General features: G+C 40.4%; 54 protein-coding genes and 1 tRNA gene (1 of these 55 running past the window's edge). 32 read left to right on the plus strand and 23 right to left on the minus strand.

What is annotated here, in order from left to right; all coding sequences use genetic code 11:
• The 4 genes from IRQ78_RS03885 to IRQ78_RS03900 all read right to left on the minus strand — a co-directional run.
• A partial coding sequence (locus IRQ78_RS03885; RefSeq protein WP_194441420.1) for a transposase occupies window positions 1–388 on the minus strand: 388 nt, incomplete at its 3' end.
• A 213-nt stretch (window positions 389–601) separates the two neighbouring features.
• A complete protein-coding gene (locus IRQ78_RS03890; protein ID WP_194441421.1) occupies window positions 602–2,317 on the minus strand; it encodes an AMP-binding protein in 1,716 nt (571 codons plus the stop codon).
• A 235-nt stretch (window positions 2,318–2,552) separates the two neighbouring features.
• On the minus strand, window positions 2,553–3,005 hold the full coding sequence (locus IRQ78_RS03895) for a DUF3010 family protein (RefSeq protein WP_138601074.1): 453 nt from the start codon (window positions 3,003–3,005) through the stop codon (window positions 2,553–2,555).
• Window positions 3,006–3,069: 64 nt separating this feature from the next.
• Complete coding sequence (locus IRQ78_RS03900; protein ID WP_138601076.1) at window positions 3,070–4,083, minus strand: endonuclease/exonuclease/phosphatase family protein; 1,014 nt, start codon at window positions 4,081–4,083, stop codon at window positions 3,070–3,072.
• A gap of 249 nt (window positions 4,084–4,332) precedes the next feature.
• Between IRQ78_RS03900 and thrS the strand changes: the two genes are divergently transcribed.
• The 10 genes from thrS to IRQ78_RS03950 all read left to right on the plus strand — a co-directional run bounded on the left by thrS (window position 4,333) and on the right by IRQ78_RS03950 (window position 14,642).
• Window positions 4,333–6,243 (plus strand): threonine--tRNA ligase, encoded by a 1,911-nt coding sequence (thrS, locus tag IRQ78_RS03905; protein WP_054554889.1) that lies wholly within the window; start codon window positions 4,333–4,335, stop codon window positions 6,241–6,243.
• 57 nt (window positions 6,244–6,300) lie between these two features.
• Entirely contained in the window at window positions 6,301–6,864 is a 564-nt protein-coding gene (gene infC, locus IRQ78_RS03910; protein ID WP_082389338.1) for a translation initiation factor IF-3, read from the plus strand.
• A 208-nt stretch (window positions 6,865–7,072) separates the two neighbouring features.
• A complete protein-coding gene (gene rpmI / locus IRQ78_RS03915) occupies window positions 7,073–7,273 on the plus strand; it encodes a 50S ribosomal protein L35 (RefSeq protein WP_054554888.1) in 201 nt (66 codons plus the stop codon).
• A 15-nt stretch (window positions 7,274–7,288) separates the two neighbouring features.
• A complete protein-coding gene (rplT, locus tag IRQ78_RS03920) occupies window positions 7,289–7,648 on the plus strand; it encodes a 50S ribosomal protein L20 (protein ID WP_036968189.1) in 360 nt (119 codons plus the stop codon).
• A gap of 199 nt (window positions 7,649–7,847) precedes the next feature.
• Window positions 7,848–9,644 (plus strand): M14 family metallopeptidase, encoded by a 1,797-nt coding sequence (locus IRQ78_RS03925; RefSeq protein ID WP_194441422.1) that lies wholly within the window; start codon window positions 7,848–7,850, stop codon window positions 9,642–9,644.
• Between the two features lies 1 nt (window position 9,645).
• Entirely contained in the window at window positions 9,646–10,287 is a 642-nt protein-coding gene (locus IRQ78_RS03930) for an MBL fold metallo-hydrolase (RefSeq protein ID WP_194441423.1), read from the plus strand.
• A gap of 146 nt (window positions 10,288–10,433) precedes the next feature.
• Window positions 10,434–10,892, plus strand: a complete 459-nt coding sequence (locus IRQ78_RS03935; RefSeq protein WP_036968198.1) for an Lrp/AsnC family transcriptional regulator — start codon at window positions 10,434–10,436, stop codon at window positions 10,890–10,892.
• A gap of 143 nt (window positions 10,893–11,035) precedes the next feature.
• Window positions 11,036–12,592 (plus strand): SulP family inorganic anion transporter, encoded by a 1,557-nt coding sequence (locus IRQ78_RS03940; RefSeq protein WP_054554885.1) that lies wholly within the window; start codon window positions 11,036–11,038, stop codon window positions 12,590–12,592.
• A 155-nt stretch (window positions 12,593–12,747) separates the two neighbouring features.
• The gene (locus IRQ78_RS03945) at window positions 12,748–13,821 is read left to right on the plus strand and encodes a sensor histidine kinase (RefSeq protein WP_054554884.1); all 1,074 of its coding nucleotides are present in this window, start codon (window positions 12,748–12,750) and stop codon (window positions 13,819–13,821) included.
• Entirely contained in the window at window positions 13,818–14,642 is an 825-nt protein-coding gene (locus IRQ78_RS03950; RefSeq protein ID WP_054554883.1) for a LytR/AlgR family response regulator transcription factor, read from the plus strand. The genes IRQ78_RS03945 and IRQ78_RS03950 overlap by 4 nt, the downstream gene beginning before the upstream one ends.
• Before the next feature lie 242 nt (window positions 14,643–14,884).
• Here the strand turns inward: IRQ78_RS03950 and pyk are convergent, their stop codons facing one another.
• A complete protein-coding gene (gene pyk / locus IRQ78_RS03955) occupies window positions 14,885–16,318 on the minus strand; it encodes a pyruvate kinase (RefSeq protein WP_194441424.1) in 1,434 nt (477 codons plus the stop codon).
• A 424-nt stretch (window positions 16,319–16,742) separates the two neighbouring features.
• Here pyk and gndA point away from each other — a divergent pair, with 424 nt between their 5' ends.
• A complete protein-coding gene (gene gndA, locus IRQ78_RS03960; RefSeq protein ID WP_054553937.1) occupies window positions 16,743–18,116 on the plus strand; it encodes an NADP-dependent phosphogluconate dehydrogenase in 1,374 nt (457 codons plus the stop codon).
• Between the two features lie 54 nt (window positions 18,117–18,170).
• Here gndA and ansA read toward each other — a convergent pair whose 3' ends face one another.
• A complete protein-coding gene (ansA, locus tag IRQ78_RS03965) occupies window positions 18,171–19,181 on the minus strand; it encodes an asparaginase (RefSeq protein WP_194441425.1) in 1,011 nt (336 codons plus the stop codon).
• A gap of 59 nt (window positions 19,182–19,240) precedes the next feature.
• A complete protein-coding gene (gene sppA / locus IRQ78_RS03970; RefSeq protein ID WP_194441426.1) occupies window positions 19,241–21,106 on the minus strand; it encodes a signal peptide peptidase SppA in 1,866 nt (621 codons plus the stop codon).
• A 199-nt stretch (window positions 21,107–21,305) separates the two neighbouring features.
• On the opposite strand from sppA, the gene IRQ78_RS03975 reads away from it, so the two are divergent.
• From IRQ78_RS03975 to IRQ78_RS04005, 7 genes are all read left to right on the plus strand, one after another.
• The gene (locus tag IRQ78_RS03975) at window positions 21,306–23,267 is read left to right on the plus strand and encodes an oxidoreductase (RefSeq protein ID WP_194441427.1); all 1,962 of its coding nucleotides are present in this window, start codon (window positions 21,306–21,308) and stop codon (window positions 23,265–23,267) included.
• 61 nt (window positions 23,268–23,328) lie between these two features.
• Window positions 23,329–24,039 (plus strand): HvfX family Cu-binding RiPP maturation protein, encoded by a 711-nt coding sequence (locus IRQ78_RS03980; protein WP_194441428.1) that lies wholly within the window; start codon window positions 23,329–23,331, stop codon window positions 24,037–24,039.
• A 63-nt stretch (window positions 24,040–24,102) separates the two neighbouring features.
• Window positions 24,103–24,651: an NAD(P)H nitroreductase gene (locus IRQ78_RS03985; protein WP_138601088.1), complete on the plus strand. Its 549-nt coding sequence runs from the start codon at window positions 24,103–24,105 to the stop codon at window positions 24,649–24,651.
• A 198-nt stretch (window positions 24,652–24,849) separates the two neighbouring features.
• The gene (locus IRQ78_RS03990) at window positions 24,850–25,227 is read left to right on the plus strand and encodes a hypothetical protein (RefSeq protein WP_054553932.1); all 378 of its coding nucleotides are present in this window, start codon (window positions 24,850–24,852) and stop codon (window positions 25,225–25,227) included.
• Between the two features lie 73 nt (window positions 25,228–25,300).
• Window positions 25,301–25,391, plus strand: a tRNA-Ser gene (locus IRQ78_RS03995).
• Window positions 25,392–25,443: 52 nt separating this feature from the next.
• Window positions 25,444–25,845 carry a hypothetical protein gene (locus IRQ78_RS04000; protein WP_054553931.1) on the plus strand — a complete coding sequence of 134 codons (402 nt, stop codon included), beginning with the start codon at window positions 25,444–25,446 and terminating at the stop codon, window positions 25,843–25,845.
• A 73-nt stretch (window positions 25,846–25,918) separates the two neighbouring features.
• On the plus strand, window positions 25,919–26,536 hold the full coding sequence (locus IRQ78_RS04005; RefSeq protein ID WP_054561418.1) for an FKBP-type peptidyl-prolyl cis-trans isomerase: 618 nt from the start codon (window positions 25,919–25,921) through the stop codon (window positions 26,534–26,536).
• 68 nt (window positions 26,537–26,604) lie between these two features.
• Here the strand turns inward: IRQ78_RS04005 and fur are convergent, their stop codons facing one another.
• The 5 genes from fur to IRQ78_RS04030 form a co-directional block, all read right to left on the minus strand.
• Window positions 26,605–27,048, minus strand: coding sequence for a ferric iron uptake transcriptional regulator (fur, locus tag IRQ78_RS04010; RefSeq protein ID WP_054561419.1), 444 nt, complete (start codon window positions 27,046–27,048; stop codon window positions 26,605–26,607).
• A gap of 190 nt (window positions 27,049–27,238) precedes the next feature.
• Window positions 27,239–27,766 (minus strand): flavodoxin FldA, encoded by a 528-nt coding sequence (gene fldA / locus IRQ78_RS04015; protein WP_138601092.1) that lies wholly within the window; start codon window positions 27,764–27,766, stop codon window positions 27,239–27,241.
• Window positions 27,767–27,780: 14 nt separating this feature from the next.
• Window positions 27,781–28,059, minus strand: coding sequence for a LexA regulated protein (ybfE, locus tag IRQ78_RS04020; protein ID WP_004586673.1), 279 nt, complete (start codon window positions 28,057–28,059; stop codon window positions 27,781–27,783).
• Between the two features lie 2 nt (window positions 28,060–28,061).
• Complete coding sequence (locus IRQ78_RS04025) at window positions 28,062–28,283, minus strand: DUF2788 domain-containing protein (protein ID WP_036968243.1); 222 nt, start codon at window positions 28,281–28,283, stop codon at window positions 28,062–28,064.
• A 99-nt stretch (window positions 28,284–28,382) separates the two neighbouring features.
• Window positions 28,383–29,147 carry an alpha/beta fold hydrolase gene (locus tag IRQ78_RS04030; protein ID WP_194441429.1) on the minus strand — a complete coding sequence of 255 codons (765 nt, stop codon included), beginning with the start codon at window positions 29,145–29,147 and terminating at the stop codon, window positions 28,383–28,385.
• A gap of 131 nt (window positions 29,148–29,278) precedes the next feature.
• Between IRQ78_RS04030 and seqA the strand changes: the two genes are divergently transcribed.
• From seqA to IRQ78_RS04060, 6 genes are all read left to right on the plus strand, one after another.
• On the plus strand, window positions 29,279–29,881 hold the full coding sequence (gene seqA / locus IRQ78_RS04035) for a replication initiation negative regulator SeqA (RefSeq protein ID WP_054553926.1): 603 nt from the start codon (window positions 29,279–29,281) through the stop codon (window positions 29,879–29,881).
• Window positions 29,882–29,897: 16 nt separating this feature from the next.
• A complete protein-coding gene (gene pgm / locus IRQ78_RS04040) occupies window positions 29,898–31,535 on the plus strand; it encodes a phosphoglucomutase (alpha-D-glucose-1,6-bisphosphate-dependent) (protein WP_194441430.1) in 1,638 nt (545 codons plus the stop codon).
• 79 nt (window positions 31,536–31,614) lie between these two features.
• Window positions 31,615–32,670 carry a succinylglutamate desuccinylase gene (gene astE / locus IRQ78_RS04045; protein WP_194441431.1) on the plus strand — a complete coding sequence of 352 codons (1,056 nt, stop codon included), beginning with the start codon at window positions 31,615–31,617 and terminating at the stop codon, window positions 32,668–32,670.
• A gap of 269 nt (window positions 32,671–32,939) precedes the next feature.
• Window positions 32,940–34,154, plus strand: coding sequence for a thiamine pyrophosphate-dependent dehydrogenase E1 component subunit alpha (locus IRQ78_RS04050; RefSeq protein ID WP_054553923.1), 1,215 nt, complete (start codon window positions 32,940–32,942; stop codon window positions 34,152–34,154).
• Window positions 34,154–35,131 carry an alpha-ketoacid dehydrogenase subunit beta gene (locus IRQ78_RS04055; RefSeq protein WP_054553922.1) on the plus strand — a complete coding sequence of 326 codons (978 nt, stop codon included), beginning with the start codon at window positions 34,154–34,156 and terminating at the stop codon, window positions 35,129–35,131. The genes IRQ78_RS04050 and IRQ78_RS04055 overlap by 1 nt, the downstream gene beginning before the upstream one ends.
• An 8-nt stretch (window positions 35,132–35,139) precedes the next feature.
• On the plus strand, window positions 35,140–36,708 hold the full coding sequence (locus IRQ78_RS04060) for a dihydrolipoyllysine-residue acetyltransferase (RefSeq protein ID WP_187489567.1): 1,569 nt from the start codon (window positions 35,140–35,142) through the stop codon (window positions 36,706–36,708).
• A 51-nt stretch (window positions 36,709–36,759) separates the two neighbouring features.
• On the opposite strand, the gene IRQ78_RS04065 is transcribed toward IRQ78_RS04060, so the two are convergent.
• The gene (locus tag IRQ78_RS04065; protein WP_054553920.1) at window positions 36,760–37,932 is read right to left on the minus strand and encodes a putative manganese transporter; all 1,173 of its coding nucleotides are present in this window, start codon (window positions 37,930–37,932) and stop codon (window positions 36,760–36,762) included.
• Window positions 37,933–38,003: 71 nt separating this feature from the next.
• On the minus strand, window positions 38,004–39,629 hold the full coding sequence (locus IRQ78_RS04070) for a M28 family metallopeptidase (protein ID WP_194441432.1): 1,626 nt from the start codon (window positions 39,627–39,629) through the stop codon (window positions 38,004–38,006).
• 110 nt (window positions 39,630–39,739) lie between these two features.
• Between IRQ78_RS04070 and IRQ78_RS04075 the strand changes: the two genes are divergently transcribed.
• Genes IRQ78_RS04075 through IRQ78_RS04085 form a run of 3 tightly spaced genes read left to right on the plus strand, consistent with a single transcriptional unit; the run spans window position 39,740 to window position 42,538 of the window.
• Window positions 39,740–40,552, plus strand: a complete 813-nt coding sequence (locus IRQ78_RS04075) for a DUF3025 domain-containing protein (protein WP_054553918.1) — start codon at window positions 39,740–39,742, stop codon at window positions 40,550–40,552.
• Window positions 40,549–41,337, plus strand: a complete 789-nt coding sequence (locus IRQ78_RS04080; protein ID WP_166340065.1) for an ABC transporter ATP-binding protein — start codon at window positions 40,549–40,551, stop codon at window positions 41,335–41,337. Before IRQ78_RS04075 ends, IRQ78_RS04080 begins: the two co-directional genes overlap by 4 nt.
• Complete coding sequence (locus IRQ78_RS04085) at window positions 41,330–42,538, plus strand: ABC transporter permease (protein ID WP_055198354.1); 1,209 nt, start codon at window positions 41,330–41,332, stop codon at window positions 42,536–42,538. Before IRQ78_RS04080 ends, IRQ78_RS04085 begins: the two co-directional genes overlap by 8 nt.
• Before the next feature lie 49 nt (window positions 42,539–42,587).
• Here the strand turns inward: IRQ78_RS04085 and IRQ78_RS04090 are convergent, their stop codons facing one another.
• The 6 genes from IRQ78_RS04090 to IRQ78_RS04115 all read right to left on the minus strand — a co-directional run bounded on the left by IRQ78_RS04090 (window position 42,588) and on the right by IRQ78_RS04115 (window position 49,230).
• Window positions 42,588–43,421 carry a UDP-2,3-diacylglucosamine diphosphatase gene (locus tag IRQ78_RS04090; protein ID WP_166340069.1) on the minus strand — a complete coding sequence of 278 codons (834 nt, stop codon included), beginning with the start codon at window positions 43,419–43,421 and terminating at the stop codon, window positions 42,588–42,590.
• A 141-nt stretch (window positions 43,422–43,562) separates the two neighbouring features.
• Window positions 43,563–45,287 (minus strand): proline--tRNA ligase, encoded by a 1,725-nt coding sequence (locus IRQ78_RS04095; protein WP_194441433.1) that lies wholly within the window; start codon window positions 45,285–45,287, stop codon window positions 43,563–43,565.
• A gap of 113 nt (window positions 45,288–45,400) precedes the next feature.
• Window positions 45,401–46,105 carry a tRNA (N6-threonylcarbamoyladenosine(37)-N6)-methyltransferase TrmO gene (gene tsaA / locus IRQ78_RS04100; RefSeq protein ID WP_194441434.1) on the minus strand — a complete coding sequence of 235 codons (705 nt, stop codon included), beginning with the start codon at window positions 46,103–46,105 and terminating at the stop codon, window positions 45,401–45,403.
• Window positions 46,106–46,211: 106 nt separating this feature from the next.
• Entirely contained in the window at window positions 46,212–46,784 is a 573-nt protein-coding gene (locus IRQ78_RS04105) for an outer membrane beta-barrel protein (RefSeq protein WP_055198360.1), read from the minus strand.
• Window positions 46,785–47,015: 231 nt separating this feature from the next.
• Complete coding sequence (locus IRQ78_RS04110; protein ID WP_054561436.1) at window positions 47,016–47,480, minus strand: acyl-CoA thioesterase; 465 nt, start codon at window positions 47,478–47,480, stop codon at window positions 47,016–47,018.
• A gap of 103 nt (window positions 47,481–47,583) precedes the next feature.
• Window positions 47,584–49,230, minus strand: a complete 1,647-nt coding sequence (locus IRQ78_RS04115; protein ID WP_194441435.1) for an electron transfer flavoprotein-ubiquinone oxidoreductase — start codon at window positions 49,228–49,230, stop codon at window positions 47,584–47,586.
• A 193-nt stretch (window positions 49,231–49,423) separates the two neighbouring features.
• Between IRQ78_RS04115 and IRQ78_RS04120 the strand changes: the two genes are divergently transcribed.
• Window positions 49,424–50,173: an electron transfer flavoprotein subunit beta/FixA family protein gene (locus IRQ78_RS04120; RefSeq protein WP_063705098.1), complete on the plus strand. Its 750-nt coding sequence runs from the start codon at window positions 49,424–49,426 to the stop codon at window positions 50,171–50,173.
• Window positions 50,174–51,100: an electron transfer flavoprotein subunit alpha/FixB family protein gene (locus IRQ78_RS04125; RefSeq protein WP_054553908.1), complete on the plus strand. Its 927-nt coding sequence runs from the start codon at window positions 50,174–50,176 to the stop codon at window positions 51,098–51,100.
• Window positions 51,101–51,170: 70 nt separating this feature from the next.
• On the opposite strand, the gene IRQ78_RS04130 is transcribed toward IRQ78_RS04125, so the two are convergent.
• Window positions 51,171–52,100 carry a PstS family phosphate ABC transporter substrate-binding protein gene (locus IRQ78_RS04130; protein ID WP_194441436.1) on the minus strand — a complete coding sequence of 310 codons (930 nt, stop codon included), beginning with the start codon at window positions 52,098–52,100 and terminating at the stop codon, window positions 51,171–51,173.
• Window positions 52,101–52,250: 150 nt separating this feature from the next.
• The gene (gene asnS, locus IRQ78_RS04135) at window positions 52,251–53,648 is read right to left on the minus strand and encodes an asparagine--tRNA ligase (RefSeq protein WP_054553906.1); all 1,398 of its coding nucleotides are present in this window, start codon (window positions 53,646–53,648) and stop codon (window positions 52,251–52,253) included.
• Between the two features lie 259 nt (window positions 53,649–53,907).
• On the opposite strand from asnS, the gene IRQ78_RS04140 reads away from it, so the two are divergent.
• On the plus strand, window positions 53,908–54,342 hold the full coding sequence (locus tag IRQ78_RS04140) for an ATP-binding protein (RefSeq protein ID WP_054553905.1): 435 nt from the start codon (window positions 53,908–53,910) through the stop codon (window positions 54,340–54,342).
• A 32-nt stretch (window positions 54,343–54,374) separates the two neighbouring features.
• On the opposite strand, the gene bioA is transcribed toward IRQ78_RS04140, so the two are convergent.
• Window positions 54,375–55,670: an adenosylmethionine--8-amino-7-oxononanoate transaminase gene (bioA, locus tag IRQ78_RS04145; protein ID WP_194441437.1), complete on the minus strand. Its 1,296-nt coding sequence runs from the start codon at window positions 55,668–55,670 to the stop codon at window positions 54,375–54,377.
• A gap of 98 nt (window positions 55,671–55,768) precedes the next feature.
• Between bioA and bioB the strand changes: the two genes are divergently transcribed.
• Together bioB and IRQ78_RS04155 are read left to right on the plus strand one after the other, a co-directional pair.
• On the plus strand, window positions 55,769–56,809 hold the full coding sequence (bioB, locus tag IRQ78_RS04150) for a biotin synthase BioB (protein WP_175081914.1): 1,041 nt from the start codon (window positions 55,769–55,771) through the stop codon (window positions 56,807–56,809).
• Window positions 56,810–56,816: 7 nt separating this feature from the next.
• Window positions 56,817–57,671 carry the 5' portion of an aminotransferase class I/II-fold pyridoxal phosphate-dependent enzyme gene (locus tag IRQ78_RS04155; protein WP_194441438.1) on the plus strand. Its footprint extends 279 nt past the window's final position, so the window shows 855 of its 1,134 coding nt (coding positions 1–855); the start codon lies at window positions 56,817–56,819; its stop codon lies beyond the right edge, outside the window.

A 57,671-nucleotide genomic window follows, 5' to 3' on the forward strand; every position in this document is an offset into this window, starting at 1 on the left:
GATATAAATTTACTCTGGTATTAACCGCAGAAAGCTCTGCTTTTGTTAGCAATTCGCCATTTAAGAATTGTTGGCAAAGGAATGTACTTTTAAATAACTTGTGCCATCTAATCAGAATCGCTTTATTATTCAAACGCTTTGCTTTTGCAATATCGATATGAAGAACGAGATGAGAGTGGTTACTCATAACCGCGTAGGCGCAAATATCAATACAAAATATACGACCAAGTTGAAGTAGTTTCTTTTCAACCCAATCGCGTCTGTGTTCAAATGAGCGACCAGTTAGTGGGTCTTGCCCGCATAAATAAGCGCGACGAACGCAGCGTGAAATGCAGTGATAATAAGGCGTGTTTGAAACGCTAATTAAGTTTCTACGTGGGGTTGCCATGCTCTTCTCCTCCATGAGTTGAACACTATAAGCTTAGCTGTAATTCCAAAAATTGAGAAATATTAAGTTGGATGTCTACATAAATTTAGTCTTTATATATGAAGCTCGGTTAACTCTTCAAATTTAAAATGGGTGTCTAAATATATATCTAAATAAAAAAGCTCAGCGGTGCTGAGCTTGCTTGAAATTAGGGGGTACTTTGCAAGTGAATGATTACGAAAATGCCTTTTCGCTTAGGAGTTCTTGCATTTGTTCGCGCATTTTAAATTTTTGAAGCTTGCCTGTTACTGTCATTGGGTATTCTTCAACAAAGCGGATGTGCTTTGGTACTTTGAAATAGGCAAGTTTATCTTTTAAGAAATCACGAATGGCATTTTCATCAAGTACCGCATCATCTTTTGGTTGGATCCAGGCGCACACTTCTTCGCCGTATTTTTCATCGCTAATACCAAATATGGCTGCATCTTGAATACCTGGATAGGTGTAAAGTACTTCTTCTATTTCTCTTGGATAAATGTTTTCTCCACCGCGAATGATCATGTCTTTTATCCGGCCAACGATAGCAACAAAGCCATCTTCGTCCATCACACCTAAGTCACCAGAATGTAACCAGCCGTCTTGATCAATTGTTGCTTTCGTTTTTTCTTCATCATTCCAATAGCAGCGCATAATTCCAGCACCACGGCTACATACTTCACCCGGTATACCAACTTTTTGAATATCACCCAGCTCGTCGATAATTTTCACTTCAGTATGGGCTAATGCACGGCCCACTGTGGTAACTTGTTTTTCGAGAGGCGAGTCGGTTTCGGTTACGTTATTTATCGGGCTACATTCAGTTTGGCCATAACCAATTACAACTTCTTTCATATGCATTAATGAGTGAACTTTACGCATAACTTGCTCAGGGCAGGTTGAGCCGGCCATTACGCCTGTTCGGAGGCTAGATAAGTCATAGTTTGCAAAATCTTTAAGCTCTAACTCGGCGATAAACATTGTTGGAACACCATGTAAGCCTGTACAGCGTTCTTTTTCAACAACTTCAAGGGTTGTTTTAGGGTCGAAAGAATCCCCCGGAAAAACAGCGGTAGCGCCTTTACTTATACATACTAAATTGCCAAGCACCATACCAAAGCAGTGATATAGCGGTACCGGAATACAGAGTTTATCTTCATGTTTCAGCTTCATCGCTTGGGCCATCAAAAATCCGTTATTGAGGATGTTTTTATGGGATAAGGTCGCTCCTTTTGGATTACCCGTAGTACCAGAAGTAAATTGAATATTGATATCTTGGTCACAATGTAAAGTGGCCGCAATGGCATCAAGCTCCAGCTTATGGGCATCTGTAGCGCGCTGCATGATATCGCTAAAGCTAAACATGCCAGCAGCAGGTTCATCACCAATACGAATAATGTTTTTTAGGTGTGGCAGGGCGTTTAAATTTAATTTACCTGCTTGTGAATCTGCAAGCTCCGGTGCGAGCTCATTGAGCATGTTTATATAATTACTGGCTTTAAATTCAGTTGCTGTGATAAGTGTTGAGCACTCAACACTATTGAGTGCGTATTTCAATTCGTTTGGTCGATATGCAGGGTTAATGCACACCATGATTGCACCAATTTTAGCTGTGGCAAATTGAGTTAAACACCATTCGATATTATTGGGTGACCAAATTCCAACACGATCGCCAGGTTTAACGCCAAGTGATAATAATCCCATTGCTAACTGGTTAATCTGCTGCTGGTATTGTCTATAGTTTAATCGGATCTGTTGATGATGAACCACAATTGCGGGGTGATCAGGGTAATTGTCGACAATATTATCAAGGTACTGTCCAATTGTTTGTTCTATCAATGGAATGTCTGTACGGCCTTGATAATAGCTTTGAGAAAGTGGAAGCGCATTAATGTGTGTGTTCTTTGTCTGCATTGTATTCTCCGTGTCCGGTTAATTTGTTGTCATGGACTTGATGCAAAAGAATTGAAACAACCATTTAAGTTGATTTCAAAACATGCGTACCTGATTAACTAAACATAGATTGTCGACAAAGAAAAGCTTTATAAGACTAATGTACAGAGTGTAATTTTAATAAAGCAGAATAAAGAATGGGTTTTGAGGTATAAAAAAACGTGCCGTAGCACGTTTTTTTAAGAATAAGCAGCAATTAAGCTTTTGACTCATCTTGCTTATAAGTTTTACGCATGATGTACACGTAAGCACTAATGAATGCATTTTCTTGGAATTTTTTCAGTCCTGTGTCTTCAAAATCAATAGGCACTGGGTTGCGCTTAAGCTGCTCTTTGATTTCAGTTGCAGATAAAATTTGCACATCTAAGCGTTCAATTAACTGAATAGCCGTTTCCATTTTGAAACCTTTTGCGCTGCCAGCAAACTTACCTTTAGCTTGGCGCTCTTTAATTGCTACAGAGTCAATTTGGTAATCCTCCATTAATTTTTTGAAATCAAATTGGAATTTACGCATTACTTCTGTGTCATTACCATTGCCTAAGGTAAAACGTGTTTGTCTGACATCACGTATATCAAATACGTCATTGTCTTTGGTTAAAATGCACAGCAGTACATCACTACCTGTAATTTCTACACCACATGTTCTCATGGTCTTTCTCTAAATAACTTAATTTGCGCAATTATAGCAATTAACGTTATGAAAAACAGGTGCTTTAAAAATGAATTTTAATAGAGATAACACCGTGGTCACTTACACTAATATCTTCGGTTAATTTACTTGGCGAAATATGCTTATCATAACTTTCGTAGTCGAGCACTTTAACTTTCGAAGCTTGGCAATCGGGATTAAAATGCGCTGAAGCAAGAATATAATCTAATACATTCCCTTTTCCTTGGTAATAATGGCTAAAGGGTTTGTTTTTATTATCATAATATGAGCGGCTAAACTCATAGCTGTCGGTCAGACCAACAACGAGTTCGTTCTGTTCTATACAAGGTTCACAGCGAGTTGGATGAAAGCCTTGAGTCATAAATGATAAAGTTGGGCTGGTAAGTACATCATTAAAGTCTCCCATAACAAGTGTTGCACATTGCATTTCTCGCTGCGTTTTCAGTGCATCATAATAGACAATAGACGCTTCTAATGAGCGGGATATTTGCGACTGCATGGTACCTACCGTTTGATGTAGTAACTGCAGGAGCGGATCTTCAAGGTTATGAATATTAAGAATGTGAGCCATTGATTGCACACGCTGTGACTTAAAATGAACAACATAAAAACAGACTTCACCAAAATCAGGTAAATCAATGATGCATTTAATCGGTGTGCGATTAAATTTGAACTCATTTTGATTGTTTAAGTACTCAAGTAATTCAGGGCATGGCGTCAGTGCATCGGCTGATTTAAACGGGTATTTACTCGCAATTGCAACTACAGGGTTGAATAACACTTGCGGATAGAGCGCATCATGGGACGGGCTATCGACCGTTTTAAAATAATCATAACCCGCTTCTTTACACTGCACTTCTAATGCGTGTTGACTAAACACTTCTTGAAATGCCACCACATCAGGGGTTGACTCACTTAAGAAATTAGCAACAAATAATTGTTTTTGCAGCCATTGCGTATTGTTATAGCGCTCATGTAATTGGTAAAACGAGTAGGGTGGCGCGGTATAATTTAATAAGTTAAATGTAGCAAACTTGAAAGAACGCGTGTTTGGCATTTTCATCACCCTAAAAGTACTGACTCATTAAGTATGAAATGAGTTAACTAATTGTCAATTTACTCTTCTAATTACTTGTATTTGAGCACGTGAGCAGCGACAATAGTCGCTTGTATTTGCGAAGACTCAGTAAATACAAGCATAAATAGCAATGCTTATTCGTAAAAGCGTTGCAGAGTTACTAAAAATTAATTTAAAAATATTACATGTGATGCATTGTAGGCATCACCACTGTATTAAGGATTTATAATGCCAGTTATTACCCTCCCTGACGGCAGTCAGCGTAGTTTTGAAAACCCAGTAAGCACATTTGACGTAGCGAGCGATATCGGTCCAGGTCTTGCCAAGGCAACGATTGCAGGCCGTGTTAATGGTACTCGTGTTGATGCATGTGACTTAATCACCGAAGATGCGCGTTTAGAAATTATCACAGCAAAAGATGATGATGGTTTAGAGATTATCCGTCACTCATGTGCGCACCTTATTGGTCATGCAGTTAAGCAGCTTTTCCCTGAAGCAAAAATGGCAATCGGTCCGACCATCGATAACGGTTTTTATTACGATATCGACATGGAACACTCTTTAAGCCAAGATGATTTAGATGCTATCGAAAAGCGCATGCTTGAGCTTGCTAAAACAAACTACGACGTTGTTAAAAAGACCGTAAGCTGGCAAGAAGCACGCGATACTTTTGAAGCGCGTGGTGAAACATATAAAATGGAAATCCTAGACGAGAACATCGCGAAAGATGATCGTCCAGGCTTATACCATCACGAAGAATACATCGACATGTGTCGTGGTCCACACGTTCCAAACATGAAATTCTGCCAACATTTCAAAATTATGAAAGTGGCAGGGGCTTATTGGCGCGGTGATTCTGAAAACAAGATGCTGCAACGTATCTACGGCACTGCATGGGCAGATAAAAAGCAACTTAAAGCGTATTTAAAACGTTTGGAAGAAGCTGAAAAACGTGATCACCGTCGTATTGGTAAAGCGCTTGATTTATGGCACTGGCAAGAAGAAGCACCAGGCATGGTGTTTTGGCACAACGATGGCTGGAGCATTTACCGTGAACTAGAAGACTTCGTTCGTGAAAAATTACGTGAGTACGATTACGAAGAAGTTAAAGGCCCATTAATGATGGACCGTGGTTTATGGGAAAAATCAGGTCACTGGGACAAATACGCAGATGCGATGTTCACAACTGAATCTGAAAAGCGTGAATACGCAATCAAACCAATGAACTGCCCGGGTCACGTACAAATCTTTAATCAAGGTTTAAAATCATACCGTGATCTACCATTACGTATGGCAGAGTTTGGTTGTTGTCACCGTAACGAACCATCAGGTGCATTACACGGCTTAATGCGTGTACGTGGCTTTACTCAAGATGATGCGCATATCTTCTGTACTGAAGAGCAAATCATGGATGAAGTTTCTGCATGTATCAAAATGGTTTACGACACATACGAAACGTTTGGCTTTGAGAAGATCGTTGTAAAACTATCTACTCGTCCAGAAAAGCGTATCGGTGAAGACGAAATGTGGGATAAAGCTGAGCTTGCGCTAGCTGATGCATTAAAAGCAAATGACATTGAGTTTGATTACCTACCAGGTGAAGGTGCATTCTACGGTCCTAAGATTGAGTTTACACTTTATGACTGTTTAGACCGTGCATGGCAATGTGGTACTGTACAGCTAGACTTCGCATTACCAGGTCGTTTAGGTGCAACTTATGTTGCTGAAAATAACGAACGTCGTACACCTGTTATGATCCACCGCGCGATTTTAGGTTCAATTGAGCGTTTCATCGGTATTTTAACTGAAGAATACGCTGGTTTGTTCCCAACGTGGCTTGCTCCTAAGCAAGTTGTGATCATGAACATCACGGACAAACAAGCAGATTATGTGCAAGAAATTGTACAAAAATTAAATAAACTTGGAATTAGAGCCGCTGCTGACTTGAGAAATGAGAAGATTGGCTTTAAAATCCGTGAACATACGTTAAAACGTATTCCATATTTACTTGTTGTTGGCGATAAAGAAGTTGAACAACAAGAAGTGGCAGTACGCACTCGCACAGGTGAAGACCTAGGCAAATTTAGTGTTGATGATTTCATTGCAAAAGTAAGCGAAGAAATTAAAAATCGACAATAAATCATGAGCGTGTAGGGCAAAACAAACAGCCAACTACACGCTTTTTATTTTATATTCTTGGAGGATCGTACCATTAGAGGCGGCAAGAAAGGGCAACAAACAGCTCAAAAAAATCGTATCAACGAAGATATTACAGCTAAAGAAGTTCGTTTAATTGGCATCGACGGCGAGCAAGCTGGCATCGTGTCATTAAAAGAGGCGCAAGCTATCGCTGATGATGCGGGTGTAGATCTTGTAGAAATCAGTCCTAATGCTGAGCCACCTGTTTGTAAGGTTATGGACTACGGTAAGTTCATCTTTGAAAAAAGCAAAGAACTAAAAGAACAAAAGAAAAAGCAAAAGCAAATCCAGGTTAAAGAAATCAAATTCCGTCCAGGTACGGATGAAGGTGACTACCAGGTTAAGCTACGCAACTTACGCAAGTTCTTAGAAGCGGGTGATAAAGCTAAAATCACTATCCGTTTCCGTGGTCGTGAAATGGCTCACCAAGAAATTGGTATCGAATTATTAAACCGTGTTAAAGCCGATTTAGAAGATGTTTCACAAGTTGAATCATTCCCAAATCGTGTTGAAGGTCGCCAGATGGTTATGATGATGGCACCTATTGCTAAAAAGCAATAAACAGGGTATATTACGCACCGATTTTATTTCAGGTCTGCAAGTAACAGTTTACTGTTCACCTGAAATAACCGGTTATAAGTAAGGTTGCACTGCTTTTGTAGTGAGCCTTCACCGGATTATGGCAGTAAGTTAGGCCTTAAAAGTAGAGCTATTTTTATATCTCTCGCCTGCTTGCTAATTTTTAAGCAATACATTTGGAGTTATTGCAATGGCTTACAAGCTAAAAACTCACAGAGGCGCGGCTAAGCGTTTCAAGAAAACTGCTTCTGGCGGTTTCAAGCGTAAACAAGCGCATCTTCGTCACATTCTGACTAAGAAAACTTCTAAGCGTAAATTACACTTACGTCCTAAGATGATGGTTCATAAGAATGACCATGGTCTAGTTTCACGTATGTTACCATTCGCTTAATAGGAGTCTTCAGAAATGGCAAGAGTTAAACGCGGTGTTATCGCACGTGCACGTCACAAAAAAGTTTTAAAGCAAGCTAAAGGTTACTACGGAGCACGTTCACGTGTTTACCGCGTAGCTTTCCAGGCAGTTACTAAAGCGGGTCAATACGCTTACCGTGACCGTCGTGCTAAGAAACGTACTTTCCGTCAACTTTGGATTGCACGTATCAATGCAGCAGCTCGTCAAAACGGTCTTTCATACAGCCGTTTTATCAATGGTCTTAAAAAGACTTCTGTAGAAATCGATCGTAAGATCCTTGCAGATATCGCTGTTTATGACCAAGTTGCATTCGCAGCGCTTGTTGCAAAAGCAAAAGAAGGCCTAGCGGCTTAATTTCGCTTTTCATAAAGTTTAAAAAGGAGCCTAGTGCTCCTTTTTTTGATCTTAATTAATATTCATAACTAACAACGATTTTGCATAGCGTATGTCGTTTGCTCCATTTTTTTGTTGAATCACCGCAGTTTACGCAATCCATTCAGATTAGTTGTTATAATTTCCCCAATATAGAATAAGTACCGCACTTGAGAGTGATATGTTTGCGAGTTTAGTGTTTTTATCTGCTGCAGTAACTTTAGACAGCCACTTACCCCCATTATTGCCATGGCAAGGCGATAGTGTGTCTTTAATGCAAGAAAAAGGACCTTTAACCACAGATTTTGAATTAAGCGAAGGCACTTTATCGCCTGATTATGCAGACACTATGGCGTTCGTAGATCGCCTTGTTGCCGCAAACCCAACACAATTCAAAGTAACGACTATTGCGACAAGCAGTGCGGGTCGTGCGGTTAAGATGTTAGTGGCGAATGAGCAAGGTTTGTTTGATGCCAAACAACTTGTTGCTGATACAAAACCAACCATCTTTATTCAAGCAGGCATTCACAGTGGTGAAATTGATGGCAAAGACGCCATGTTTATGTTGCTACGCGATATTGCAACAGGTAAACGCCGCGATATTCTTAGCAAAGTCAATATTCTTTTTATTCCTATTTTAAACGTTGATGGTCACGAGCGTAGTAGCCAATACAACCGAATTAATCAGCGTGGCCCAGTAGAAATGGGCTTTAGAACGAATGGTCTAAATTTAAATTTAAATCGTGATTACACTAAGCTTGATACACCCGAAGTACGAGGTGTGATGCAGGTTATTAATCAATTTAAGCCAGATTTATACGTGGATGTCCATGTAACCGATGGCGCTGATTATCAGTATGACGTGACCTACGGCTATAATCCGGTTTTTTCGAGTGAATCACCGAGTGTCTCACAAGCGCTGGATAATCTATTTAAACCTGTTATTGATGCCAAACTCGAAAAAGCAGGGCATATTCCTGGTCCACTTGTGTTTGTAATGGACAAGCGGGAATTTAAAAAAGGGTTAGCGGGTTGGGTGGCAACACCACGTTTTTCAAATGGCTGGGGTGATTTACGTTCATTACCGACTATCTTAGTTGAGAACCACTCTTTAAAACCTTATAAGCAGCGCGTATTAGGTACTTATGTATTTATTGATGGTGCCATTGATGCTTTAGCTGCAAACGATAAAGCCCTTAATGAAGCAGTTCAAAAAGAGCTCGATTTCAAACCTACGCAATTAGTTGTTGAACGTGGTTATGCAAAAGAGCCAGATACCATCGAATTTAAAGGGATCGCCTATTCAAGAACTGAAAGCGCATTGTCTGGGCAACCTGAAGTTAAATATTTAGGTGAAGCTAAAAACTATGACGCTTTGCCTATTTTTTGGCAAAAAGAAGTTAAAAAGACTGTTAACGTACCTGCTGCGTTTTATATTCCGCCGGCGTACAGCCAATTGGTAAGTAAGCTTAAATTACACGGCGTAGAGGTAACGACGTTGAATGGTTCTGTTTCTGAGCCATTAACGCAAGCAAGCGTTGCTGATTACTCATTTGCAAAAGCACCTTTTGAAGGACGTTTTCGTGTAGAGGCGACATTTGATTACAATACCGTAGAAAATGTCGATATGACCAGCTGGTACAAAGTCTCAACTGAGCAGCCATACTCAGAACTGGCTACACACTTACTACACCCAGAAGCACCAGATTCATTCTTTGCTTGGGGCGAGTTTAATACTATTTTTCAGCGCACTGAATACGTTGAGAATTACGCTTTAATGCCGTACGCACGTCAAATGCTAAAAGAAAAACCTGCATTGGCTTTAGAGTTCGATAAAAAAATTCGTGAAGATAAAAACTTTGCTAAAGATGCTGATGCGCGCTTGCATTGGCTTTATGAGCGTACACCGTTTTATGATCAAGGCTATTTAAAATACCCAATTTTAATGGCGTTTGAGCAGTTACAAAAAGGACAATAACATGAAAGTGAAAGCTGTTCCTGTTACTGGCTTTGCGCAAAATTGCCGCATTATTATTTGTGAGCAAACGAATAAAGCGGCCTTGGTTGACCCTGGTGGCGATGCTGAAAAACTTCAAGCAGAACTTGCTGCTTTAAGTTGCCAATTGGAGGCAATTTATTTAACACATGGCCACTTAGACCATGTGGGCGCTGCAAAGCAACTCGCAGAGCATTTTAGCGTTGATATCATTGGCCCACATTTAGATGATAAATTTTGGTTTGATGCCTTGCCAATGCAAGCGCAAATGTTTGGTTTTGCACCAATTACACCATTTTATCCAACGAAGTGGCTAAATCATGGCGATACAATCACAGTGGGTGAACTTGAGTTATCTGTACGCCATTGCCCAGGGCATACGCCTGGTCATGTTGTTTTTTACCACCAAGGTTCAGAACAGGTGATAGTGGGTGACGTGATTTTCCAAGGCTCTGTTGGTCGTACTGATTTTCCAAAAGGGGATAGTGCTCAATTAATCGAATCAATTAAGTCTGAGATTTTATCATTCTCTGATGAAGTTGCTATTTTGCCAGGCCACGGTCCGAATACCACCGTAGGGCATGAGCGAAAAACAAATCCATTTATTAGTGGGCGTTTTGGTTGATATTTACTCGCAATAATGGCTAATTTTTTAATTAAGTGGATTGGTATAAAGTTGCAATTTTTTTGCACAAACAGTAGAAAATAGGCAGACTGATATTTAAATCAGTTATATAATTTAACCAGTATTTTTACAGAAAAAGAAATAAAATGTCTCTGAACCAAGTAGATCGCCAAATTTTGGCATTATTACAGCAGGATGCTAGCTTATCTACGGCAGAAATTGCCGATAAAGTTGGTTTATCTCAATCTCCATGTTGGCGTCGTATTGCTAAGCTTGAGCAAGATGGTTATATCAAAGGTAAAGTTGCTTTGCTTGACGAGAAAAAGCTTGGCTTTGATATGTTGGTTTATGCCCATGTTCGTCTATCTAACCACGGTAGAACGAACCTAGCTGAGTTTGAACGTTTAATTATGAGCTATGATGAAGTAACCGAGTGTTACAGTATGGCTGGTACGATGGACTTTATGCTTCGTATTATTTCAAAAGGTATTGAAGGTTATGAGCAGTTTGTTCGTGATAATCTACTAAACCTTGAGTTTGTTCAAGAAGTTCACTCAAACGTGACCATGACATGCGTTAAGCGTAGTACGTCTTTACCTCTTTAATCTTTTTCTACTACGTTTTATTTTTCGAAAACGGTTAGTGCTTTTAGGTACTAGCCGTTTTGTTGTTAATAATTGTTAACTTTTGCGGATTTTGCTAGAATTCTGCGCCTTGCCGAAATGCATTCACTATAAAGAGGATCTTAATGTTTAACTTACTCAGCAAAGCGCCAAGCTCTGCTAAAAACGATATTCTATCAGGCCTGACCGTTGCGTTGGCATTGGTACCAGAAGCGGTTGCGTTTGCTTTTGTTGCCAATGTTGAGCCTTTGGTTGGTTTATATGCCGCATTTATTGTTGGCTTAATTACGGCTATTTTTGGTGGTCGTCCAGGTATGATTTCTGGTGCTACCGGCGCACTAGCCGTTGTAATGGTAAGTTTAGTTTTAGATCATGGTGTAGAGTATCTATTTGCAACCGTCTTATTGATGGGGATACTGCAAGTACTCGCAGGTATCTTCAAGCTTGGCAAGTTTATTCGCATGGTTCCGCACCCTGTAATGCTTGGCTTTGTAAATGGTCTTGCGATTGTTATTTTCTTGGCGCAACTGGGTCAATTTAAAGTACCAGACGGTATGGGTGGCCAACAGTGGATGGAAGGGCAAGCACTTTATATTATGCTTGGCTTAGTAGCGTTAACTATGGCTATTATTCATTTCTTACCTAAGTTAACTACAGCTGTACCTTCATCGTTAGCTGCCATTGTAACGGTAACAGCGATTGTGATTGGCTTTGATTTAGAAGCGCGCACTGTACTAGATTTCTTAAAAGGAATGACAGGTAATGAGCAGGCAACGATTGCCGGTGGCTTGCCGGAGTTTCATATTCCTATGGTGCCATTTAACCTTGAAACATTAAAAATTATCTTCCCTTATGCTTTAGTTTTAGCAGCGATTGGTTTAATTGAATCGTTATTAACACTGACCTTAATTGATGAAATTACTGAAACCCGTGGTCACAGTAACAAAGAGTGTATTGGTCAAGGCGCAGCAAATATTACCTGTGGCTTTTTTGGCGCGATGGGTGGCTGTGCGATGATTGGTCAATCTATGATCAATATTAACTCGGGCGGTCGTTCACGTTTATCTGGTATTAGTGCCGCAATAATACTGCTAGCATTCATCATTTTTGCAGCCAGCCTCATTGAGATGATCCCACTCGCTGCCTTAGTTGGCGTAATGTTCATGGTTGTACTTGGTACCTTCGAGTGGGCAAGCTTCAAAATGATGAAGCGTGTACCTAAGTCTGATGCTTTTGTTATCGTACTTGTTTCTGGCGTAACCGTAGTAACAGATCTTGCGATCGCGGTATGTGTGGGTGTGATTGTTTCGGCTTTAGTTTTTGCTTGGCAGCATGCGAAACACATTTACACAAGCAATTACATTGATGAGCAAGGCTCTAAAGTGTACGAGCTTCATGGTCCTTTATTCTTTGGTTCGGTTAAGAACTTTGCCGAGTTATTTGATGTTAAAAATGACCCAGAAGACGTGATCATTGAATTCAAACATAGCCGTGTTGCTGATCACAGTGCGATTGAAGCGATTGACAGTCTTGCAGAAAAATACGCAAAAGTGGGTAAGAAACTGCATTTGCGTCATTTAAGCCCTGATTGTATTCAACTATTACACAATGCGCGTGATTTAGTTGAAGTGAATGTGATTGAAGATCCAAATTATAAAGTGGCTTCAGATAAACTAGCTTAAAAATAAAGCAGAGAAAAAGCGAAGGCTGTTGTGGCCTTCGCTTTTTTAATGTCTGAAGAATGCGGTAAGGCTATAAAAAATTAAGATAGGCGGCAGTGCTTTGCTCTCGTGACTATCGGTATAATAAAAATAATTATGAAAGGTAATCTGATATTTTGAATTGGCAATCATTAGTTGATAATCGACAACGCTTTTTCTGGGTTTTGCAAATTGCAGGCTGGATAGGGTATGCGTTAGTTAATTATATCGGCTCAAAAGTCTTTGAAATGCGTGATATTTACGTATTTGTTATTGTATTAAACGCTTATGCAGGCTGTTTAATGACAGTACCTTTACGTTATATGTATCGTAAAGTGTGGAATGCCTCACCTTGGGTATTAATGCTTGTCGTTTTTGGTGCTTCCTATGTAACTGGCACATTATGGGCCGTTGTACAAAAATTCAATTTATGGGAAATCTACCGTCACGGTTACCGTCCAAATGAATGGTTTTATTACTTTCAACAAGGTTTAGATTCGGTTTATATCATTCTTTGTTGGAGTGGTTTGTATTTTGGTATTAAGTATTACCAGCTATTGCAAAGTGAGCGTCAAAAGGCTCTAAAAGCAACCACTATGGCTCATGAAGCTCAGCTGAAAATGCTGCGCTATCAACTTAATCCGCACTTTTTATTTAATACCCTAAATGCAATCTCAACCTTAATTTTGGTAAAAGAGAACAAAGATGCAAATTTAATGGTGTCAAAATTGAGTGACTTCTTACGATACACACTCAATACCGACCCAATAAAAAAGGTGCCGTTAGAGCAAGAAATTCATGCCCTCATGCTGTACTTAGAAATTGAAAAAGTACGCTTTGATGAACGTTTACAAGTCAATGTAGACGTAAGTGAGCAGGCAAAAGAAGCCTTGGTACCAAGCTTGATCCTCCAACCTATTATCGAAAACTCGATAAAGTATGCGATAGCGCAATTAAATGAAGGTGGTGTGATTGATATTAAAGCACAAGTTTTTGCAAATGAACTATTATTGGAAGTAGGCGATAATGGTCCTGGCACTGAGCTTAAAAATGGCCAACTGGTTAATTCTCAAGGCGTTGGCATAGCTAATACACAGGACCGCTTAAAAACACTTTATGAGAACAACTACTCGTTTGTTCTCTCTGACAATACGCCAAGTGGATTAAAAGTTAATCTGCGCGTTCCGTTTGAAAAGGCTGTTAAGAAATGAGCAAAATTAGAACTTTGATCGTTGACGATGAACCGCTAGCAAGAAAGGGCTTAGCTGTTCGACTTTCTGAATTTGACGATTTAGAAGTCATTCGTTTATGTAGCAATGGTCAAGAAGCAATTGATGAATGCTTATCGGGCAATATTCAATTGGTTTTCTTAGATATTCAAATGCCAAATATGAACGGTTTTGAAGTTGCAAGAGCACTTAGCGAGAGCGTTAATCCATTACCCGCTATTGTGTTTGTAACGGCTTTTGACCAGTTTGCAGTTAAAGCATTCGAGATTCATGCGTTGGATTATATTCTTAAACCAGTCGATGACAACAGACTAAAACAGGCGGTAGAAAAAGTGCATACCTATTTAAAAACGCAACAAGATAACGCCCACAAGAAAAAACTAGCGAGCTTTGTTGCAGGTATTACAGGCAATAATTGCGAAGAAATTTTAAAGAAGTTAGCAACGGGCGATAGCCTTGCTGACCGTCGTTATCCAGAATCATTAGCTGTAAAAGAGCAGGGCGAAATTGTTCGTGTGCCAGTCATTACGATTCAATGGGTTGATGCGGCTGGTGATTATATGTGCCTTCATTGCCAAGATGGGCAAACACATATCCTTCGTAAAACAATGAAAGAGCTTGAACAAGAGCTTGATCCACAACTATTTGTGCGAGTTCATCGCAGTGCCATTGTGAATACTAAGCAAATTAGCAAACTTGTAACTCAAGTAAGTGGTGAGTATCTTTTAGTGCTAGATAACGGCCAAGAACTAAAAGTAAGCCGTAGCTATCGCGATAAAGTGAAAGCAGCGCTCGCGAGCTAATACCAACCCGCAATAATACTTAATCATTTTGAGGGATCAAACCTGTCGCTAACTGCGTTAAAAATTTCTCATTTAGAACAACTAAATAACGAAATTTTTGCCTTGTAATCAACGAGGTTTTATTGCCTCAAAATAGACTACTTAATTAAGCGGATTGGTATAATAGCTATTCAAAATTTAGTAAGTTAAAACAAAAAGGCGCAATTATTAATTGCGCCTTTTTAATGAAAATTTGTAATAGTTTAAACTGTTACAATCTTCATAGTGTTAGTTGCACCAATCGTTTCCATTGCATCACCATGAGTTAAAATCACAGTATCACCTGCAACTAGTGAGCCTTGCTCAACAAGTGTGTTTAATGCATCACGTACCATGCTTTCGTCTTCACACTTCGTTGAATCAAAGAATACAGGATAAACACCACGGTAAAGTGCTGTTTGGCCCAGCGTACTTGGATGACGTGATAATGAATAAATTGGTAAACCAGAGCTGATGCGTGACATCAATTTAGCTGTACTACCTGATTCAGTCAGAGTCACAATAGCTTTAACAGAATCTAAGTGATTAGCTGCATACATCGCAGATAATGCAATTGATTCAGCATTTGATGAAAAACGGCTGTCTAAACGGTGCTTAGAAACGTGCGTTTCTTTTTGTGATTCAGCACCTAAACAAACGCGAGCCATAGTCGCTACGGTTTCTTCAGGGTAGTCACCAGCAGCTGTCTCAGCAGATAACATAACTGCATCAGTACCATCTAATACGGCGTTTGCTACGTCCATAACTTCTGCACGTGTTGGCATTGGGTTATCGATCATAGATTCCATCATTTGTGTTGCAGTCACAACTGTACGGTTAAGTGAACGAGCACGGCTAATGATAAGCTTTTGTTTACCAACAAGCGCTGCATCACCAATTTCAACACCTAAGTCACCACGCGCAACCATCACAGCGTCAGACGCAAGTACGATATCATCAATTGCTTCAACAGTTTCAACGGCTTCTGCACGTTCGATTTTTGCTAATAGTTGTGCGTTTGAGCCAGCATCTTCTGCTAAAGAGCGAACATAACGCATGTCATCACCACTGCGTGGGAACGAAACAGCAATATAATCAACACCAATCTCAGTGGCAGTGATTAAATCTTCTTTATCTTTATCAGTGAAAGCAGGGGCTGTTAAACCACCGCCTAAACGGTTGATACCTTTGTTATTTGAAAGTACGCCACCAACAGTAACAGTTGTGTGCACTAGGTCACCATCAACGCTATCTACCGTTAATTGGATTAAACCGTCGTTTAATAACAGTAAGTCGCCTGTTTTAACGTCGTTAGGTAGCTCTTTATAGTCGATACCGACTGCATTAACGTCGCCTTGGCCTTTTTCCATTTTCGCATCAAGGGTAAATTTTGCGCCAACTTCTAGGTTTACTTTACCGTCTTTGAAGGTTGATACACGAATTTTAGGACCTTGTAAGTCTGCAAGGATAGCAACGTGTTTGCCTAAACGCTTAGCAATGCTGCGTACCGCTTCAGCGCGGTCTTTATGATCTTGTGCTACGCCATGTGAGAAGTTCAAACGAACCACATTTGCACCTGCACGAATAATTTTTTCTAGGTTGTTATCGCGATCGGTTGCCGGTCCAAGGGTCGCAACAATTTTTGTGCGTCTTAGCATCAAATTCTCCTGTGCGCTCAAATATATTAAGCGAATTGATGGTTATCTATTAAAATGTCGTGCTATAAACCTTTAATATAGGCTTATACATAAGCACAATGTAGAACTCATAAGTAAAAAATGATTGTTTTTACTTATGAGAATCTGGCTCTTTGTATTAATTATAGAGTATACAAAGGGTGAATGACGTTATTATGACACCGGTGTCAGGTAGCGTCAATACACATACCTTTTTAAAGGGTATTATAAAAATCTGGTCCGATGCCTTGGTTATTTTGATATACTGGGGGCCAACGTCGCTTCATGATTTCGATGATTTATCTCAAGTTGGCTGTCAAGCTCGCATTTTTGGGCTGCTTGGGTATAATGCGCGCGTAATTATTTTGATTAACTAACCAATAGTTGTTACCGAGGAGGACACTAAATGCAAGTTGCATTAGTAGGGTTAGGCGTTATGGGTAAAAATCTTGCCCTCAACCTGATTGAAAAAGGGCTGACATTAGTAGCTTACGATAAAAACCCAGATGCGGGTGCCGAGTTACTAAGCTGTGCGAAAGCATTAGGTTTGGCAGACCGTTTACATATTGTGTCTGATTTAAATGATATGGTTAGACGCTTAGAGCCGCCTCGTTCGATTCTTCTTTTAGTTCCTGCTGGTGAATTGGTTGATAAAGTATGTACAGAGCTTGCAGAAGCAGGTGTTGACTGTGATGACATTATCGTAGATTGCGGCAACAGTAACTACAAAGACGGCATTAGCCGTAAACTTAAATATCAAAACAAATTTGAATTTGCCACTATGGGTATTTCTGGCGGTGCAGAAGGCGCACGTCACGGCCCTGCAATGATGGCAAGTGGTTCAGAAGGCGGCTGGGAGCGTGTTGAGCCGTGGTTTGAAAAAGTAGCGGCAAGCTACAAAGGTGAGTCGTGTTTTGCACGTGTAGGCCAATCTGCAAGTGGTCACTTTGTGAAAATGGTGCATAACGGTATTGAATATGCGCTAATGCAATTAATTGCAGAAATGTATCAATTATTACGTTTAGGTACTAATCGTTCACCAAAAGAAGTGGCTGACATTTTCAATGAATGGTCCGAAGGCACTTTAAATAGCTACTTACTGTCAATTTCAAGCCATATCTTGAGCCTTGAAACGACAGAAGGCGAGCCGCTAGTTGATTTAATCGACAATAAAGTTGGCGCGAAAGGCACGGGTTTATGGACTGCACAAAATGCCCTAGAGCTTGGTATTGCTGTGCCATCACTCGTTGCGGCTGTTCAAGCTCGTCACTTAACAAATACGTGTGATACGCATGCTGCTAAAGAAATGACTTACGCTGCTAAAGCAACTGATACCGTTGATTTAGACTTAGCAGAGCTAAAAGATGCATTCACATTGGCAAGTTTACTTGCTTATCGTCAAGGTTTAGCACTTATCAAAGGTGCGTCTCGTGCGCATCAGTGGAAAGTTGATCTTTCTAAAACGCTACAAACGTGGCGCGCTGGCTGTATCATTCGTGCTGATTACTTAGACAATGTCGCTGAAGGTGTAGAATTTATTGATTCTATGCAGCGTGAATCAGCAGCATTACGTAAAGTAACGGGTGCAGCAGTTGCATCTGGTCTTGCATTCCCAGTGTTAACTGCAACGCAAACTTACATTGCGACGTTAACAACACCAAGTAATGGCCACCTTGTGCAAGCACAACGTGACTACTTCGGTGAGCATGGTATTAAAACTCACAGTGGTGAGATTTGCCATTTAACAGACTTAGTTGAGATTGACGAAAAAGTTCGTTAATTATCGAAAAGAATAAAAAAGGCACCAATTGGTGCCTTTTTTGTATTTGTTGTATTAACGACTTAGCTCACCGCGCAGGTTGTCTTGCATCAAATGGCGAATTGTTTCTACTTCAAGCTTTTGACTAAATAAGTAGTGTAACTTGGTCAAACAGGCTTCTAATGTCATATCGTAGCCACTGATCACACCACAATTTAATAAGGCATTACCGGTTGCATAACCGCCCATATTAACTTGGCCTTTTAAGCACTGCGTTAGATTTATAATCACCATACCGCGTTTGCTTGCATCATTAAGAATGTCTAAGAAAGCTGGATCTTGTGGGGCATTACCCACGCCAAAACTTAATAACACAAGTGCTTTGATGTCGTCATTAACTAAACTTTTAACCACTTTTGGGCTGATCCCAGGATAGAGATAAAGCACACCAATTGGCTGTGGCGTGATATTCGATACCTGTAGTTCGTTATCAACATAAGGGCTAAGTTGCCCTTTGAGCAGTTGAATATTAATTCCTGATAGTGCTAATGGTTCAAGGTTCGGTGATGCAAAGGCATCAAAGCCATCAGCATGGGCTTTTGTTGCACGGTTACCGCGGAATAATTGGTTATTAAAAAACAGGCTTACTTCAGCAATTGGGTAATTAGCGGCTAAATACATGGCATTAAGTAAGTTTACTTGGCCATCAGAACGAAGTTGCGACAATGGAATTTGTGAGCCTGTCACAATTACAGGTTTTGTTAGGTTTTCGAACATGAAAGACAAAGCAGAAGCTGTGTAGGCCATAGTATCGGTACCATGCAGAACCACAAAGCCATCATAGTCTTGGTATTTACTCTTAATATCGTCAGCAATTAATTGCCAGTGGGCAGGGGACATATCTGAAGAATCAATGAGCGGGCAATATTCGTGAATATCAAACAAAGGCATTTCATCACGATTAAACTCTGCATTATTGACCACTGTTTCGGTTAAAAAACCTTCTGCCGGAACATAGCCACGGCTCGATTTTTTCATACCGATAGTACCACCCGTATAGGCGATATATATACGTTTACGTTTCATAAAAAAAGCCCAGTTAAATAACTGGGCTTAGTATACCTAAAATCGCTAAGCTAAGTAACTTATTGAATTACATTACACACTAAACAACGAGCGTAAACGCCTTGTGGATCGTTGTAATCTTTTAGATTATCGATCTCACTACTTAACTGATTAATAAGGCTTTGTAAGTTAGCTTGTGTTGCGAGTACTGAGTGTGATGAATCAGACTTAGCAAAGAAGCTCTTAACAGCCGCGGTGCCAAAGATATCTTGCAGCATTTGCTCTTGTGGTGTTAATGACTGTTTGATGGTCTTAACATCATAATGATTAAGCTTAGCAAGCTCAGCTGCCGCCTTAATTGCATCTTGCTTATCGCCAAGCTTATCAACTAAACCTAGTTCTTTTGCTTGAGTTGCAATCCATACACGGCCTTGGGCAATTTTATCAACTTGCTCAGGCGTCATGTTACGTGCTTCAGCCACTACATTTAAAAAGCGTTTATATGCATTTTCAACGCTCATTTGAATGATGTCTGACATTTTCTCGTCAAGTGGGCGTGCAATAGAGAAGCCAGCAAGATCAGTTGTTGCAACACCATCTGAGTAAATACCTAATTCAGCCATGGTATTCTCAAACGTCATGAAAGTACCGAATACACCAATTGAACCTGTAATTGTGCTAGGGGCTGCCCAAATTTCATTGGCTGCAGATGCAATCCAGTAACCACCTGATGCTGCCACTGAGCTCATTGAAGCGATAACCGGTTTACCCGCTGCCTTAAGAGCTAATACTTCAGCGCGGATAACTTCAGAAGCAAACATACTACCGCCACCTGAATCGATGCGTAGTACAACGGCTTTCACTTTGTCATCAAGACGCGCTTTACGAAGTAGGGCTGCAGTAGAGTCACCACCAATTTCGCCCGCTTTACGCTCGCCATCGACAATGGTGCCTTTAGCTACAACGACAGCTACTTTTTCAGTAATTGGGTTATCGAACTCAACAGGCGGTTTTACCAGCGATAAATACTCACGGAAGCTTACTTGCTTAAAGGTTTTACCTGTTTCTTCTGCACCGACTAACTCAATAAGTTGTTGGCGAATTTGTTGTGATGTTTTTAAAGAATCAACCCACTGATTATTTAGCGCGTATTGGCCCGAGTTACCATCCACTGCTTGCATTTTTGCAAGATAAACATCCATATCTTCATCGAAATTACTTTCATCGAATGGACGGCTTGCTGCAACGTCAGTTTTGTACTCGTTCCAAAGTGCAGTTAACCAAACGCTGTTCGCTTCTTTTGCCGCATCTGACATATCATTACGAATGAATGGTTCAACCGCTGATTTATAAGTACCCACACGGAAAATATGTTGAGTCACTTTTAACTTTTCAAGTGCATCTTTGAAGTAAAGCGGGAACATACCGTAGCCTTCAATGCTCACACCACCATATGGGTGCATAGACACTTCATTGGCATGGGCAGCAATATAATATTGTGCTTGTGTATAGTAGTAGCCCGTTGCAATAACTTGCTTGCCTGCATCTTTAAACGCATCAATTGCTTTCGTTATTTGTTTTAGCTTATTAATGTGCGCGCTTGGCATTTTTTGTAGGTCAAGAAGCATAACACTGATGCGATCATCTTTAGTTGCTTCGTTGATCACTTCAATGACATCATCAAGAAGAATTTCTGATGGTGCTTCTTTACCCATAGTTGCATCGTTGATTGCTGCTTCTACAGGATCAACATAGGTTTTTTCTTCAACAATAGGGCCATTTAAGTTTAGGCGTAGCACGGTTCCGTCTGCTACTTTTACTTGGTCTTCTTCACCTGTGATGGCAACAAAGAAGAGTATTACTAGTAATAGAAATAATATGTTTAGGACCAAACGGCGGGAAAAATTAATCCCGGTCCAAATGCCTTTAAATATCTTTGCTAGCAAAATAAATCCTTAATTCAGTACAGCTTAGTAGTGAACTCATCTTAGCTTAGAATAACTTTAAAATTAACTGTTAAATAGTAACAGAGTGTTTAAAACGATAATTTGCTACCGATTAATTAGCAGTGAAAAGTTGATTATTCTAAGTTATTGCCGCAGAATCTATTTCAAATAGAGGTTCGACCAGTTAACGGGGCACACAATGTTAGAACAAAAATTACAATTACCGCATACCGAACTTCGTAATCGTTTGGTTATGGGATCAATGCATACTGGCTTAGAAGAAGGCTGGCATAACCGCAAACGCTTACGTGCATTCTACGAGGCACGTGCCAAAGGCGGCACGGGTTTAATCATTACAGGTGGCTACAGCCCAAATATTCGTGGCAAGCTATCTCCGTTCGCATCAACATTTAATTCATTTTATGATGTGATCAAACACAAAGCATATACTGATGCAGTGCATCAACATGGCGGAAAAATTTGCTTACAATTATTGCATGCAGGTCGCTATGCGTATCATCCATTCAATCAAGCGCCAAGCTCAATTCAGGCACCTATTAATCCGTATAAACCTAAAGAAATGTCGTTAGGTTCAATTAAAAAAACCATCAAAGACTTTGCTAACTCAGCAAAAATGGCTGAAAAAGCAGGTTATGACGGTGTTGAAATCATGGGTTCTGAAGGTTATTTGATTAATGAATTCATGGCTAACCACACCAATAAAAGAACAGACAACTATGGTGGTAGTCTAGAAAACCGTATGCGCTTGGCGGTAGATATTGTTAAAGCTGTACGCGCTAAAGTAAGTCAAAAGTTCATTATTGTATTTCGTTTGTCTGTGATGGATTTAATTCCTAATGGATCAACGCCTGATGAAGTAAAGCAACAAGCCCTGGCACTTGAACAAGCTGGCGTTGATATCTTTAACACCGGTATTGGTTGGCACGAGGCTCGTGTACCAACGATTGCCAGTATGGTCCCAGCAGGTGCATTTAAAGAAGCATCAAAACGCTTAAAAGATACAGTATCAGTGCCAGTTATCGCGGTTAACCGTATTAACACACCGGAAATTGCCAATGGAATTTTAGAAGCAGGCGAGTCTGATTTAATTTCGATGGCCCGTCCTTTATTAGCGGACCCAGAGTTTTTCAATAAATACGTTAATAATAAGTCTGAACAAATCAATATTTGTATTGGTTGTAATCAGGGCTGCTTAGACCATGTGTTTAAAAATAAACGTGCCACCTGTTTGGTTAACCCACAAGCGGCTTTTGAGTTAGATTACAGCCTTGAAAAAGCTCCATCTTCTCGATTAGTCCTGGTTGTGGGGGCTGGCCCTGCTGGCCTTGCTGCAAGTTGTTACTTAGCAGCGAAAGGTCACAAAGTGACTTTAATTGAACGTAAAGAACAAATGGGTGGCCAATTTAATTTAGCCATGCAAGTGCCGGGTAAAGAAGACTTTAACCATACCCTTAACTACTTTACTAATGAATTAAAGCGTTTAAATGTCGATTTACAGCTCAGTACTGAATTTACTGACAATATGCTCAATCAATACGATGATGTGGTTTTTGCAACCGGTGTACGTCCGCGCGAAGCTAAAATCGAATGCGGTGATGGCAAACGTGTATTCGCTTATGATGAAGTAATTCGTGGTGAAGTAGAACTCGGTGAGAAAATTGCGATTCTAGGTGCCGGTGGTATCGGTTTTGATATGGTTGCCTTTTTAAGTGAACACAAAGGCCAAACAATTGAGCAATTCAAAACTCAATGGGGTATTGAGTGCGAAGCTGCGCCTGAAAAAGACAATCGTCAACTTTACATGCTTAAGCGAAGTGCAGGGCGTTTTGGTAGTGAACTGGGTAAAACAACGGGTTGGATCCACCGACAAGTTGCCAAACAGCATGGTGTTAAACAAATCGCTGAGTGTCAGTATCTAAGCTTTGATAAGCAAGGTCTGAAGATAACGGTAAAAGGTGAAGAGCAAATCCTCGATGTTGATACCGTGATTGCTTGTATTGGTCAGGTATCAAATACTGAAACGTTCGACAATCAAACCGAAAACGCGAAAGTACACGTTATTGGTGGCGCAAAACTAGCTGCCGCTATCGATGCTAAACGTGCAATTTTTGAAGCGTTACAAGTCGCTCGTAAAATTTAATTGAAAGTAAACTAGAAAACGTGCGGTCTATGTGATTAATCTATTTAGTCACGAGACCGCTATGTTGAACACACACCTAATACCCCTTTACCAACACACCTTAAAGAAACTGCAGTTTTTAGATGGACTACCGAGTCTATTAATTCGCTTGATTTTAGCCCCAGTGATGATCATTGCAGGCTTTAATAAGCTTGCTTTAAGCGGTGATGTTACTCATTTTTATCAATACTTTTTAGCATCTGAAGATATTGTTGCATGGTTTGGAAATAGTGACTGGGGTTTAGGCCTACCCATGCCCTCTGTATTGGCCTTTTTAGCTGCATGGACTGAGTTTTTAGGGGGGATCTTTATATTATTGGGTTTATTTACTCGTTTAACCGCAATTCCTTTGATGATCACCATGCTGGTTGCAGCGACAACAGTACATGCCAGTAATGGCTGGTTTGCTGTAACACCTACCGATGCCAGCACCAGCCCAGCGAGAGTACTCAATTGGCTTGCAATACCTGGTAGTGAAGCTAGCCTAGTTAATTCTGATGAAGCCAGCGAAAGATTAACCAAAATGCGTGAGTTGCTAGAAACGCATGGTTATACAGAGTACCTCTATGCGAAAGGGAAACCTGTGATCTTAAATAATGGTATTGAGTTTTCTGCCATATATTTTGTTATGTTATTGAGTTTATTTTTTACAGGGGGTGGTCGTTACGTTAGTTTAGATTATTGGTTAACTAGAAAAGTATCGAATAGCTTTCTTGCTCATAAAGATAAATGATAAGCTTGGGTTTTCTGCCCCGATTATTAAGGGGCGTCGTACTTAAGCATTTACGGAATATTCATGGACGCTTTAACGCTATTACAAACTCGACAATCAGATCCTCGCCTTATCGCACCTGGACCTACTGCAGAACAACTTGAAATTATTAAGCGAGCGGCCATTAAAGTGCCTGATCATGGCTGTATTGCTCCTTGGCGATTTATTGTCGTTGAAGGCGATGCACGTAATAAATTAGGCGATATCTATCATCAGGCCGCTGTTGCTGAAAACCAAGATGATAGAACCATTGAGCGCGCTAAAGAACTACCGCTGCGATCTCCGATGATGATCATTGCCATTGCAGATGTAACTGAAAACCCAAAAGTGCCACGTATTGAACAAGTACAAAGTGCAGGCTGCGCTGTACTTGCAATGCAACAAGCGGCATTCGCCCAAGGTTTAGGGGGTATTTGGCGCACAGGTTATTTTGCACAAAGCCCAGCTGTTAAAGCGGCACTCGGTTGTAAAGAACAAGATGAGATTGTTGGTTACCTCTATTTAGGTACGCCAGAAATAGACATTAAAAAACCTATCAGACACAAGCCAGAGACGTTTTTTGAGAATTTATAAATAGTAGGAACTTTTTTGCAGTTAAGCAGTCAGACATTATTAAGCTTACTTATGTTAGTTTTTTAGATTTAGCTTAGCTGTAAGAAGCGCACGGATGCAAAAAACGAAATAATTCTTCTTCAGTGTGTTTTTTAATCGGTTATTTTTTGTTAACGTATGGAAAGTCTTAAAAAAATAACGATAAAGAAGACGAGAACAATGGGAAACTTATTTTTACGTGAAAAAGAAAATTGGTTCGCTTGGTCAATTTGGGGCTTAGTTGGCGCTGTTGTCACATTTTTTGTTGCCATGTCTACAAAACAACCTCATTACCTTGGCTTGTCTGCTGTAGTGGTATTACTTCTATTGACATGGTGGATGCAAAGCACTAAACGTTTCGATTTCGGTCGCGCTTTTAAAATTTGTTGCTACGTTTTAACGATCACCTGCTTACCCGCCTTCGCATTAGTTATTGTACCGAGTTATAACCTCAATAAAATTGACGTAATAGTGCAGGGCTCAGGTTTTGCAATTGTTAGTTTAATTGTTTGTTTAGTTTGCTCTTTAATCGCAAAGCGTCCGAAGCAGTACTATTAAAAATACTTTTTTAAAGTTTTTTACATTTAAGGCTTTACAACGAACGCAGTAAACACTATTATGCGCGCCGTACGGAGAGATGGCAGAGTGGTCGAATGCACCGGTCTTGAAAACCGGCAGGGGTTTGTAGCCCCTCTAGGGTTCAAATCCCTATCTCTCCACCATTATTTAGAAAAACCGCCTTTAGGGCGGTTTTTTGCTATCTGGAGATAAGTAATGTCAGCAAGCGAGTCTTCTTCTACACTAATGCGCATTGTTAAACATGTTCTGCTTTGGTGTATCTTTTCTTATTTTTATCACAGCGGGATCAATGTACTTGTAGCTATGGCCCATGATGCGCAGCCTGATTACGGGCTAATATCTTCAATCGCTTATGGTATTGGGTTTAATGTGTTAGTAGGGCACCTTATTGGCAAATACGACAAGCATTGGCCTGTTATTGCAGCATGTGTGATTTCTACTGTGGGTCTTATTGCTGTGCCTTTAATCATGTTAGGCAAAGATGGTTTAATGAGCGGCTTTTTTATTGCTTCGATGATCGCTACATTACCTGTTGCGACATTTGTAATTGATAAAATAAAGCAGCGAATTAGTGCAAACACTGAGCAAACGCAGTAAAACTAGGCGATATTCGTTGTTTTTTTATGTTAGTATGAGCACGTCTTTTAACTAAATAAACGTGAATTAAAACATGTCAGATAATTTTACAACAGACGCTGAAAAAGCAAGTTACGGTATTGGTTTACAAATGGGTGAGCAATTAAAAGCGAATCCATTCGAAGGTTTAAACTTAAATTCTGTATTTGAAGGTATGAAAGACGCATACACTGGTAATGATTTCCAAGTTGAAATCCCAGAAATTCAAGCAGCTTTTGAGAAAATCAACGCTGAGATCCAAGCTCGTCGTGAAGAAGAAGCTAAAGTTCTTGCAGCTGAAGGTATTGCATTCTTAGAAGAAAATGCAAAACGTCCTGAAGTAACAGTAACTGAATCAGGTCTTCAATACGAAGTACTTACTGCAGGCGACGGTGAAAAACCAACTGCAGATTCAACAATCCGTGCACACTACCACGGTACACTAATCAACGGTACAGTATTTGACAGCTCATACGAGCGTGGTCAACCAGCTGAATTCCCAGTTGGCGGTGTAATCAAAGGTTGGACTGAAGCAGTGCAAATGATGGGTACTGGTTCTAAGTGGCGTTTATACGTACCACACGAACTTGCTTACGGTGAGCGCGGTGCTGGTGCAGCAATCGCTCCTTTCTCAACGTTAATCTTTGACGTTGAGCTATTAGAAATCATCTAATCGATTTCAAATAGATATAAAAAAACCTGCTTTAAGCAGGTTTTTTTATATCTGAATCAAATAGCTAATTAGCTATTTGATTCAGCGTATTCTTTACACGCAGCAGTGTCTTCACATTCACCATATAGGTAAAGAGAGTGGTTCGTCAGTTTAATACCATTCTCTGTTGCGATTTCTTCTTGACGACGTTCAATAGTGTCGTCTTCAAACTCAACTACCTTACCACATTTTAGGCACACTAAGTGGTCATGGTGAGTGCTACCTGATAATTCAAATACTGACTTGCCGCCTTCGAAGTGGTGGCGAGATACAATACCTGCATCATCAAATTGGTTAAGAACACGGTAGACAGTTGCAAGACCAATCTCTTCGCCTTTGTCTAAAAGAATTTTATAGACATCTTCAGCGCTGATGTGTTGGTTGTCTGGAGATTGTAGAATCTCTAAAATTTTAATACGTGGCAAGGTTACTTTTAACCCTGCTTTTTTTAATTCCAAGTTGTGATCAGTCATTCAATCTGTCTCAATTTTATTTAGTTATACTAGGCATCATCAAGATGCACACGACACATTAGCAACTATTAGAATAACGTGCCTAGTTACTAAGTGCAAAGAACAATTCGTCTATTTGCCGATTTTTCAAACAAAAATGAACTGGTTGTGCATCTTTACATCAGCTAGTAAATGCGAGTAGTACTTGTTATTAATCAGCAAGTTCCGCTAAACACATTTCGTCATAAACCTGAGCACACCAGTCTTTAACACGCTTTTCAGTAAGCTCTGGTTGACGGTCTTCATCAATACCAAGGCCAACAAAGTTGTTGTCATCTACGAGTGCTTTTGAAGCTTCAAAGTCGTAGCCTTCAGTTGACCAATGGCCCACTACGATTGCGCCACGCTCAGTAACGATATCGTTGATCATGCCCATTGCATCTAAGAAGTACTCTGCATAGTCTTCTTGGTCACCGCAGCCGAAAATAGCAACAAGTTTACCTTCGAAGTCAACTTCTTCTAATTCAGGGAAAAAATCATCCCAGTCACATTGAGCTTCACCGTAGTACCAAGTTGGAATACCGAATAACAATAAATCGAATTCAGCAATCTCTTCTTTAGAACTTTTTGCAATGTCGTGAACAGCAACAAGCTTTTTACCTAATTCTTTTTGAATCATTTTAGCTACGTGTTCAGTATTGCCTGTGTCACTTCCGAAAAAAATACCTACGCTTGACATGGATTTAAAACCTTCTATCTATCAATAGCCAATCTTTCTTGTAAAATTGTTTCAATCAACGCGCTACGGCTAATATTCTGCGCATCTGCCATATCGCTTAATGCTTGATATAACTGTGATGAAACCTTAAATTCTACACGCTTTAAACCACGTGCTTTATCTCGTTTTATTTGATTACGTTTATTTACTTTTAATTGCATATCGCGAGGTAGGGGATTTGTTTTCGGCCTACCAGGACGCTTTTCGTATTCAAATAAATCGGGTGTTGTTCTATCTGTTTCTGACTTTGCCATGTCTAGCCCACACCTGCGCCTTGCCAGAAGACTTGAATAAGTCCTTTCGCTATAAACCCAGAACAGCCTAAAAATAGCACTAACCAAACGATGTATCGGCCAAATCGTGGTACATCACCTTTTTTAAGGACGTCTTGAATTGCCATTCCAATAAAAAAGAAAATACCGGCTAAGCCAAAATACAACCCTAAGGTATCAAATTCGTTAATTAACTGACTGACCATCAACGTATAAACCTTTAAATTAAACGGCGCGTACTATATCACACAAATTTGTAATAATTTAGTGCGCACGATCAAAAACAGCGAATTTAATCAGCTCTATTAATGAGCTAAAAAATCGCTGATTGCTTTATTAACAGCAAGTGGTTTTTGGGCATGTAGCCAGTGACCAGCACCATGAATATTTTTTGCTTTTGCATTAGGGAACAACGCCATAATAGCAGGGCGGTGCTCTGCTAAAATGTAGTCAGAATCATTACCTTTAATGAACAAAGTATCACATAAACAAGAATCATTTTCACTAACTTGCGCTAAAATATTTTCATATTGCTGGTATAAAACAGCTAAATTAAAGCGCCATTGATAGTGACCTTCATTATTTTTAGCAAAGCTTTTTAATAAAAATTGACGTACGCCCATTTCCTCAATGTGCTTGGCAAGTATTTCATCAGCCGCTTTTCTATCTGTGATATTAGACTGTGCAACTTCGTTTAGGCCTGCAAAAATGGCACTGTGGCGAGGGTTATTAGCAACAGGAGAAATATCTAACACAACAAGCTTATCGATAAGTGAAGGGTGATTAAGTGCTATTTGCATGGCCACTTTGCCACCCATTGAATGACCTATGATGTGCGCTTTACTAATAGTTAGATGTTCAAGTAACTCACTGACATCTTTAGCCATAGCATGATAATTCATGGTATCGCTATGGAATGATTTACCGTGGTTACGTAAATCGATATTCGTTACACGATAATTTTCAGCTAATGCTTTTGCGATTACATTGAGGTTTTCAAGTGAGCCAAACAAACCGTGGATCAATACAACGTCTGAACCTTGACCCATTTGTTGGTAGTTTAATAGCATTTTCAACTCCTATTTTTAATGGCAGTATTTTGCCTAGTGAAATTACAAAATGCAAAACATAGAGAATTGCTGCGAGCTTAGGTATAATCATTGAGAACTTTTAAAATGTGACCCGTAAAGACAGGAATAACATGAAAAAAATCGACATAGACGACGAGTTATATCAATACATTGCAAGCAACACGCAAAGTATTGGTGAAAGTGCATCAACCATTTTGCGTCGTTTATTAAACCTCTCTGATGGCACCAATGCCCCAGTTGAAACAACTACTAAAACTGAACAAGAAACCCCAGTTGTTGAAGTACAAGAACAAGCAGAACAAGAATCAAGCCCTGAACCAAGCAACGAAAATGTTGAAGAGGCTGCAGAAACTGTCACAGCATCGACACAAGTGAAAGGTAATGTGTTTAATGTATTAAACAAAGAAGAGCTGGCAATGCAAAAAGGTGTTGTTGGTCGATTCTTATTTATACTTGCTGCTTTATATAGAACGCATAAAAAAGATTTTGCTAACGTGCTTGAAATTAAAGGCCGTGATCGAGTTTATTTTGCCACAAGCAAAGAAGCACTTCTGGAAAGCGGTAGCAGCATGAATCCAAAAAATATCACTGATACTGAGTATTGGGTGATGACAAATTCAAATACAACCAGAAAAAAAATGATGCTTCACGAAGTAGCACTGTGCTTAGGTTACAGCGCAGATGAAGCAGAAAAAATTCGTGATTACTTATAATCCATAAGGAAATAATATGGCGATTCATCCAGATGCAGGTAAACCTGCACCGCAATCAAGCTTAGTGAATGTACCAAAACTGATCTCGGCTTATTACTTAAATGAACCAGACCTAGAACAAAACCCAGAGCATTGTGTTGCTTTTGGTACATCTGGCCATCGTGGTTGTTCGTTCGATGTAAAATTTAATGAATCGCATATTTTAGCGATCACTCAAGCAATTTGTGATTACCGTAAAGAAAACAATATTTTTGGCCCACTTTTCTTAGGTAAAGATACACATGCATTGAGTGAAGCGGCTTTTAACTCTGCTATTGAAGTACTTGTTGCAAACGAAGTGCAAGTCATTGCACAAGAAAATGACGATTACACGCCAACGCCGGTAATCAGTCATGCTGTTGTTTGCCATAACAAAGAAAATCCAAATGAACTTGCTGATGGTATTGTGGTAACACCTTCACATAACCCGCCAGAAGATGGTGGTTTTAAATATAACCCGCCAAATGGTGGCCCAGCAGATACTGATGTTACTAAGTGGATTGAAGACAGAGCAAATCAATTACTTTTAGAAGACTTAGTTGAAGTAGAGTTATTTCCATATGCTAAAGCATCACGTTCTGGTTTTATTAAGTACCAAGACTTAATTACCCCTTATGTTGATGACTTAGTTAATATCGTTAATCTAAAAGCAATTAGCGATGCGAAAATCAAAATTGGTGTGGATCCACTTGGTGGCTCTGGTATCAACTTTTGGCCAGTCATTGCAGAAAAATATAATTTAGACTTAACGGTCGTAAATGAATCTGTTGACCCAACATTTTCGTTCATGCCTTTAGATAAAGACGGCAAAATCCGTATGGATTGTTCATCTCCTTATGCAATGACAAACCTTATTGCATTGAAAGATGACTATGATATCGGTATAGGTAACGACCCTGATTATGACCGCCATGGTATTGTTACGCCTGACGGCTTAATGAATCCAAATCACTTTTTAGCAGTTGCGATTGACTACTTATTAAATAACCGCGAATGGTCAAAAGAGGTCGCAATTGGTAAAACGCTGGTATCGAGCGGCATGATTGATAAAGTGGTTGCACGTAATAACCGCGAAGTAAAAGAAGTACCGGTAGGCTTTAAATGGTTTGTTGAAGGCTTAAGCAAAGGTACCCTTGCTTTTGGTGGTGAAGAAAGTGCAGGGGCGTCATTCTTACGCTTTGATGGTACAGTTTGGAACACTGATAAAGATGGTTTCATCTTAGGTCTACTTGCTGCAGAGATTTTAGCTGTAACAGGTAAAACACCATCACAGCTTTATAAAGAACTTGAGCAAGAGTTCGGTGCGCCTACTTATAAACGTATTGATGCGCCAGCTAATGCAGAACAAAAATCACGTTTAAAAGCGTTATCAGCGGATGATGTAACTGCAAGTACCTTAGCGGGTGATGCCATTACGCAAAAACTAACCCATGCTCCTGGTAATAACGCTGCTATCGGCGGTTTAAAAGTTGTTACTGAAAACGGTTGGTTTGCTGCACGCCCATCTGGCACTGAAGACATCTATAAAATTTACCTTGAATCATTCAAAGGTGAAGAACATTTAGCATTATTAGAAAAAGAAGCGAAAAAGCTGGTTGATTCAGTAATTAGCTAATTCCTCTTTTACCTATTAAAACGGCTGAGTTTCTCAGCCGTTTTTGTATTCTACTCTCACGCATTTTTAGGATAGAACAATGAGCTATTCAACTCCTTCATATCTCGAACAATTAAAAAGTACTGGCGACTTTTTAACCCTGACTCGTAACAATGAATTTTCACTCGAACCTTGTGCATTTACCCTTGAAAACGGTACTGATGTCACTGTTCACGACACGGGTATCATTGAGTTTCAACCTGCGCAGCAGACAAACAAAGATATTGTACTTTCAAGTGCGGTACATGGTAACGAAACTGCGCCAATTGAAATCTGCGATCAATTAATCAAGTCAATCGTTACAGAACAACTTACCTTGCAGCAGCGTGTACTGTTTATTTATGGTAATCCTAAATCTATTAATATCGGTAAGCGTTTTGTAGATGAAAACTTAAACCGTTTGTTTAATGGTCATCATACTGTAGAAGGCATTGCTTCAAACCCTGAGCGAGTTCGTGCAAAGCTACTTGAAGACGTGGTTACTGATTTCTTTGCTAGAGGCAACCAGGACAGTGAGCGTTTTCATTATGATCTTCACACAGCAATTCGTGGCTCTAAAAATGAAAAGTTTGCAGTCTATCCTTTCTTACATGGTAAACCGTGGAAAAAATCACAACTGCAATTTTTACTTAGCTGTGGCGTAAACACGGTATTAATGATGAAATCAGCGGCAACTACCTTCAGTTACTACTCGTCGTTTGTACATGGAGCTGACTCATTTACGGTAGAACTTGGCCAAGTAAAACCATTTGGCGAAAACGACATGTCGCGATTTGAGAAAACCAAACAAACCTTAATTGCATTAATTAGTCAAAAATCCGTTGAATATAAAGAATTCAATGCAGAAGAATTCGAGTTGTTTTCTGTATATAGAACAATAAACCGTACTTGCGAAGACTTTAGTTTTCCATTTGCTGATGATGTGGAAAATTTCACCGGTTTCGCAAAGGGCGAATTAATGGCAACTGATGGTCAGACCAGATATGAAGCGGAAGTAGACGGTGAAGCTATTATCTTCCCAAACGCTGATGTAGCCTTAGGTCAGCGCGCTTTGCTTACCGTTATTCCAATGCAAGTTGATAGCAACTTTATTTAAAATCTCTGCATTAACACCCATCTAAATTTAGTTAACTATATGACTATAAAGAATTTATCTTGTTGTATAGTTAACTTTCCATGCGTTTTTAGCCATTTGTCATCTATTCGTCTATGATTAGTTGAATAACAACTTACGTTAACGTAAAGTGACGGCAGTTTAATTTAATTAGATTGAATATTGCGCAAACTTTATCCTTACAGCTCATGCTGATAAAAATATAATTAAGGGCAGTAGCGTAGGTTTCTGACAACGAAAGAAGGTAGGTTATGAGTAATCCAAATAACGTATCGCTAAACATTAATCATGAACTGTCATTTATTGATGGTCACGCATTAACGATCCCTACATTAAGTATTCTTAATGAGGAAGGCGACATCTACGAAGGTGCAACCGCACCTGATATCGACAAAGCAACGGCAATCCGTCTATATGAAACAATGCGTTTTATTAGAGCACTTGATGAGCGTATGCAAGCAGCACAGCGTCAAGGCCGTGTTAGCTTTTATATGCAATGTCTAGGCGAAGAAGCGGCTGTAACAGCATCAGCTGCAGCGCTTGATCAAAACGATATGATCATGGCCCAATACCGTGAGCAAGCAGCTTTACGTTATCGTGGTTTTAGCCTTGACCAATTCATGAATCAAATGTTCTCAAATGAAAAAGATTTGGGTAAAGGTCGCCAAATGCCAATTCACTATGGCTCACGCGAACTTAACTACATGACTATTTCATCACCGCTTGGTACACAAATTCCGCAAGCAACAGGTTATGCATACGGTCAAAAAGTTCGTCATATCGATGCCCAAACCGGTGAGTTAAACAGCACTATTGATAACATCACTATTTGTTACTTTGGTGAAGGCGCTGCATCTGAAGGTGATTTCCATGCTGGTTTAAATATGGCCGCAGTTCATGAAGCACCGGTAATTTTCTTTGCTCGTAACAATGGTTATGCGATTTCTACACCTGCTGATGAGCAATTTAAAGGTGATGGTATTGCATCACGTGGTGTTGGCTATGGCATTAAAACAATCCGTGTTGACGGTGCTGATGCACTTGCTGTTTATGCAGCAACGAAAAAAGCCCGGGAAATTGCGACGACTAAAGGTGAACCTGTTTTAATTGAATCGATTGCCTATCGTTTAGGCGCTCACTCAACCAGTGACGATCCAAGCGGTTACCGTACAAAAGATGAAGAAGCAAAACATAAAGGCTGTCCAATCGAGCGTTTCCGTAAGTGGCTATTAAAGCAAGGTTGGTTAGACGAAGCGCAAGACGCGAAAGACAAAGAAACAATTCGTGAAGAAATTTTAGCGGCTCTTAAACGCGCTGAAAAAGTAGCAAAACCAGCATTAGAAGACCTTATTTCTGATGTGTATGATAAGCCAATCCCATCACTGCAAAAACAATATGAAGAACTAAAAGAGCACATTTTGCAGCATCCTGATGCTTATCCAACAACTGCAGGGAGATTAAAGTAATGGCTAAAATGAACATGCTTCATGCAATTAACTCTGCCCTTGATATCACCATGGCAGAGCATCCAAATGCATGTATTTTTGGTGAAGACGTTGGTTATTTTGGTGGTGTATTCCGCGCTACATCTGGCTTACAAGAAAAATATGGTAAGCATCGTGTGTTCAATACTCCGTTAACTGAGCAAGGTATTTTAGGTTTTGCTAATGGTTTAGCGGCGTTCGGTGCCCCTGCATTAGCTGAAATTCAATTTGCTGATTATATTTTCCCTGCATTTGACCAAATCGTGAATGAATCAGCTAAATTCCGTTACCGTAGTGGTAATGAATTTAATGTTGGCAATCTAACAATCCGTACACCATACGGTGGTGGTATTGCAGGTGGTTTATATCACTCACAATCACCAGAAGCTTATTTTGCTCACACACCGGGTTTAAAGTTAGTTGTGCCACGTAACCCATATCAAGCAAAAGGTTTGCTTCGTGCATCAATTAAAGATGATAACCCTGTTATTTTCTTTGAGCCGAAACGTTTATACCGTGCATCAACAGGTGAAGTGCCAGAAGAAGATTACAGCATCGAGCTTGGTAAAGCTGAAATCGTTCAAGAAGGCACTGATGTCACTGTACTTGCTTGGGGTGCTCAGATGGAAATCATCGAAGACGCCGCTAAAAAAGCTGCAGAGCAAGGTATTAGCTGTGAAGTGATCGACTTACGTACCATTTTACCATGGGATGTTGAGACCATTGCTAAATCAGTGACTAAAACAGGTCGTTTAGTGGTAAGCCACGAGGCACCAATCACGAATGGTTTTGGTGCAGAGATCGTTGCAACAATTCAACAAGAGTGTTTCTTACACCTTGAATCGCCAATTACTCGCGTGTGTGGTTTAGATACGCCATACCCATTAGCACTTGAAAAAGAATATGTACCGGATGCACTTAAAGTGCTTGCTGCGATCAAGCAATCAGTAGAGTTTTAGGAGTCAGTATGTCTAAAGATTTTATCTTGCCAGATATCGGCGAAGGCATCGTAGAGTGTGAAATTGTTGAATGGTTAGTTGCAGAAGGCGATTCTGTAAAAGAAGACCAGCCTATTTGTGATGTTATGACCGACAAGGCGCTTGTGCAAATTCCTGCTGTTCATGATGGTGTGATCAGTAAGCTCTATTATGCAAAAGGGGATATTGCGAAAGTACATGCACCATTATTTGCAATGGATGTTGATGGCGAAGCACCAACACAAAGTGAAGAAGTTCAAGCTCCTGCAGCAACTGAAGCATCATCTGAGGCTGGTGAGCACTTAGAAGATTTCATATTACCCGATATCGGTGAAGGGATCGTTGAGTGTGAAATCGTTGAGTGGTTAGTAAGTGAAGGCGATGAAATCGTTGAAGACCAAGCTGTTTGTGATGTAATGACAGACAAAGCATTGGTGCAAATTCCGGCTAAATACACAGGTAAAGTTGAAAAGCTTTATTATCAAAAAGGTGATATTGCTGCAGTTCACAGCCCATTATTCCAAATGAGCATTGCCGGCCAAAGTGCAGAGCCAGATGTAAGTTCTGCGGTAGTTAAAGCACAAACAAATGCAGCAACTAAACCTTCGCAGAAGCCTGCGACTTCGGCAAACTCTAGCAAACAACTTAATAAGAAAGCGGTTGCTTCACCTGCTGTTCGTCGTAAAGCCCGCGAACTTGATGTTGATTTAACGCAAGTGCCAGGCTCTGGTAAAAATGGCCGTATTTACAAACAAGATATCGAAGATTTCTTGAATGAAACACCAAGCCAAGCAGCATCACAACAAGCTGCGCAAAAAGCGGCAGAGCCTGTATCAACGGTGGTGTCTTCTGGTGGCAGTCGCGTAGAGCCTATTAAAGGCATTAAAGCGGCAATGGCTAAGCAAATGGTTGCTTCAGTTTCGACAATTCCTCACTTTACTTTCTGTGATGAAATTGACCTCACTAAACTAATTGCAATGCGCAGTGAGCTCAAAGAGCAGTATAAGCAGCAGGGTGTTAAGCTCACTATGATGCCGTTCTTTATTAAAGCACTGTCGTTAGCGATTAAGCAATTCCCAGTACTAAACTCGCAAGTAAATGATGATTGCAGCGAGCTAACTTACTTTGATGATCATAACATCGGTATGGCGGTTGATTCTAAGATTGGTTTACTTGTACCAAACATTAAATCATGCCAGTCAAAGAGTATCGTAGATGTTGCAAACGAAGTGACCCGCTTAACTGAAGCAGCACGTGATGGTCGTGTTTCACCGGATGATTTGAAAGGCGGCACTATTAGCATTTCTAACATCGGTGCGATTGGCGGCACAATTGCAACCCCGATCATCAATAAACCTGAGGTAGCGATTGTTGCTTTAGGTAAACTGCAGCATTTACCTCGCTTTGATGCACAAGGTAATGTGATTTCAGCAGCAATTATGCAAGTAAGCTGGTCTGGAGACCACCGAGTGATTGATGGCGGAACAATTGCACGCTTCAATAACTTATGGAAGTCTTATTTAGAAGATCCTGCAAAAATGATGATGGCGATGAGCTAAATCAGTAAGCATTAAAAAACCAGCCTCGGCTGGTTTTTTTAATGCTAAGGATTATATGCCGTAAAAATACAACCCATAACCGAGTAACAGCGCTGGAATTGTTGAATACACCGTCGCGATTAAGGCCGCTTTTGGCGCTAATGCGATAGCTGGGAATAGGGCATCGCCGTCATTTGAAATTGCATTGGCTGCCATCGCACTAAATGGAATAATACCTTGAATATAGAGTGTCATCACGACGATTTGTGGCCCGCAGCCGGGTAATAAGCCAATAGCCACAGCCACCAGCGGTGCAAGATAAGCATACTCAGAAAACCACGCTGTTAAATCAACACCAACTAGGTTAACGAGAATTTCAAACAGCATAAAACTGGCAACAACCCAGGCCGTAACAAAGTGCGTGTCCATTAACACTTTCGTGAGTTTTGAAGGAGGTGTGCAAGGTGCTTCTTCACTGGTTACTTGCTTATAACTGCTGCCTTTAGAAGACAGTGCCCACACAACCACAGTGAACAGGGCCATGATTGAGCCAAACACAGTAATGCCATCATTAATACCACTGCCAAATACACTTAAGTCGGTATTGGTGGCGATAACAAAAGCAACAATCAAGCTCGGTACTAAAGCAAATTTCCATACTGGTCGGCTAAACTTTAACGCTTTTGGTTGGCATTGTGGCTGCTCGTTGTATTCGCTAGCCTCATCAGGCTGAAATTTATCTGGGCTATGAAATGTATTAACTAATTGACCACTAATAACGCCTACAGCAACACCTATTAACATCATTAATAAGCCATCAAGCGGACGGGTTGCTAAAAGTAAAAAGGCGGCATCACCCATGGTTGCGGTTAAGACAGCAACAACAGAGCCAAAGCTAGCCTGCTTTTTAGTAAATTGGGTTACCACAATAATGGCACCCCCACAGCCAGGTAAAGCACCTAAAATTGAGGCAAAACTCACCTCTAGAATACCTGATTTAGCGCGTAGATAGCTCAGCTGTAACTGAGGAAGTTTATCAATAAGGTAGTAATAGATTAATAAGGTGGCTGCAACAAATACAGATACTTGAAAAAAAGCATCACTTAGCGCTTGTAGGGTGAATTCTCGGCTTGCAGGTACCGCTAAAGAAATTAGTAATAAAAGGGGTAAAAATAAGCGTTTATTGTCCGTAATGTAACACCTCGCTTTATGGGGAATAAACCTCGTTTGTGTTAGTGAGAGCATACAGTGCAACCTTAAAATTAAACAGGTTACACTGTAGTACGATTTTAAATGAAAATCAATCTCATTTGTATCTATTTGCGTTGGAACTCAGAAGTGGCATTCCAGGTCGGCCATTCTTTTCGTTCTGAGATATCAAAACCTACTTGATAGAATAACTGAAGGTCCTGAACGGCACCTGATAAATCCCATTCATCACGGTAACGGTCGCAAGGCTGATGATAACAACCACGAAGCACTAGGCTCATACGCTTACGGTAATTTGCCGTTTCTTCATCAAGGGCTTCACTACCACCACCGGCATACATTGCAGGTACACCCATGTTTGCAAATGCAAAGTGATCAGAGCGGTAGTAACCACCTGAAGACGGTTTAGGGTCGCCAGATACTGTACGGCCTTGCGCTTTAGCAGCTGTTTCTAGTAGGCTATCCATTTCAGATTTGCCAATACCAACAACGCTAATGTCTTTTACTTTACCTAATAGGTTTAAGCTATCCATATTGATGTTTGCAACCGTTTGTGATGCTGGGATCACTGGATTTGCAGCATAATATTTCGAGCCAAGTAAACCTTGTTCTTCAGCAGTAACGGCTAAGAAAGTCATTGAACGGCTAGGGGGCTCAGGTAAGGTAGCGAATGCTTCAGCAACTTCGATTAAGCCAGCAGTACCCGTAGCATTATCGTGGGCGCCATTATAGATTTGGTCGCCTTTGCGGGTTTTATCAGTACCAAGGTGATCCCAGTGAGCTGAATAAATGATGTGCTCATCAGGCTTTTCGCTACCCGGTAACGTCGCGATAAAGTTATACGAAATTGATTTTTTAATTGTGTTATTTACTTCAACACTTGCAGTTAGGTCGCCCATATCAACATGGTAAGCGCCTTTTGCCGCATTCGCTTTCATGGTATCGAAATCTAAGCCTGCTTTTGTGAAAAGCTCTTTAGCAACATCAGTTGTTACCCAGCCTTCGACAGCAACACGGTCCATGTTGTTATTTTCTTTTTGGAAACCAAATTGCTCACCGCTCCAAGAGTTTTCAACAACTGACCATGGGTAAGAAGCCGGTGCTGTTTCGTGGATGATAATCGCACCTGCTGCACCTTGACGGCTTGCTTCTTCATATTTGTATGTCCAACGACCGTAATAGGTCATGGCATCGCCCGTGAATAAATCAGGGTTTTTCGTCGCAAAACCAGGATCGTTTACCAGCATAACAACGGTTTTGCCTTTAACATCTAGGCCTTCGTAGTCGTTCCAGTTGTACTCTGGTGCATTAACACCGTAACCAACGAATACTAATTCAGAATCTTTAATGCTTTGCTTAGCACTAATACGGCTACTACCCATTACCATATCTTTTTTGTATTGGTAATCTTTGCCGCCAATAGTAAGTACCATGTCTGAATCAGCTTCTAGTGAAACAAGCGGTACTTCTTGTAAAAAGCTATCACCGTTACCAGGCTCAAAACCCAATGCTTTAAATTGGTCGGTTAAATAGGCAAGCGTTAGCTCTTCACCTTTCGATGAGGGGGCACGGCCACCGAACTCATCAGAGGCAAGCACTTTAATGTGCTCTGCTAGTTGCTCTGAGTTAATGCTTTGATAGGCTTTTTCGACATCACTTGATGTGATACTTGTTGAAGCACAGCCCGCAAGAATAGCACTTGCAAGGACTGTCATTGGAAAATAGCGTTTCATAATAGCTCTTTTTTTGTTTTATGGTGACGTTAGTATATGAGGTTCTATTAATGAGAACCAGTTTTTACGGTAAACTACCCACAATACATCAATAAGTTAAAAAATAAGCAATGAAACGATTTACTGCTCCCGAGCAATGGTCAACGCAATACCTTACAACGGGTGCCTTTAGTGACCTAGCCACGCTATTTAATATTGATAAACTCTCAGATTGGCCATCTTGCCAGTGGTTTAATCAATATCTAAATGCGAAAACTACACAGGGCAAAGCCATAACCTTTGTTGAAGATGAAAAGTTTGCCGATGAAACCCGTTATTATGAGCAAATCATATTTGAGACAGGGCAAGTACCAACAAGACAACAAAATTGGCATGACCTTTTTGGTGGCTTTATTTGGTGTTTATTCCCAAAAACCAAAGCGCTGATTAATCATCAGCACATTGAAGAAATTAAACTGCATGGTCTAAAAGAGCGTAGTAAACACCGAAACGCACTGACCTTATTTGATGAATGCGGCGTGGTGCTGGCAATTACTGAACAAAGCTGGCAGCAGCAATTACGCGACCACCAATGGCAGCAAGCCTTTGTAGAACAGCGTGAACAGTGGGGTAAAAGCATTAGGCCATTTATGTTTGGCCATGCTAACTACGAAATGCTCACACAGCCTTATATTGGTTTAACGGGGAAAGCATTATTTGTAATTGTTCCTGATGACATATTTTGTAAAGATTTAACCGAGCAATATGCGTATCTAGATCAACGTCTTTATGAGATGATTAAGCATGATGATTGTTTGCGTGATAATAAAAATTTATCACCCTTACCCTTGTTAGGCGTACCGGGATGGTGGACTGACAATGAAAATCCAGAATTTTACAGTAACACTGATTACTTTAGACCGAAACGAAGGAAACGCACATGATTGAAGTGGCAGGGCTTAAAAAGAAGTTTAAGCTAACAAAAGATCATAAAAAAAATAAAACGGATAACGTAGACCCCCGTGAAGATAAAGAGTTTTTTCATTCTGTAAGAGACGTCAGCTTTCAATGTAACAAAGGTGAAGTACTCGGTTTACTCGGCCCAAATGGTGCCGGTAAAACAACCACCCTTAGAATGATTTCAACAGCCTTAAAACCAGATGAAGGCAGCATTACCATCTCTGGTCACGATATCGTTAAAAAGCCATTAGTTGGCCGCAAATCAATTGGATTTCTGTCAGGTAGTACTGGCTTATATGGGCGTTTAACAGTTAAAGAAAACGTTGAATACTTTGCCCGTTTACATGGCATGAGTAAAAAAGCGGTCGCCGCTCGTTGTGATGAGCTATTCACCTTACTTGATATGCACAGCTTTATTGATAAACGCGCCGAAAACCTTTCAACAGGTATGAAGCAAAAAGCCAATATTGCCCGTGCTGTTGTTCATCATCCTGATGTGGTTATTCTTGATGAGCCGACAACTGGTTTAGATATTATGACTACGCAAACCGTCATTAACTTTATTCGCGGCCTTAAAGAGCAGGGCACGCCAGTTATTTTCTCAACGCACCATTTAGATGAAGTTGCCTTACTGTGTGACCGTGTTGCGGTGATAAACCAAGGAATTAGTTGCTTTGATGGCACCTTAGATGGGTTTAAACAAGCAGGTCAAAGTGAAGAATTAAACCAAGCGTTTATGAATATTTTAACGGAGAGCCGTAATGTTTGAAGTATTTAAAAAGGAGTTAAAAGAGCTGTTACGTGACCGTAAAACATTGATATTTGTTGTTGCGTTACCGGTTGCTATCTTTCCATTATTATTTGCTGTTATGGCATTTATTAGTTCACAAGCGGCGTTAGAGGCAGAACAAGAGGTGCATACTTACGCCATTATCAATGGTAACTATGCGCAAGAGTTTACAGATAAGGTGTTTTACCATAAGAGCTTTGCTTTATATAAAGGTGATGAAACCTTTAATACGGTAGAAGATCTCACTAAAGCGGTAAAAGCAGGTACCATAGACATGGGTATCTATTTACCGTCAGACGCTAAGCAAACGTTAGATGATGCAAAGCAAAGTGAATGGCAAGTTGTGTATAACGACGCAAAAGCAATTAACTTCCTATTTGACCGTGTAAAAGAACTGGCAAAAGAATATGGCGATACGCTGCGTACAAACAAACTATTAAGCTTTGGTGTATCAGAAGAGCAGCAAGCCGCTATTATCGAGCCTATTAAAGTGGTGAAGGTCGACACTGCAGATAAACGTGAAAATCTGGGGGAGAAAATTGGTGGGTTTATTCCTTATCTACTTATTCCTCTGGTATTGATGGGCGCAACGTACCCGGCGATTGATTTAGGAGCTGGTGAAAAAGAGCGTGGTACGCTCGAAACCTTGTTACTTACACCAATCACCCGTACACAGCTGGTGTTAGGTAAGTTTGTAACCTTACTTGCTTCTTCTATTGCAACAACCACCATTACCGTACTCAGTATGGGTGTGTGGATATCAGTGGCCATTGCATTTGTAGATTTAGCCGTTGTTAAAAACGCATTTAGCTCTTTAACTGTATTAGATTTAGGGCTAATTTTTGTGCTGTTATTACCTATTGCTGCAATCTTCTCATCATTAGCGTTGGCTATTTCTATCTATGCGCGAACCTTTAAAGAAGCACAAAACTACATGGCACCACTTAGCATGGGTGTAATTTTTCCAATTATGGTTGCCTTAATGCCTAATGTTGAGCTTACGAGCAAAACAGCATTTATTCCTGTGACAAATGTAGCTCTGGCAATCAAAGAAATCATTAAAGGTACAGTTGATTACACACTCGTGGGTTTAATTTTCTTAGCGACAGTCATTGTGGCAGGTGCATTACTTGCGTTTTGTGTTAAATGGTTCAATAAAGAAGATGTACTATTTAGATAGTAAATTACAATAAATTTAAGCCCCGAGTAGGGGCTTTTTACGTTTAGGTCTAGGCTGCATCTTGGTTTTTATCATAAGCAGTCTTTGGTGTAAGTTTGCTAATGTCTGCCGAGTGAATCACTTTTTTAGTTTCACTCCAGTGCAATAACTCTATACGCCCAGAGCTGTTCTCTACTAATGCAGTGCAGTTTTCAATCCAGTCGCCATCATTGCAATATAAAATTCCATCAACCACTTTAACAGCTGGGTGATGAATGTGCCCGCAAATGATGCCATCGACGGCTTGTTTTTTTGCTTCGTGGATGGCCGCTTTTTCAAATGCATCAATAGCTTCACGTGCTTTATGCACGCGTGCTTTGATCCAGGAGGCCAATGACCAATAATTACCGCCAAATAAACGCCGAATGCGATTAGTCCAGCGATTTAAAAATAGTAATAAATCGTATCCTGCATCGCCCGCAATACTGATTAATTTGTTGTAGCGCGTTGCTGAGTCAAAATCGTCACCATGTAACAGTAAAAACCGTTTTTTGGCTTTTGTGGTATGGATATATTGCTTGTGTACTTCGATACCGAATAATGAATCATTAGCATAATGGCGAAAGGTTTCGTCATGGTTTCCTGGTATATAGATCACTCGTGTGCCATCTTTCGCTTTTTGTTGAATAAGCGCAAGTACATCATAATGACTAGGATGCCAAAAAAACTGTCGTTTCATTGACCATAAATCGACAATATCACCGACCAAATACAGAACATCGCATTCAATGGCATTTAAAAAGTCTAGTAAATACTGCGCTTGGCAGTCTTTATAACCTAAGTGAACGTCGGAAATCCAAACGGCAGGATAGTGGGTTTTACTACTGCAAGTGGTGTTATTCATGGCATTTACTCATGGTGTAATAAAGTAAATGCTAGGCAGAATCAATGACAGTTAAAAGACGCTTTAGCGAAACATCTATGACAATTAATAAAACAAAAAAACCGCCGAAGCGGTTTTTTAAATTTTGTTGAGAAGACTTAATTAGCCTTTAACAAGTGCGGCAATTTCAGAAGCGGCACTATCTAAATCAAGCATTAGCTTTTCGCCAGTACGACGGTTTTTAAGCTCAACCTTGTTTTCATCAAGGTTACGCTCACCAATTACTAATGTGAAAGGCACACCTAGTAATTCCATATCGTTAAACATAACACCTGGGCGCTCTTTACGGTCATCAAACAACACATCTAAACCGGCATCTTTCAAGCCTTTGTAAAGGTTATCAGCAATATCAGGAATACGATGAGACTTATGCATGTTCATTGGCACAATCGCTAAATCAAATGGTGCGATAGGTTGCGGCCATTTAATACCGTATTGGTCATTGTTTTGCTCAATAGCGGCAGCTACGATACGTGATACACCAATACCGTAACAACCCATTGTCATTACTTGGTTTTTACCTGTTTCACTTAATACGCCTGCTTTCATTGCTTCTGAGTATTTAGTACCAAGTTGGAAAATATGACCTACTTCAATACCACGTTTGATTTGCAGTGAACCTTGACCACATGGGCTTGGGTCGCCTTCAACGATATTACGGATATCAGCCACTTCGTAGTTTTCTACATCGCGATCCCAGTTGATACCGCTGAAATGTTCACCATCTTTATTAGCTCCTGCTACAAAGTCAGCCATAACGTTAGCTGTGCGATCAACAATAATTGGCATTGATAGACCTACAGGCCCTAAAGAGCCAGGTTTTGCACCAATAGCAGCAACGATGTCTTCTTCTTTTGCCATATCAAGCGGTGAGTCTACAAGCGGATGCTTCTCAGCTTTTAACTCGTTTAATTCATGGTCGCCACGTAATACAAGGGCAACTAAACCACGTTGTTCGTTTTCATCTGGTGCGCCATACACGATTAATGTTTTCACGCCGCGATGAGGTTTAACACCATAGTGCTCTTTAAGCTCAGCAATTGATTTTGCATCAGGCGTTGGGAACGCTTTTAACTCTTTACTTGCTGCTGGGCGCTCTTCAGTCGGTGCCAGTGCTTCTGCTTTTTCGATATTTGCAGCGTAATCACTTGCATCACTAAATGCGATTGCATCTTCGCCTGATTCGGCAAGTACATGGAACTCGTGTGAAACGCTACCACCAATTGAACCTGTATCAGCGATAACAGGGCGGTAATCAAGACCAAGGCGCTCGAAGATGTTGCAGTATGCTTTGTGCATTACTTGGTATGTTTTCTCTAAACACTCATCACTTAAGTGAAAAGAGTACGCATCTTTCATGGTAAATTCACGGGCACGCATTACACCAAAACGAGGGCGAACTTCGTCACGAACTTTTGTTTGTACTTGGTAAAGAGTAAGCGGTAATTGCTTATAAGAGCTCACTTCTTTACGGACAAAATCTGTGATCACTTCTTCGTGTGTTGGGCCAAGTGCAAATGGGCGGTTGTGACGGTCATTAATACGCAGTAATTCAGGGCCGAATTGTTCCCAACGACCAGACTCTTCCCAAAGATCAGCTGGTTGAATAATAGGCATTAACATTTCGATAGCGCCTGCTTTATCCATTTCTTCACGTACGATGTTTTCTACTTTTTTAAGTACGCGTAGACCAGAGGGCAACCATGTATACAAACCCGACGCAACGCGGCGGATCATGCCTGCTCGTAGCATTAATTGATGAGAAACAATTTCTGCATCAGACGGAGTTTCTTTAAGTGTTGCGAGTATATATTGACTGGTACGCATCTCTATTCCAAGTAGTGTTAAAATTATTATCGTTTACTCAAGACGTTTGAGTAATAACAAGGCGCTAAGTTTACCAGTGGAAGCACTGACACTAAAGCGCTATATGCTAAAAACTAGCATTTTTCAATGCAGGTCACTGTATTATGATTGTCCTGAACATGCCACCTAATATTAAAATCATATAAGGTCATGCCGTAGCTTTGTTCTGAGTCACGTTGCTTTTTATAAGCTGGGCGAGGATCTTGCTTTAATACATTGCTTATAAACGCTTTTAATTCAGGTTGCTCAGTTTGCTTTGCAATAAACGCAAGCGCTTCTTCACTAAACTCAACGCTCATATCGGTTTCTGGTCTGGTATCGGCAAAACCTGCGGTGGCATCGGTCATTGCGTCGGAGTAGGGCAAATATGGCTTAATGTCTAAAATAGGTGTGCCATCGAGTAAATCGATACCTGAAAGCAATAAGCTTAATTGACCATTTTTATATTCAATGCCTTCAAGTTTTACAGCACTCATGCCTATAGCATTTGGGCGAAAGGTTGCACGTGTTGCAAATACACCTTTACGTTCATTACCGCCTAGGCGAGGGGGTCTCACCATTGCTGAGTAACCTTTATCTGCGGTTTCATGAAATCTAAATAACAGCCAAATATGGCTAAATTCATCGAGGCCGCGTACAAACTCTTCACGATTAAAATCGCTGCTGAATACCAGCTTTGCTTTAGCCTCAGGAACCAAACGAGGTTGGCGAGGTATGGCAAACTTTTGTTTATAAGGAGATTGAATATGGCCGACGGCAGTTAATTGGTATTCGCTCATTGTGCATTGTCGTTAAGAAAATCTGCCGACATTTTACATGCATTACATGCAAACACAAAAAAGGCAGTCGAGACTGCCCTTTAATATTTAGACTACGCAGTCTAAATTAAAACATGTATTGGAATGATACAGACGCAACGTCCATATCTGGGTCAATATCATCTTCTAATTTATAGCGCTCATACTCTAAACGTACTTGCATGTTTGTTGTGAAAGCATATTCTACACCTGCACCATAAAATACATCACCGCCATCAGAGTCAGCACTGATGCTGCCAAGCTCGCCTAGGTCTTGCTCAATTTCAGCATCCCACTCTAGCCAACCACCTTTGGCATAAACAGAAAAGCTATCTGTAATTGGGGCTGCTAAGCGTGCTGCTAGTGAAACACCGTCAATTTCAGCTTTAGAATCGATATCGCTTACTTCATCAAAATTTTGATAGGCAAGTTCAAGGCTTAAGTACTTGTTAAACTGAGTACCAATATAGCCTTTTAGCATTTGTGAATCGTCATCGAAGTCAGTGTCATTTTCACTGTCTTCAAACTCAAAAGAATATTGGCCGTAGCCGATACCGGTATAAATACGCGGAGAATCCATTTCGGTAATATCTGCATGTGCAGCATTATTAAAACCTAGTAGTGCTAAAGAAAGTGCAGAAAGTGAAATTGCTTTAATCATTTAATAGCTCCTTTATAAAATAAATAAACGAATGTTTTGCGTCATTCACAAGGAGTATAGCAATGGCTATGCCAAGCTGAAAATAAAGCCTAAAGTATTGTTTTTAGGCTTTATTAAGTGGTTTTTTAAACAGTTTGTTGAAACTGTAATCAGGCATTCAGTTTGGCAGTCGTAACAATTTCAGGGTGCTCTGTAGAAGTTACTAGGTGCAGTTTTTAAATCGGTTTAGTTTTATGCTTTTTGTAATAGGGTTTCTGTTTCTATCGCGATCTCTTTCATTTTTATCGCATAGTTTTCGATTTTCTTTTCTTCGTCTGTTACGGCTGTATATGAAGGTACTTCAATTGGGTAGCCTGCTTCATCCATTGCAATAAAACTTATAACACAATGATTGGTTTCAACTAGATTTTGTGTTTTAGGGTCGCCGCAGCGTACTTGAATAAAGATTTGCATACTGGTTTTACCCGTGTGGGCGATACTGGCTTTCACTTCGACTATTTGGCCAACCAAAATAGGGCGCTGAAACTTTACACCCGCAACTGAGACCGTTACGCAGTAGTGACCGCTCCAACCTGCAGCACAGGCGTAACCAGCTTGGTCAATCCACTTCATTACCACACCACCATGAACTTTACCGCCAAAATTGACATCGGTAGGCTCAGCTAAAAAACGAAAGGTTACACTTGAAGACGGCATACTTTACTCACTTTTATAAAACACGACACTTTCAGCATAGCCTAAAAAAGGGGCCGAAGCCCCTGCAATTTAGGATAAATTTTAATTAAATGAGTAACGTGCGTTACATATTAGGGTAGTTTGGCCCGCCTGCTCCCTCAGGTGTTACCCAAGTAATGTTTTGACTTGGGTCTTTTATGTCGCAGGTTTTACAGTGCACACAGTTTTGTGAGTTGATCACAAACTCTTTCTCACCTTCAACTTCTTGTACTTCGTAAACCCCCGCAGGGCAATATCGTTGTGCTGGCTCATCGAATTGCGGTAAATTGACCTTAATTGGAATCGAGTTATCTTTAAGCTTTAAATGGCATGGCTGCGATTCTTCATGATTGGTATTTGATAAAAATACCGATGAAAGTTTATCGAAGCTAAGTTTGCCATCTGCTTTTGGGTAGTCGATTTTTTCAGCCTGATCAGCTGCAACCAACGTTGCATGATCTGGCATGTTATCTTCAAAGTTAAACGGTAAGCTACCACCAAATAAGTTTTGATCTAGGGTGTTATAAGCACCACCTAAGAACTTACCGAGTTTGTGCATAACAGGGCCAAAGTTACGTGATTGATAAAGCTCTTTGTATGCCCAGCTTTGTTCAAAAGCTGATTTATATTCAGCTAAATCGGCATTTTCTTTACCGTTGCTAAGAGCTGCTACTATCACATCAGCGGCAACCATGCCTGATTTCATCGCTGTATGATTACCTTTGATCTTGGCAAAGTTCAATGTGCCCGCATCACAACCTACAAGTAAACCACCCGGGAAGTGCATTTTCGGTAAAGAACGCAGGCCACCTTTGGCAATAGCTCTTGCGCCATAGGCTATGCGTTCACCGCCTTCTAAAACATCTTTAAAAACAGGGTGATGCTTCATGCGTTGGAATTCATCAAACGGGCTTAAATGTGGGTTTGAATAGTTAAGGTCAACAATTAAGCCAACCACAACCTGATTGTTGTCGCTGTGATACATAAATGCACCACCACTGGTATTACCAGTTAACGGCCAGCCTGTACCATGTACTACAGTGCCTTCTTTGTGTTTACTCGGGTCGATTTGCCAAATTTCTTTGAAACCTAAACCGTAATGCTGTGGTGATGCATCTTTATCAAGAGCAAAGTGTTTGATTAGTTCTTTACCTAAATGACCGCGGCAGCCTTCAGCAAATACGGTGTATTTAGCTCTAAGCTCCATACCAGGCATGTAACCATCTTTTTCGTTGCCGTCTTTATCAAGGCCCATATCGCCAGTGATAATGCCTTTCACTGTTTCGTCTTCAATAATCAAAGAATGCGCACTAAAGCCAGGGAATATTTCTACCCCTAGGTTTTCCGCTTGCTCTGCTAAAAAGCGACATACATTACCCATAGAGACAATGTAATTGCCTTCGTTATGGAATGTTTTAGGGCTAGCAAAGTGGGGGATGCTGGTGGCTTTTTCACTGTTATTGAACCAGTAAATATCATCTTGCGTTACTTTAGTGGTAACTGGAGCGCCTAATGACTGCCAATCAGGTAATAATTCATCCAGCGCTTTGGTTTCGAAAACCGCACCCGATAAAATGTGTGCGCCCACCTCAGAGCCTTTTTCTACCACACAGATCATTAATTCTTGTTGTTTTTCTTGTGCTTGTTGAGCCAATCTAATCGCAGTTGATAAACCTGCTGGGCCTGCGCCTACGATGACTACATCAAATTCCATGGTTTCGCGTTCGACCATATAAACCTCTTCTCGGTGACGGACCTGCTGTAAAGAACCTTATTTCATACTTGCAAATGAAACGTTACAGGCTGTGAATACTTTAAGGTTATTTTAGGTTGACGTTTACGTCAACAGGAAGTAGTCTGAATTCATAAAATAAATAAGTTGACGCCAAGGTCAACTTTGAGAACACACAATTGATGGAGTCACGATGAAAGTCCTCGTTCCAATTAAAAGAGTAATTGACTACAACGTCAAAGCACGCGTTAAAGCCGATAAAACGGATGTTGATCTAGCTAATGTAAAAATGGCGATGAACCCGTTTTGTGAAATTGCAATTGAAGAAGCTATTCGTTTAAAAGAAGCAGGGACGGCCACTGAGGTTGTTGCTGTGACTATTGGTAATAAATCATCTCAAGAGCAATTACGTACGGCCTTAGCACTTGGTGCCGATAAAGCCATTCATATTGAAACAGAAGAAAAGCTTGAATCTTTACATGTAGCTAAATTACTGAGCAAGATTGTAGAGCAAGAATCACCTGAGCTGGTTATTTTAGGTAAGCAATCGATTGACTCTGACAACAATCAAACCGGTCAAATGCTTGCTGCTTTAACGGGTCGTGGCCAAGGCACCTTTGCATCTAAAGTCGATGTTCAAGCGGGTACCGTTAATGTAACACGTGAAGTAGACGGTGGCTTGCAAACAGTTGCTCTTAAACTTCCTGCTATCGTAACCACAGACTTACGTTTAAATGAACCACGCTATGCTTCATTGCCAAACATTATGAAGGCAAAACGCAAGCCTCTTGATGTAATTGCTGCTGATAGTCTAGGTGTAGACCTTGCGCCTCGTGTACAGCTGGTAGAAGTAAATGAGCCAGAAAAACGCAGTGGCGGCATCATCGTAGAAGATGTAGCAACATTGGTAGAAAAGTTAAAAACAGAAGCGAAGGTGATCTAAATGAAAACATTAGTGATAGCCGAACACGATAAAGGTGTTCTAAAGCCTGAAACGAATAAAACGATTACTGCTGCTGTTAAACTAGGCTTTGATGTAGATTTACTACTTGCAGGCGAAAACTTATCAGCAATGAGTGAACAAGCAGCATCAATTGCAGGTGTTAGTAACGTACTTATTGCCGATGATGCAGCTTATGCTAATCAACTTGCAGAAAACCTAGCTGATCTAGTTTTATCTTTAGCTGATAACTATTCACACATTGTCGCAAGCGCAACAACAACGGGTAAAAACTTTATGCCACGTGTTGCTGCACTTTTAGATGTTGCGCAAATCTCTGAAATCATCGACGTTATTGATGCAGATACTTTTAAGCGTCCTATTTATGCAGGTAATGCAATTGCGACAGTTAAATCACTAGATAGCAAAAAAGTGATTACTGTTCGTGCAAGTAGCTTTGATATTGCACAAGAGCAAGCGCCAGTAGCTGTAACGAGTGTTACTGGTAAAGGTTCTGTTGGTCTGAGTGAGTTTGTATCAGAAGAACAAACTGAATCAGAACGTCCTGAGCTTACTGCAGCACCTGTGGTTATTTCAGGTGGTCGTGGTATGCAAAATGGTGAAAACTTTGCGTTATTAAATGGTATTGCCGATAAACTAGGTGCAGCGATTGGTGCTTCACGTGCTGCTGTTGATGCGGGCTTTGTACCAAACGATATGCAAGTCGGTCAAACAGGTAAAATTGTTGCCCCAGATTTATATATTGCTGTGGGTATTAGTGGTGCGATTCAACACTTAGCGGGTATGAAAGACTCAAAAGTGATTGTTGCCATCAACAAAGACCCTGATGCGCCAATTTTCCAAGTTGCTGACTATGGTTTAGTTGCTGATTTATTTGATGTGTTACCAGAGCTTGAAAGCGCTCTGTAATTCATAACGATTCTGGTTGTTAAAAGCTGTTCACCTTTTTAGGTGCGCAGCTTTTTTTATATTTACGAAGCTATTTTACTGGAAGGTAGCCAATATCGAGCATTTTTTGATGTATCTTTTTTGACTTTATAAATACAGCTAATTTGTCACCTATTTTCTTTGAACGCGGTGATTGTGTATTAACTATCAATACCAATGGGCGAACAAAAGCGTATTCTCCACTTTGAATTGTTTCGATAGACGGGCTAACGCCATCAATTGCTAATAAACTCACTTTATTTATTCTTCTATCGTTTTCAAGCTTGGTTATTGCTCCATATGAATCATAAGCAATAGCATTTTGTATTCGTTGCACAATTCCCAGCGCTTGATTAAATTGATCGTATAATTCAACTTTTTGTTCAGAAAATAGGCCTCTATTTCCAGCATTTTTTAGGCGAATAAAATTACTGTCTGGTTCTTTGATGTAATCAAGCTGTAAATACTCTAAAAACACATCAAAACTGCCGTGCGTTGTGCCTTTGCTGAAAAGCAAAATCTCATCATTTTTACTACTAAGTTTCGGAGTATGCGGAGAAACATCTGACCACTTAGTGAGCTTACCCTGATATATAGCACTGAGTGTACTAGTTGATAACTCATCGATATTGAGGTTTTTATTTACAAAAAAAGTGATCGCATCTTGTGCTAAAACAATTTGCCGTAAAAAGGGCCATCTTTGCTGTTCATCTTTGGTGAGGTATCGGGAGCTTGTGCCTATATCGATGACATTATCTGCAATTGCGATAATTCCTTTATCGCTACCCATAGGTCTTATTTGTATGCTATTACCAAATTCTTGACTTAATTCGCTCTTAAGATCTATTAATAATGTAGAAACAGAAGTTGATCCTGCAATAAAAATAGGCTTTGCGTTTAAGTCTTCTTCTAGTGCCGTGACTTTGCATGCGATTAATGATGAGGTTACTAGTAAAATGGTCTGAATAGCGCGAAAGTGCATAATAAAATGAGCTCTTAATTATTAGACTACTTTCAATATAGGCTATTTATTTATGTTTGCTAAATCTCTACCAGATTTTTTATATATTATAGTGTGTTAGCAATAAAAAAGCCGCTCGAAAGCGGCTTTTAAATTGTATAGCGTTGCTTATTAGTAAGTCGCGCTGCCTTTTGTACGTGGGAAAGCGATAACGTCACGTACGTTACCCATACCGGTAACATATGCAACTAAACGCTCAAAACCTAGACCAAAACCTGAGTGCGGTACAGTGCCGTATTTACGTAGGTCGCGGTACCAGCTGTAATCTTCTTTGTTTAAGCCCATTTCTTCTAGACGCTTATCTAATACATCTAGACGCTCTTCACGTTGAGAGCCACCGATGATTTCACCAATACCTGGTGCAACTACGTCCATTGCAGCGACTGTTTTGCCGTCTTCGTTTTGACGCATGTAGAAGGCTTTAATATCACGCGGGTAGTTTTTGATAACTACTGGTGCGTTAAAATGCTCTTCAGCAAGGTAGCGTTCGTGCTCAGATTGTAAATCTACACCCCATTCAACAGGGTATTCGAATTTCTTGCCACACGCTTTTAAGATTTCGATAGCATCTGTGTAATCAACTTGCGCGAAATCTTTAGTTACGAACTCTTCTAAGCGTGAGATAGCTGTTTTCTCAACACGTTGTGCAAAGAATTCCATATCGTCACGACGCTCAGTTAATACTGCATTGAAAACATATTTCAGCATGTCTTCAGCAAGTTTTGCGATATCTTCTAAATCTGCGAATGCAACTTCAGGTTCAACCATCCAAAACTCTGCTAAGTGACGAGATGTGTTTGAGTTTTCAGCACGGAAAGTCGGGCCAAAAGTATAGATTTTTGACATTGCAGATGCGTATGTCTCACCATTTAACTGACCAGATACTGTTAAGAATGCTTCTTTACCAAAGAAATCTTCACTGTAATCGATGTCGCCTTTATCTGTGCGTGGCAAGTTTTGCATATCTAAAGTAGATACACGGAACATTTCACCGGCGCCTTCACAGTCACTAGCAGTGATGATAGGTGTGCTGATCCAATAGTAGCCTTGCTCGTGATAAAAACGGTGAATCGCTTGTGCTAAACAGTTACGTACACGTGTCACTGCACCCATGATGTTAGTACGAGGGCGAAGGTGTGCGTGCTCACGTAAATATTCAATGCTATGACGCTTCGCAGACATAGGGTAGGTGTCTGGATTCTCAACCCAACCTAATACTTCTACAGAGTTAGCTTGGATTTCGAAAGACTGACCTTGACCTGCAGATGGCACAAGAACGCCGGTTACAGATACAGAACAACCTGCAGTTAAACGTGTTACTTCATCATAATTATTGAGTGAATTAGGTACCACCGCTTGAATAGGATCAAAACACGAACCGTCATGAACGGCTAAAAATGAAATTCCTGCTTTTGAATCGCGGCGTGTACGGATCCAGCCTTTTACTGTTACTTGGCTGTCTACCGCAACCTTGCCTTTTAATAGCTCTGAAATCGCTAAATGGCTCATCTTCACTCCAATGATATAAGTTGCCTAATATAATAATGCTGTGCATTGCACTTGAATCGACTATCTTACCCTCGTAAATCAAATAAAAAAACTATTGAGGCGTACTCTTTAGTAGTTTTTCTTCAATTGAGTAAAATAGCAGCAATATTTTGCGTAAAATTTGCGTTTATTTAAATTCTCGCTGCGCTAATTGGTTATTTTGTGGCATTATTAACAATTACTGTCCCTTAGTCTTTAATTAAATTGTATAACAGGTGCTATGAAACAAGTTTTTATTCTTCGCGGCTTACCAGGCTCAGGTAAATCATATTACGCACAAAGCCTTGCTGATGAGTTGGTAGCTGGTAATGAAAGTGATTATGTCGTGTGCGCAACAGATGATTATTTTTACAATAGCGAAGGTGAGTATCAATTTGATAAGTACAAGTTACCTGAGTATCACAATCTAAACCTTGCACGCTTTATTAATGCCTTAGCAGAAGAAATTCCGTTAGTAATTGTTGATAACACTAATATTAAAAAATGGGAATTTATCGCCTACGCACAAGCGGCTACTGCACTGGGTTATCAAGTAAAAGAAGTGATCGTTGGTGAAATTAAAGATAAATCATTACAGCATCTTTACGCTAAGCGCTGCGAACATAAAGTACCGCTTCGCATGATCAGTAAAATGGCTTATATGTTTGAATGGTAAAGTTTAAAGAAAAGGAAGCATCAGCTTCCTTTTTAGCAATACGCCTGTTGTTCAATGGCTGCATAAATAGCGTTACACAACTTAGTTAAGCTTTGTTCGTCGCTTATGTAAGGCGGCATCAAGTAAATTAAATTACCAAACGGGCGTATCCACACACCTTGCTCGATAAAAAAGCGTTGAATCTTTGCTACATCTACACTTCTATTAAGCTCTACAACACCAATTGCCCCCAATGTTCGCACATCAGCGACTGCATCGAGCTGCTTACACTTAGCAAGCTGGGTTGTTAGAACATCATTTATATGTTCAATTTGCTCTTGCCACGGTTGATCGAGCAGTAAATTAATACTTGCGCAGGCTGTAGCACAGGCAAGCGGGTTACCCATAAATGTTGGGCCATGCATTAATACGCCGGCTTCACCTTCACTAATGCCAACAGCGATTTTGTTGGTGGTTAATGTTGCTGATAGGGTCATCATGCCGCCCGTTAATGCTTTGCCAATACATAAAATATCAGGCTCTATGTTGGCGTGCTCAACAGCGAACAAGGTGCCAGTGCGGCCAAAGCCTGTGGCGATTTCATCACAAATAAGTAAAACATCATACTTATCACACAGAATGCGTAGGTGCTTTAAGTAATCAGGGTGGTAAAAATTCATGCCCCCAGCATTTTGAACTATGGGTTCAATGATAAATGCCGCAACATCTTGGTGGTGAGCTGCAAAGTAGCTTTCAAGCGTATCAGCTTCAGCAGGGCTAAACTCGCCATTAAATTTAGCACTTGGCGCAGGTACAAAAACATGTTCAGGTAAAAATCCTGAGTACATACTGTGCATTGAATTAACCGGATCGCAAACGCTCATCGCCGCAAAGGTATCGCCATGGTAGCCCTTAAGCGGCGTCATTAATTTTTGTTTGCTGGTGTAACCTTGGCTAAGCCAGTACTGCAAGGCCATTTTTATTGCAACTTCAACACTCACAGAGCCACTGTCGGCTAAGAACACCTTATCGAGTGACTCAGGTGTGATACTGACTAGCTTTTTACATAGCTCAACAGCAGGCTCATGAGTTAAACCACCAAACATGACATGACTCATTTTGCTAACTTGCTGGGTGATTGCTTCATTTAAAACAGGGTGGCAGTAACCATGGATGGCACTCCACCAAGAGGCCATACCATCTATTAGGCTTTCGCCAGTTTCTAAGAAAATACGATTTGTATTGGCATGACTGACTGGGTAAACGGGAAGGGGCTGAGTCATAGAAGTATAAGGATGCCAAATATGCTCACGATCAAAATCTAAATCTATTGGTTGTTTATTGCTCATATGTAAACTTTATATCACTTCGATTCGTTGACAATGTTACGTCAAGTCGTAGACTAAGCCAATCAAACCGTCCCAATAATTTAAAAAAAGAGACTATTATGGAGCACGCAGTTGTCCGTCACGATTGGACTCACCAAGAAGTAAAAGCATTATTCGAAATGCCGTTCAATGATTTGTTATTTAAAGCGGCCAGTGTGCATCGTGAAAACTTCAACCCAAATGAAGTACAAATTTCTACTTTGTTATCGATTAAAACCGGTGCTTGCCCAGAAGATTGTAAATATTGTCCTCAGTCAGGTCATTATAAAACAGACTTAGACCGTGAACGCCTTATGGAAGTAGAAAAAGTGGTTGAGCAAGCGCGTGTTGCCAAAGAAAAAGGCGCAACCCGTTTTTGTATGGGGGCTGCGTGGTCTGATCCGAAAGAACGTGACATGCCTTATATTTCAAAAATGGTAAAAGAGGTTAAAGAGCTCGGCCTTGAAACCTGTATGACCCTTGGCATGCTAGATAACGAAAAAGCCCATGCATTAAAAGACGCGGGTCTTGATTACTACAACCATAACCTAGATACCTCACCTGAGTATTACCAACAGATCATTACAACACGAACTTACCAAGACCGTTTAAACACCATCGATAATGTGCGCGATGCGGGCATGAAAGTATGCTCTGGCGGTATTGTTGGTATGGGCGAGCAGGCAGCTGACCGTTTTGGTTTATTAATGCAATTAGCTAATTTGCCGCAGCAGCCAGAGAGTGTGCCAATTAATATGTTGGTTAAGGTTAAAGGCACGCCACTTGAAGATGTTGAAGACTTAGACCATTTTGAGTTTATTCGTACCATTGCTGTTGCACGTATCATGATGCCGAAAAGCTATGTTCGTTTATCAGCTGGTCGTACGGCGATGAATGAACAAATGCAATCTATGTGTTTCTTTGCTGGAGCTAATTCAATTTTCTACGGTGATAAACTACTGACTACAGAAAACCCTGAAGCAGACGCAGACATGATGCTGATTAAAAAGTTAGGCATGAACCCAGAAACCCGTGAAGATTACTCAGATGAAGCAGTAGAAGCATCACTTTCATCAAAAGTTGCTGATAAAGCAACATCTGAACTATTTTACGAAGCGTAATATTTAAATGGCTTTTGATTTTATTGCCGAGCATCTTGTTGAGCGACAAGCAGATGCATTACTGAGAAAGCGTCAACTTGTTGAGCAATCAAGCGGGCGCTTTATTCAGGTTGCAGGCAAACAGTATTTAAATTTTGCCAGTAATGACTACCTTGGCTTTGCTGATGATTTTATTGAAATACATGCGCAGCATCTAGGTAGCCACAGTTCAGCATTAGTAAATGGTTATAATAAACCACAACAACAGCTTGAGCAGCGTTTATGCGAGTTATTAGGCTACGAAAGCGCCATGTTATTTAATAGCGGATTTAGTGCTAATAGCAGCGTATTAAAAGCGTTGTTTCAAGATAAAACCGTGGCGCAATCATCGGCAATTTTTCAAGATAAGCTTAATCATGCCAGCCTTATAGATGGCGGCCTTCATTCTGCTGCTGCTATGGTGCGGTTTAATCATAACGACCTTAGGCACTTAGAATCTCGGTTACAAAAGTCAAAAGCAAAGCATAAGCTTATAGTGAGCGAAGGGGTATTTTCGATGGATGGCGATCAAGCCCCCATTGAAGCACTCTGTAAACTCGCTAAAAAATACAACGCGTGGCTGATGATTGACGATGCTCATGGCTTTGGCGTATTGGGCGAGCAAGGTTTAGGCAGTTGTGAGTCAATCAAGCCTGATTTACTGATCATCACCTTTGGCAAAGCACTAGCAAGTAGTGGTGCTTGCCTGCTTGCATCAAAACAAATGATTGATTACATGCTGCAGTTTAATCGCGAATACATTTATTCAACGGCGATGTCACCACTGATGGCAAGTTATACTCTAGAGCGACTCGAAAAGTTATTAAATGCGGATAAGAGACGC

The sequence above is a fragment of the Pseudoalteromonas simplex genome (assembly GCF_015278155.1).
GTDB lineage: Bacteria > Pseudomonadota > Gammaproteobacteria > Enterobacterales > Alteromonadaceae > Pseudoalteromonas > Pseudoalteromonas simplex.

Excerpts from the sequence above, each read along its gene's own strand:
- IRQ78_RS04025 (WP_036968243.1), bottom strand. The coding sequence starts at position 28,283 with ATGGTCAGTCAGTTAATTAACGAATTTGATACCTTAGGGTTGTATTTT.
- IRQ78_RS04060 (WP_187489567.1), top strand. The coding sequence starts at position 35,140 with ATGTCTAAAGATTTTATCTTGCCAGATATCGGCGAAGGCATCGTAGAG.
- IRQ78_RS03900 (WP_138601076.1), bottom strand. The coding sequence starts at position 4,083 with ATGCCAAACACGCGTTCTTTCAAGTTTGCTACATTTAACTTATTAAAT.
- astE (WP_194441431.1), top strand. The coding sequence starts at position 31,615 with ATGAGCTATTCAACTCCTTCATATCTCGAACAATTAAAAAGTACTGGC.
- IRQ78_RS03940 (WP_054554885.1), top strand. The coding sequence starts at position 11,036 with ATGTTTAACTTACTCAGCAAAGCGCCAAGCTCTGCTAAAAACGATATT.
- bioA (WP_194441437.1), bottom strand. The coding sequence starts at position 55,670 with ATGAGCAATAAACAACCAATAGATTTAGATTTTGATCGTGAGCATATT.
- ansA (WP_194441425.1), bottom strand. The coding sequence starts at position 19,181 with ATGAAACGTAAACGTATATATATCGCCTATACGGGTGGTACTATCGGT.
- fldA (WP_138601092.1), bottom strand. The coding sequence starts at position 27,766 with ATGTCAAGCGTAGGTATTTTTTTCGGAAGTGACACAGGCAATACTGAA.
- IRQ78_RS04070 (WP_194441432.1), bottom strand. The coding sequence starts at position 39,629 with ATGAAACGCTATTTTCCAATGACAGTCCTTGCAAGTGCTATTCTTGCG.
- IRQ78_RS04120 (WP_063705098.1), top strand. The coding sequence starts at position 49,424 with ATGAAAGTCCTCGTTCCAATTAAAAGAGTAATTGACTACAACGTCAAA.
- pyk (WP_194441424.1), bottom strand. The coding sequence starts at position 16,318 with ATGCTAAGACGCACAAAAATTGTTGCGACCCTTGGACCGGCAACCGAT.
- IRQ78_RS04105 (WP_055198360.1), bottom strand. The coding sequence starts at position 46,784 with ATGATTAAAGCAATTTCACTTTCTGCACTTTCTTTAGCACTACTAGGT.
- IRQ78_RS04095 (WP_194441433.1), bottom strand. The coding sequence starts at position 45,287 with ATGCGTACCAGTCAATATATACTCGCAACACTTAAAGAAACTCCGTCT.
- IRQ78_RS03935 (WP_036968198.1), top strand. The coding sequence starts at position 10,434 with ATGTCTCTGAACCAAGTAGATCGCCAAATTTTGGCATTATTACAGCAG.
- IRQ78_RS03950 (WP_054554883.1), top strand. The coding sequence starts at position 13,818 with ATGAGCAAAATTAGAACTTTGATCGTTGACGATGAACCGCTAGCAAGA.
- thrS (WP_054554889.1), top strand. The coding sequence starts at position 4,333 with ATGCCAGTTATTACCCTCCCTGACGGCAGTCAGCGTAGTTTTGAAAAC.
- fur (WP_054561419.1), bottom strand. The coding sequence starts at position 27,048 with ATGACTGATCACAACTTGGAATTAAAAAAAGCAGGGTTAAAAGTAACC.
- IRQ78_RS04030 (WP_194441429.1), bottom strand. The coding sequence starts at position 29,147 with ATGCTATTAAACTACCAACAAATGGGTCAAGGTTCAGACGTTGTATTG.
- IRQ78_RS04130 (WP_194441436.1), bottom strand. The coding sequence starts at position 52,100 with ATGCACTTTCGCGCTATTCAGACCATTTTACTAGTAACCTCATCATTA.
- IRQ78_RS04065 (WP_054553920.1), bottom strand. The coding sequence starts at position 37,932 with ATGCTCTCACTAACACAAACGAGGTTTATTCCCCATAAAGCGAGGTGT.
- IRQ78_RS04110 (WP_054561436.1), bottom strand. The coding sequence starts at position 47,480 with ATGCCGTCTTCAAGTGTAACCTTTCGTTTTTTAGCTGAGCCTACCGAT.
- IRQ78_RS04055 (WP_054553922.1), top strand. The coding sequence starts at position 34,154 with ATGGCTAAAATGAACATGCTTCATGCAATTAACTCTGCCCTTGATATC.
- IRQ78_RS03895 (WP_138601074.1), bottom strand. The coding sequence starts at position 3,005 with ATGAGAACATGTGGTGTAGAAATTACAGGTAGTGATGTACTGCTGTGC.
- IRQ78_RS04005 (WP_054561418.1), top strand. The coding sequence starts at position 25,919 with ATGTCAGATAATTTTACAACAGACGCTGAAAAAGCAAGTTACGGTATT.
- IRQ78_RS04000 (WP_054553931.1), top strand. The coding sequence starts at position 25,444 with ATGTCAGCAAGCGAGTCTTCTTCTACACTAATGCGCATTGTTAAACAT.
- IRQ78_RS04125 (WP_054553908.1), top strand. The coding sequence starts at position 50,174 with ATGAAAACATTAGTGATAGCCGAACACGATAAAGGTGTTCTAAAGCCT.
- IRQ78_RS04115 (WP_194441435.1), bottom strand. The coding sequence starts at position 49,230 with ATGGTCGAACGCGAAACCATGGAATTTGATGTAGTCATCGTAGGCGCA.
- pgm (WP_194441430.1), top strand. The coding sequence starts at position 29,898 with ATGGCGATTCATCCAGATGCAGGTAAACCTGCACCGCAATCAAGCTTA.
- IRQ78_RS03990 (WP_054553932.1), top strand. The coding sequence starts at position 24,850 with ATGGGAAACTTATTTTTACGTGAAAAAGAAAATTGGTTCGCTTGGTCA.
- IRQ78_RS04140 (WP_054553905.1), top strand. The coding sequence starts at position 53,908 with ATGAAACAAGTTTTTATTCTTCGCGGCTTACCAGGCTCAGGTAAATCA.
- IRQ78_RS04075 (WP_054553918.1), top strand. The coding sequence starts at position 39,740 with ATGAAACGATTTACTGCTCCCGAGCAATGGTCAACGCAATACCTTACA.
- IRQ78_RS03925 (WP_194441422.1), top strand. The coding sequence starts at position 7,848 with ATGTTTGCGAGTTTAGTGTTTTTATCTGCTGCAGTAACTTTAGACAGC.
- gndA (WP_054553937.1), top strand. The coding sequence starts at position 16,743 with ATGCAAGTTGCATTAGTAGGGTTAGGCGTTATGGGTAAAAATCTTGCC.
- bioB (WP_175081914.1), top strand. The coding sequence starts at position 55,769 with ATGGAGCACGCAGTTGTCCGTCACGATTGGACTCACCAAGAAGTAAAA.
- rplT (WP_036968189.1), top strand. The coding sequence starts at position 7,289 with ATGGCAAGAGTTAAACGCGGTGTTATCGCACGTGCACGTCACAAAAAA.
- IRQ78_RS04050 (WP_054553923.1), top strand. The coding sequence starts at position 32,940 with ATGAGTAATCCAAATAACGTATCGCTAAACATTAATCATGAACTGTCA.
- IRQ78_RS03930 (WP_194441423.1), top strand. The coding sequence starts at position 9,646 with ATGAAAGTGAAAGCTGTTCCTGTTACTGGCTTTGCGCAAAATTGCCGC.
- asnS (WP_054553906.1), bottom strand. The coding sequence starts at position 53,648 with ATGAGCCATTTAGCGATTTCAGAGCTATTAAAAGGCAAGGTTGCGGTA.
- IRQ78_RS04085 (WP_055198354.1), top strand. The coding sequence starts at position 41,330 with ATGTTTGAAGTATTTAAAAAGGAGTTAAAAGAGCTGTTACGTGACCGT.
- IRQ78_RS04090 (WP_166340069.1), bottom strand. The coding sequence starts at position 43,421 with ATGAATAACACCACTTGCAGTAGTAAAACCCACTATCCTGCCGTTTGG.
- IRQ78_RS03985 (WP_138601088.1), top strand. The coding sequence starts at position 24,103 with ATGGACGCTTTAACGCTATTACAAACTCGACAATCAGATCCTCGCCTT.
- seqA (WP_054553926.1), top strand. The coding sequence starts at position 29,279 with ATGAAAAAAATCGACATAGACGACGAGTTATATCAATACATTGCAAGC.
- IRQ78_RS03975 (WP_194441427.1), top strand. The coding sequence starts at position 21,306 with ATGTTAGAACAAAAATTACAATTACCGCATACCGAACTTCGTAATCGT.
- tsaA (WP_194441434.1), bottom strand. The coding sequence starts at position 46,105 with ATGAGCGAATACCAATTAACTGCCGTCGGCCATATTCAATCTCCTTAT.
- rpmI (WP_054554888.1), top strand. The coding sequence starts at position 7,073 with ATGGCTTACAAGCTAAAAACTCACAGAGGCGCGGCTAAGCGTTTCAAG.
- IRQ78_RS03980 (WP_194441428.1), top strand. The coding sequence starts at position 23,329 with ATGTTGAACACACACCTAATACCCCTTTACCAACACACCTTAAAGAAA.
- IRQ78_RS03890 (WP_194441421.1), bottom strand. The coding sequence starts at position 2,317 with ATGCAGACAAAGAACACACACATTAATGCGCTTCCACTTTCTCAAAGC.
- IRQ78_RS04080 (WP_166340065.1), top strand. The coding sequence starts at position 40,549 with ATGATTGAAGTGGCAGGGCTTAAAAAGAAGTTTAAGCTAACAAAAGAT.
- ybfE (WP_004586673.1), bottom strand. The coding sequence starts at position 28,059 with ATGGCAAAGTCAGAAACAGATAGAACAACACCCGATTTATTTGAATAC.